This is a genomic window from Martelella alba (assembly GCF_005217455.1).
Classification (GTDB): Bacteria; Pseudomonadota; Gammaproteobacteria; order Enterobacterales; family Enterobacteriaceae; genus Acerihabitans.
The window spans coordinates 115,343-173,013 of record NZ_SZPQ01000011.1 but is presented as its reverse complement, the minus strand read 5'-3'; the positions used below and the strand labels follow the sequence as shown (position 1 = coordinate 173,013).

At 58.5% G+C, this 57,671-nt stretch carries 46 protein-coding genes, 1 pseudogene and 1 riboswitch (2 of these 48 running past the window's edge); of the genes and pseudogenes, 22 read left to right on the top strand and 25 right to left on the bottom strand.

The annotated features are described in order from the left end of the window. A protein-coding gene (locus tag FCN80_RS10185) for a sigma-54-dependent transcriptional regulator (protein ID WP_136990045.1) crosses the window boundary here: on the top strand, positions 1 to 159 show its 3' portion. 1,206 nt of this gene lie to the left of the window's left edge; 159 of the gene's 1,365 nt are visible here — the last part of the coding sequence; its start codon lies beyond the left edge, outside the window; it ends in the stop codon at positions 157 to 159. Between the two features lie 13 nt (positions 160 to 172). Here FCN80_RS10185 and FCN80_RS10180 read toward each other — a convergent pair whose 3' ends face one another. Beyond that, complete coding sequence (locus FCN80_RS10180; protein WP_230492597.1) at positions 173 to 886, bottom strand: LysR family transcriptional regulator substrate-binding protein; 714 nt, start codon at positions 884 to 886, stop codon at positions 173 to 175. A gap of 55 nt (positions 887 to 941) precedes the next feature. Then, on the bottom strand, positions 942 to 2,228 hold the full coding sequence (eno, locus tag FCN80_RS10175; RefSeq protein ID WP_136990044.1) for a phosphopyruvate hydratase: 1,287 nt from the start codon (positions 2,226 to 2,228) through the stop codon (positions 942 to 944). A 274-nt stretch (positions 2,229 to 2,502) separates the two neighbouring features. Beyond that, positions 2,503 to 2,588: riboswitch (Fluoride riboswitch) on the bottom strand. A gap of 216 nt (positions 2,589 to 2,804) precedes the next feature. On the opposite strand from eno, the gene FCN80_RS10170 reads away from it, so the two are divergent. From FCN80_RS10170 to FCN80_RS10145, 5 genes are all read left to right on the top strand, one after another. Beyond that, the gene (locus tag FCN80_RS10170; protein ID WP_136990043.1) at positions 2,805 to 3,572 is read left to right on the top strand and encodes an IclR family transcriptional regulator; all 768 of its coding nucleotides are present in this window, start codon (positions 2,805 to 2,807) and stop codon (positions 3,570 to 3,572) included. A gap of 507 nt (positions 3,573 to 4,079) precedes the next feature. Then, positions 4,080 to 5,111, top strand: coding sequence for a hemin-degrading factor (locus FCN80_RS10160; RefSeq protein WP_136990042.1), 1,032 nt, complete (start codon positions 4,080 to 4,082; stop codon positions 5,109 to 5,111). After that, complete coding sequence (locus tag FCN80_RS10155) at positions 5,108 to 5,923, top strand: heme/hemin ABC transporter substrate-binding protein (protein ID WP_136990041.1); 816 nt, start codon at positions 5,108 to 5,110, stop codon at positions 5,921 to 5,923. The genes FCN80_RS10160 and FCN80_RS10155 overlap by 4 nt, the downstream gene beginning before the upstream one ends. Then, entirely contained in the window at positions 5,920 to 6,921 is a 1,002-nt protein-coding gene (locus FCN80_RS10150) for a FecCD family ABC transporter permease (protein ID WP_136990040.1), read from the top strand. The genes FCN80_RS10155 and FCN80_RS10150 overlap by 4 nt, the downstream gene beginning before the upstream one ends. Continuing rightward, entirely contained in the window at positions 6,914 to 7,699 is a 786-nt protein-coding gene (locus FCN80_RS10145) for a heme ABC transporter ATP-binding protein (RefSeq protein ID WP_136990039.1), read from the top strand. The genes FCN80_RS10150 and FCN80_RS10145 overlap by 8 nt, the downstream gene beginning before the upstream one ends. Before the next feature lie 77 nt (positions 7,700 to 7,776). Here the strand turns inward: FCN80_RS10145 and FCN80_RS10140 are convergent, their stop codons facing one another. The 4 genes from FCN80_RS10140 to FCN80_RS10125 form a co-directional block, all read right to left on the bottom strand. Next, positions 7,777 to 8,955: a M24 family metallopeptidase gene (locus tag FCN80_RS10140; RefSeq protein WP_136990038.1), complete on the bottom strand. Its 1,179-nt coding sequence runs from the start codon at positions 8,953 to 8,955 to the stop codon at positions 7,777 to 7,779. Between the two features lie 21 nt (positions 8,956 to 8,976). Beyond that, entirely contained in the window at positions 8,977 to 9,699 is a 723-nt protein-coding gene (locus FCN80_RS10135; protein WP_136990037.1) for an amino acid ABC transporter ATP-binding protein, read from the bottom strand. Beyond that, positions 9,696 to 10,337, bottom strand: coding sequence for an amino acid ABC transporter permease (locus FCN80_RS10130; protein WP_136990036.1), 642 nt, complete (start codon positions 10,335 to 10,337; stop codon positions 9,696 to 9,698). The genes FCN80_RS10135 and FCN80_RS10130 overlap by 4 nt, the downstream gene beginning before the upstream one ends. Before the next feature lie 73 nt (positions 10,338 to 10,410). After that, entirely contained in the window at positions 10,411 to 11,193 is a 783-nt protein-coding gene (locus FCN80_RS10125; protein ID WP_136990035.1) for a substrate-binding periplasmic protein, read from the bottom strand. A gap of 190 nt (positions 11,194 to 11,383) precedes the next feature. Here FCN80_RS10125 and FCN80_RS10120 point away from each other — a divergent pair, with 190 nt between their 5' ends. Further along, a complete protein-coding gene (locus FCN80_RS10120) occupies positions 11,384 to 12,145 on the top strand; it encodes an IclR family transcriptional regulator (protein WP_136990034.1) in 762 nt (253 codons plus the stop codon). 106 nt (positions 12,146 to 12,251) lie between these two features. Beyond that, a complete protein-coding gene (locus FCN80_RS10115) occupies positions 12,252 to 13,457 on the top strand; it encodes a trans-sulfuration enzyme family protein (protein WP_230492596.1) in 1,206 nt (401 codons plus the stop codon). Between the two features lie 36 nt (positions 13,458 to 13,493). On the opposite strand, the gene mltB is transcribed toward FCN80_RS10115, so the two are convergent. The 3 genes from mltB to FCN80_RS10100 form a co-directional block, all read right to left on the bottom strand. After that, complete coding sequence (gene mltB / locus FCN80_RS10110; protein WP_136990033.1) at positions 13,494 to 14,591, bottom strand: lytic murein transglycosylase B; 1,098 nt, start codon at positions 14,589 to 14,591, stop codon at positions 13,494 to 13,496. 231 nt (positions 14,592 to 14,822) lie between these two features. Further along, the gene (locus FCN80_RS10105) at positions 14,823 to 15,749 is read right to left on the bottom strand and encodes a LysR family transcriptional regulator (RefSeq protein ID WP_136990032.1); all 927 of its coding nucleotides are present in this window, start codon (positions 15,747 to 15,749) and stop codon (positions 14,823 to 14,825) included. Between the two features lie 225 nt (positions 15,750 to 15,974). Then, entirely contained in the window at positions 15,975 to 18,371 is a 2,397-nt protein-coding gene (locus FCN80_RS10100; RefSeq protein WP_136990031.1) for a glucose/quinate/shikimate family membrane-bound PQQ-dependent dehydrogenase, read from the bottom strand. A gap of 414 nt (positions 18,372 to 18,785) precedes the next feature. Here FCN80_RS10100 and FCN80_RS27230 point away from each other — a divergent pair, with 414 nt between their 5' ends. Further along, positions 18,786 to 18,914, top strand: a complete 129-nt coding sequence (locus tag FCN80_RS27230; protein WP_306767866.1) for a hypothetical protein — start codon at positions 18,786 to 18,788, stop codon at positions 18,912 to 18,914. A gap of 437 nt (positions 18,915 to 19,351) precedes the next feature. Here the strand turns inward: FCN80_RS27230 and msrA are convergent, their stop codons facing one another. Further along, positions 19,352 to 20,098, bottom strand: coding sequence for a peptide-methionine (S)-S-oxide reductase MsrA (gene msrA / locus FCN80_RS10095; RefSeq protein WP_136990030.1), 747 nt, complete (start codon positions 20,096 to 20,098; stop codon positions 19,352 to 19,354). An 18-nt stretch (positions 20,099 to 20,116) separates the two neighbouring features. Further along, positions 20,117 to 21,871: a cytochrome c biogenesis protein DipZ gene (locus FCN80_RS10090; protein ID WP_136990029.1), complete on the bottom strand. Its 1,755-nt coding sequence runs from the start codon at positions 21,869 to 21,871 to the stop codon at positions 20,117 to 20,119. A 347-nt stretch (positions 21,872 to 22,218) separates the two neighbouring features. Here FCN80_RS10090 and FCN80_RS10085 point away from each other — a divergent pair, with 347 nt between their 5' ends. Beyond that, positions 22,219 to 23,082: a glucosamine kinase nucleotide-binding domain-containing protein gene (locus FCN80_RS10085; RefSeq protein ID WP_136990028.1), complete on the top strand. Its 864-nt coding sequence runs from the start codon at positions 22,219 to 22,221 to the stop codon at positions 23,080 to 23,082. Here FCN80_RS10085 and FCN80_RS10080 read toward each other — a convergent pair. The 7 genes and pseudogenes from FCN80_RS10080 to FCN80_RS10050 all read right to left on the bottom strand — a co-directional run bounded on the left by FCN80_RS10080 (position 23,077) and on the right by FCN80_RS10050 (position 29,931). Further along, complete coding sequence (locus FCN80_RS10080; protein ID WP_136990027.1) at positions 23,077 to 24,873, bottom strand: thiamine pyrophosphate-requiring protein; 1,797 nt, start codon at positions 24,871 to 24,873, stop codon at positions 23,077 to 23,079. The genes FCN80_RS10085 and FCN80_RS10080 overlap by 6 nt on opposite strands. Positions 24,874 to 24,925: 52 nt before the next feature. Further along, the gene (locus FCN80_RS10075) at positions 24,926 to 26,203 is read right to left on the bottom strand and encodes an alanine racemase (protein ID WP_136990026.1); all 1,278 of its coding nucleotides are present in this window, start codon (positions 26,201 to 26,203) and stop codon (positions 24,926 to 24,928) included. Between the two features lie 109 nt (positions 26,204 to 26,312). After that, a pseudogene (locus tag FCN80_RS10070) lies at positions 26,313 to 27,062 on the bottom strand (amino acid ABC transporter ATP-binding protein); the annotation flags it as partial. Further along, positions 27,059 to 27,706: an amino acid ABC transporter permease gene (locus FCN80_RS10065; RefSeq protein WP_136990024.1), complete on the bottom strand. Its 648-nt coding sequence runs from the start codon at positions 27,704 to 27,706 to the stop codon at positions 27,059 to 27,061. The gene FCN80_RS10065 and the pseudogene FCN80_RS10070, both read right to left, overlap by 4 nt. Next, on the bottom strand, positions 27,703 to 28,425 hold the full coding sequence (locus tag FCN80_RS10060; RefSeq protein ID WP_136990023.1) for an amino acid ABC transporter permease: 723 nt from the start codon (positions 28,423 to 28,425) through the stop codon (positions 27,703 to 27,705). The genes FCN80_RS10065 and FCN80_RS10060 overlap by 4 nt, the downstream gene beginning before the upstream one ends. 36 nt (positions 28,426 to 28,461) lie before the next feature. After that, positions 28,462 to 29,298, bottom strand: a complete 837-nt coding sequence (locus FCN80_RS10055) for an ABC transporter substrate-binding protein (protein WP_136990022.1) — start codon at positions 29,296 to 29,298, stop codon at positions 28,462 to 28,464. A 240-nt stretch (positions 29,299 to 29,538) separates the two neighbouring features. Further along, the gene (locus tag FCN80_RS10050) at positions 29,539 to 29,931 is read right to left on the bottom strand and encodes a RidA family protein (protein ID WP_136990021.1); all 393 of its coding nucleotides are present in this window, start codon (positions 29,929 to 29,931) and stop codon (positions 29,539 to 29,541) included. Between the two features lie 413 nt (positions 29,932 to 30,344). Here FCN80_RS10050 and FCN80_RS10045 point away from each other — a divergent pair, with 413 nt between their 5' ends. The 5 genes from FCN80_RS10045 to FCN80_RS10025 all read left to right on the top strand — a co-directional run bounded on the left by FCN80_RS10045 (position 30,345) and on the right by FCN80_RS10025 (position 34,452). Next, positions 30,345 to 31,097, top strand: a complete 753-nt coding sequence (locus tag FCN80_RS10045) for an IclR family transcriptional regulator (RefSeq protein WP_136990020.1) — start codon at positions 30,345 to 30,347, stop codon at positions 31,095 to 31,097. 202 nt (positions 31,098 to 31,299) lie between these two features. Next, the gene (locus tag FCN80_RS10040; protein ID WP_136990019.1) at positions 31,300 to 31,554 is read left to right on the top strand and encodes a FeoA family protein; all 255 of its coding nucleotides are present in this window, start codon (positions 31,300 to 31,302) and stop codon (positions 31,552 to 31,554) included. A 15-nt stretch (positions 31,555 to 31,569) separates the two neighbouring features. Further along, positions 31,570 to 31,812 carry a FeoA family protein gene (locus tag FCN80_RS10035; RefSeq protein WP_136990018.1) on the top strand — a complete coding sequence of 81 codons (243 nt, stop codon included), beginning with the start codon at positions 31,570 to 31,572 and terminating at the stop codon, positions 31,810 to 31,812. Between the two features lie 11 nt (positions 31,813 to 31,823). Next, positions 31,824 to 34,145 (top strand): Fe(2+) transporter permease subunit FeoB, encoded by a 2,322-nt coding sequence (feoB, locus tag FCN80_RS10030; RefSeq protein ID WP_136990017.1) that lies wholly within the window; start codon positions 31,824 to 31,826, stop codon positions 34,143 to 34,145. Between the two features lie 46 nt (positions 34,146 to 34,191). Next, positions 34,192 to 34,452, top strand: coding sequence for a FeoC-like transcriptional regulator (locus FCN80_RS10025; protein WP_136990016.1), 261 nt, complete (start codon positions 34,192 to 34,194; stop codon positions 34,450 to 34,452). Positions 34,453 to 34,493: 41 nt separating this feature from the next. Here FCN80_RS10025 and narI read toward each other — a convergent pair whose 3' ends face one another. From narI to FCN80_RS10000, 5 genes are read right to left on the bottom strand one after another with little or no spacing between them, the layout of a single operon-like run. Continuing rightward, positions 34,494 to 35,171 carry a respiratory nitrate reductase subunit gamma gene (gene narI, locus FCN80_RS10020; protein WP_136990015.1) on the bottom strand — a complete coding sequence of 226 codons (678 nt, stop codon included), beginning with the start codon at positions 35,169 to 35,171 and terminating at the stop codon, positions 34,494 to 34,496. Between the two features lie 2 nt (positions 35,172 to 35,173). Continuing rightward, positions 35,174 to 35,914, bottom strand: coding sequence for a nitrate reductase molybdenum cofactor assembly chaperone (gene narJ / locus FCN80_RS10015; protein WP_136990014.1), 741 nt, complete (start codon positions 35,912 to 35,914; stop codon positions 35,174 to 35,176). Further along, positions 35,907 to 37,451 (bottom strand): nitrate reductase subunit beta, encoded by a 1,545-nt coding sequence (narH, locus tag FCN80_RS10010; protein ID WP_136990013.1) that lies wholly within the window; start codon positions 37,449 to 37,451, stop codon positions 35,907 to 35,909. Before narH ends, narJ begins: the two co-directional genes overlap by 8 nt. After that, positions 37,448 to 41,224, bottom strand: a complete 3,777-nt coding sequence (locus tag FCN80_RS10005) for a nitrate reductase subunit alpha (protein ID WP_136990012.1) — start codon at positions 41,222 to 41,224, stop codon at positions 37,448 to 37,450. The genes narH and FCN80_RS10005 overlap by 4 nt, the downstream gene beginning before the upstream one ends. Before the next feature lie 38 nt (positions 41,225 to 41,262). Then, positions 41,263 to 42,681, bottom strand: a complete 1,419-nt coding sequence (locus FCN80_RS10000; RefSeq protein ID WP_136990011.1) for a NarK family nitrate/nitrite MFS transporter — start codon at positions 42,679 to 42,681, stop codon at positions 41,263 to 41,265. Positions 42,682 to 43,016: 335 nt separating this feature from the next. On the opposite strand from FCN80_RS10000, the gene narX reads away from it, so the two are divergent. After that, positions 43,017 to 44,816, top strand: a complete 1,800-nt coding sequence (gene narX / locus FCN80_RS09995; protein ID WP_136990010.1) for a nitrate/nitrite two-component system sensor histidine kinase NarX — start codon at positions 43,017 to 43,019, stop codon at positions 44,814 to 44,816. A gap of 42 nt (positions 44,817 to 44,858) precedes the next feature. Further along, a complete protein-coding gene (gene narL / locus FCN80_RS09990; protein ID WP_136990009.1) occupies positions 44,859 to 45,509 on the top strand; it encodes a two-component system response regulator NarL in 651 nt (216 codons plus the stop codon). A 144-nt stretch (positions 45,510 to 45,653) separates the two neighbouring features. Here narL and nirB read toward each other — a convergent pair whose 3' ends face one another. Further along, the gene (gene nirB, locus FCN80_RS09985) at positions 45,654 to 48,569 is read right to left on the bottom strand and encodes a nitrite reductase large subunit NirB (protein WP_136990008.1); all 2,916 of its coding nucleotides are present in this window, start codon (positions 48,567 to 48,569) and stop codon (positions 45,654 to 45,656) included. Positions 48,570 to 48,826: 257 nt separating this feature from the next. Continuing rightward, positions 48,827 to 50,098 carry a nitrate regulatory protein gene (locus FCN80_RS09980; RefSeq protein WP_136990007.1) on the bottom strand — a complete coding sequence of 424 codons (1,272 nt, stop codon included), beginning with the start codon at positions 50,096 to 50,098 and terminating at the stop codon, positions 48,827 to 48,829. 216 nt (positions 50,099 to 50,314) lie between these two features. Here FCN80_RS09980 and FCN80_RS09975 point away from each other — a divergent pair, with 216 nt between their 5' ends. From FCN80_RS09975 to FCN80_RS09955, 5 genes are all read left to right on the top strand, one after another. After that, a complete protein-coding gene (locus FCN80_RS09975; RefSeq protein ID WP_230492595.1) occupies positions 50,315 to 51,709 on the top strand; it encodes a D-arabinono-1,4-lactone oxidase in 1,395 nt (464 codons plus the stop codon). Positions 51,710 to 51,723: 14 nt separating this feature from the next. Then, positions 51,724 to 52,578: a glycosyltransferase family 8 protein gene (locus FCN80_RS09970; RefSeq protein WP_136990005.1), complete on the top strand. Its 855-nt coding sequence runs from the start codon at positions 51,724 to 51,726 to the stop codon at positions 52,576 to 52,578. A gap of 190 nt (positions 52,579 to 52,768) precedes the next feature. Next, a complete protein-coding gene (locus FCN80_RS09965; RefSeq protein ID WP_136990004.1) occupies positions 52,769 to 53,266 on the top strand; it encodes an RrF2 family transcriptional regulator in 498 nt (165 codons plus the stop codon). Positions 53,267 to 53,546: 280 nt separating this feature from the next. Then, on the top strand, positions 53,547 to 54,716 hold the full coding sequence (locus FCN80_RS09960) for an efflux RND transporter periplasmic adaptor subunit (protein ID WP_136990056.1): 1,170 nt from the start codon (positions 53,547 to 53,549) through the stop codon (positions 54,714 to 54,716). A 21-nt stretch (positions 54,717 to 54,737) separates the two neighbouring features. Continuing rightward, positions 54,738 to 57,671, top strand: the 5' portion of a protein-coding gene (locus tag FCN80_RS09955) for an efflux RND transporter permease subunit (protein WP_136990003.1). Its footprint extends 237 nt past the window's final position; 2,934 of the gene's 3,171 nt are visible here — the first part of the coding sequence; it begins with the start codon at positions 54,738 to 54,740; the stop codon falls past the right edge of the window.

Genomic DNA, 57,671 nt, shown 5'->3' with positions numbered 1-57,671 from the left:
GCCGATTTCAGCGATATGACGCTGGACGAAATCGAGCACGCCGCCATCGTCAACGCGCTGGAAATGGCTGGCGGCAATAAAAGCGAAGCCGCCCGTCGACTGGGCATCACGCGCAAAACCCTGCACAGCAAAATCCGCCGCCGGGAAACGGGCGAGTAACCCCGCCGGTCGGTCAGGTGATGTGGCCGGCCGGAAAAGGATAGCCTGATTGCACGATATCCATCATTTCCTTCATATAGGACACCACCGACATCTTGACCATGGCCGGGAAAAAAATTTGCGGCGCGGCCTGGATATCGTAGACCCGGCAATGGGCCAGCCTGGCCGGATCCACTTCCGAGGCGGGCAGTAGCGCGGCGGCCTTCAGCCCGGATTCCAGCCAATCGAGTATCACCCCCGGCTGGGAAATGTTCATGACGATATGGGGTTCAATACCGCCTTTGCGGAAATGATCCACCAAGAGTTCATAGGTTCCGGCATCCTTGTTGCGGCGCAGCAATACCAGCGGAAATTCCCCCAGTTCCAGAAACGGTATCGTCGAATGAGGCGATTCGGGCAATTGTTCGTTAATCACCGCCACCAGGTCGATGGGTGAAAAGGAAATCGCATCATAGCCCTCTCTTAGGTAGGGTTTTTGTATTAAAGCAATATCAATGAAACCCTTTTGCAATAAGACTTCAATATTGCTCGAGTCAGAAACAGATACACTTATCTCGACATTGGGATAATGCTGATGCAATTGCAAAATCAGGGGTTTGAAATAGGACTGAAATAGATGACTGAGCCCAATCCGCAACCGTTTGCTTTCCCTTTTAGCGATGAGAATTATTTCCCGTTTGGTATCGCCGTGATTATTGGCGGCGGAAAGGAGGGACGTGTCATTCATCAGGCTGACCTCGTATCGCCGGCAATCCCGCGAAGGGCTTGCCGGCGGGCATCCGTTAACGATTAACGAAAGCCTTTGCGCCCGCATAAACGGCGCTGTCGCCCAGTTCTTCTTCAATGCGCATCAGTTGATTGTATTTTTCGATACGCTCGCCGCGGCAAGGCGCGCCGGTTTTCAGATGCCCCGCCCGTAACGCCACCGTCATATCGGCGATAAAACTGTCGGTGGTTTCGCCGCTGCGGTGAGAAATAAATGCGCCCCAGGCATGGCGGTGGCACAACTGCACGGCATCCACCGTTTCGCTCAACGAGCCTATCTGGTTGAGTTTAATCAACGCCGAATTGGCCAGATTTTCATCAATACCCCGTTGGATATATTTTACATTGGTCACAAACAAGTCATCGCCCACCAGTTCGACGACATTGCCGATGCTGTTGTATAACGTTTTCCAACCGGCCCAATCGTCCTCCGCCAAACCATCCTCCAGCAGCACGATGGGAAAATCACTGATGAGTTCGCGGTAATAATCGGTCATCTGGGCCGAGGTCAGCGCGCTACCCTCGGTGCGCAAATGGTATTTACCCTCGTGGTAAAATTCGCTGGAGGCCGGATCCATGCAGATGGCGATATCTTCTCCCGGACGATAGCCGGCTTTTTCCATCGCCCGGACCAGCAATTCCAGCGGCTGGCGATTGGACGCCACCGCCGGCGCGAATCCGCCTTCATCGCCGACGCCGGCGGACAGCCCCTCGTCCAACAGGATCTGCCGCAGGGCCTGATAGACTTCGCTGCCCCAGCGCAGCGCCTGGCGGAAGTTGTCGGCGCCCAGTGGGGCTATCATATACTCCTGAAAATCAGCGCCTTGTCCGCGGGCGTGCACGCCGCCGTTGATGATGTTCATGCAGGGCACCGGCAACAAATTGGCGCCAATACCGCCCAGGTAGCGATAAAGCGGCTGCCGCAGCGAAACAGCCGCCAATCGCGCCACGGCCAGCGATACGCCCAGGATCGCGTTGGCGCCCAGTCGGGCTTTGTTTTCCGTTCCGTCAATCGTCAGCATCATCCTATCTATATGACGCTGTCCGAAAATATCCTGTCCATGCAGGGCGTCGTTCAACTCATGATTGACGCTGTCGACCGCGTCTTGCACGCCTTTGCCGCCAAACCGCGACTTGTCCCCGTCCCGGCGTTCAATAGCTTCGCGCGAACCGGTGCTGGCGCCGGACGGAACGGAGGCACGGGCACAGAGTCCATCTGCGGACCAGGCATCCACTTCCACGGTGGGATTGCCCCGCGAATCCAAAATTTCACGAGCCACAATTTTTTCCAGCAATGTATTCATAAAACACCTCTTCTTGTTTTCCACAAAGTACCAGGGCACGGCCGGCGGCAGGTGTTTGCCCCCTCCCCGGCGGCCGGGCCGGTTATCGGACAGCGTAAATCGCGACGGAAGCGGCTTGCGCCGGCGGCGATAAACGCGGCGAGGCAGGGATCACCCTTAGCGGCGGAACAGGCGAAACGCAAGACATACTCTCTCCCGAAACGAAGAAGAGAACGGTATAAGAAGCAAGGGGATGAACCAATGCCCGATATACCAAACTCTTCCAGTGAAGATTGGAATACCAGGCGTCATCAGCAGGTTCGTTAAAATTCGTCGAAACGATGCGGTTGGGTAAGGTGGCACGCCATCACCTTATGACTAGTAAATTAGCGCATAACCAGACGCATTACAATTTCCTTTTGTCGACGTTGTTATTAACCGGGACTGGCCGCTTACCCGCCTACTTCTTTATCAATAAGAGCACGTTTGCCCATTGCCGGGCTGTGAGCCACAACACAGATAATTTCCCTTGGTTGCGCATAGTTGTTCTATTAGACGATTCATAGTTCTATCTGACAGAACATCAAGGAGCCCACTGTGGCGAAAAAAGAAGGAAATACCCCACAACTGATTGGCGTTACGCCAAGCGGGGTGGATGTCATTGATCGCGCCGTCGCCTTACTTTTCGCATTCAAAAAGGATGACCGCGCATTGACCTTGACCGAGCTTTCGCGACGTACCGGGCTCTACAAGAGCACGGTGCTGCGGCTGGCGGGCGCATTGTGCCATCACCGGCTTATGATCCGGCTGGAGGACGGCCGTTATGGCTTGGGTTCCGCTACATTCACGTTGGGATCGCATTACGTCACCGATCTTAACCTGAGCGATGTGTTACTGCCGCTGATGCGGGAGTTGAATTCACAATTGGGCGAAACCGTGTCTTTCCATATCCGCGAGGGAGATCACCGGGTATGTTTGTTTCGTATCAATTCTCAGTTCAGCGTGCGTGTCAATGTGCAGCAGGGGGACGTGCAGGCGTTGGATCGGGGAGCCGGCGGTCGGATACTACTGGCGTTTTCCGGCGAGTCCGGCGAGACCTACGACCACGTGCGCGAACGCTATTCCTACCAATCATTAGGGGAACGGGATGAAGAAACCGCGGGCATTTCCGTACCGGTATTCGGTATGGATCAACTGTTGGTCGGCGCGCTGGGTATTGTCGCCCCCATAAGCCGGTTGGATATGGCGTTAATGACGCAGTATCGCCCGATTCTGCTGGATATCGCGGCCCGTGCCACGGAACGGCTGGGCGGCGACGCGGCGCCTCTGTTGGACGCGAAAATCGGTAGCTTTGATTACGCTTAAGCGATGGGAGTGGAATAGCGATGTTTCAATGGTTCTCTTTGCTAAATAAAGGCGAAAAACGCACCTTTTGGGCCTGCTTTAGCGGCTGGGGCCTAGATGCGATGGATACACAGATGTAGGCGTTATCGATCCCGACCCTGATCGCATTGTGGGGTATGACTAAAGGACAGGCGGGATGGGCGCTGGGTTATGGCATAACCGTTATCTTATCCCCCCTGCTGTTCAACCTGTTTCCCCGCCGATATCGTATGGCGTATTTTGTTCGCGCTGGGCATCCTGCCGCCTCTGCTGGTTTTGTGGATTCGGCGCAATGTCGATGAAGCGCCGCTTTCTTCATTTCGGTAACTCGTTACCGTGTCACCCTTGCGGGTCAACAACGGTCCATTGCATCAATTGACAATGATAATGTATATCATTACTATTTGAAAAACACTTAAGTCAATAAACATTTTATTAACAAACAATTACTGTCCAATATCGATCACTTATGCCCTGAGGGACGCTTTAATGCACGCTGATTATGAAATGTATTTGCGACTGAAAACCCGGCATCCAAAAAAATACGCCCGTGATTTAGCTGCGTTGCTGCACGTTAGCGAAGCGGAGCTTGCTTCTCTTCGGGTCGGTCATGACGCATGCCGTTTGCGGATGGATGCGCCCGCGCTGCTCCACGCGCTGGAATCTGTCGGCGAAATCAAATCCATCACCCGCAATAGTTACGCGGTACATGAACAGGTCGGTTATTTCCGCAATCTGCGGCTAGGGGAACACAGCGGCCTGGCGCTTAATCCGCGCGGTCTGGATCTGCGGTTGTTCACCGACCATTGGCGCTTTGCATTCGCCCTGAGTGAAACCGCCGGCACAATGCAACGGCGAAGCATCCAGGTTTTCGACCGCCAAGGCGATGCGGTGATCAAAGTCTATACCACTGAGCGGACGGAACTGCCGGCTTGGGAAAACCTTATCGCCACTTTTACCGAAACGGCCAATCCCTTCCCCGTCCCCTCGGCGCAGCCGTTGACGGCGACCCACGTTCAGGCCCCGCCGCAACTGGAGCGGGAATGGCGGGCGATGACCGATGTACATCAATTCGCCGGTTTGCTAAAAAACCATCAACTGACACGCCAGCAGGCTTTCCGCGCCGTACCGGAAGATTTGGCCCGCCAGGTCGACAATGATGCGTTGCCATTATTGCTTGAGAAAGCGCGTCTCGATGGCAATGAAATCATGATCTTCGTCGGAAACCGCGGCTGCATTCAGATCTTTACCGGCATCATCGAAAAAGTGACGCCCTGGGAGAACTGGTTGAACATTTTCAATCGCGAATTCACGTTACATGTGATGCGGGACACCATTGAGGAAAGCTGGGTCACCCGCAAACCCACCCGCGATGGCTTCGTCACCAGCCTTGAACTGTTTGCCGCCGACGGTACGCAGATCCTGCAAATGTTCGGCCGACGCAATGAAGGCGAGCAGGAACAAACGCGCTGGCGCAGCCAGATCGACGCATTGCCGGTGGCCGGCGGAGTCACGTTATGAAACGCTGGTTGCTGATTTTATTGGCGTTGCCGTTTTCCTTGCTGGCCCAGCCGCGCATCATCACCATCGGCGGCGACGTCACCGAAATCGTTTTTGATCTGGACAATGGCCAAAACGTGGTGGCGCGGGACAGCACCAGCCTGCAACCGACGCGGGTCAGGAACTTGCCTGATATTGGCTATCTCCGCCAACTCAATACCGAGGGAATTTTATCACTGCGGCCGACATTGGTGCTGGCCAGCGAACTGGCGCAACCCTCCATGGTGTTAAAACAGTTGGAGAATAACGGGGTAAAGGTGGTGACGGTACCGGGTGAGACCTCGCCGGAAGGCATTTTGCATAAAATCGCCGTGGTGGCCGACGCGCTGGGGGCCGCAGAACAAGGGCGCTCGTTGCAACAGCAGGTCAAGCAGGCACTGGCGGCCATTCCTTCCAGGCCCCTGCCGGTCAAGGTGCTGTTTATCCTGAGCCACAGCGGCATGTCGGCCATGGCCGCCGGCCGGCAAACCGCCGCCGACGCCGCCATCAAGGCGGCCGGACTGGAGAACGCCATGAGCGGATACAACCATTACCAGGCATTATCCCAGGAAGGCGTTATCGCCAGCGCGCCCGATTTGGTGGTCATCAGCCGGGACGGCGCCGCCGGCCTGGGCGGTGAGGACCGGGTTTGGCAATTGCCCGGTCTGGCGCTGACCCCGGCCGGCCGACATCACCGGTTGCTGTTGGTGGATGATATGGCACTGCTGGGCTTCGGCCCCTCCACGCCCCAGGCCATCGCGCAATTGCGGCGCAGCGCGGAATCCGTGCGATGACGGCTTTGCCGATGTCGACCAAACTGCTGCTATTGCTGGCCCTCTTGACCACGGCGGCAGTGACGGCGGCCAACATGGGCGCCATGCCCATTTCGCTGAGGTTACTGTGGCAGGCCCCGTTTCACGACGCCATTTGGCGTATCTGGCTGAATATCCGCTTGCCGCGGGTGTTGCTGGCGGTCCTGGTGGGCGGCGCATTGGCGTTGTCCGGCGCCGTGATGCAGGGGCTGTTTCGCAATCCCCTGGCGGATCCCGGCTTGCTGGGGGTCAGCAGCGGCGCGGCCCTGGCGGTGGCCGGCTCGGTGGTGTTGCCGATATCCCTGCCGCCGTTGCTGGCGCTATATTCGCCGATGCTGGCCGCTTTTATCGGCAGTCTGGCGGTAATGCTGGCGATTTTCGCCCTTTGCCGCAAGGGAGAAAGCATGCTGGGACGGCTGCTGCTGGTGGGTATCGCCATTAACGCCCTGGCGGGGGCGGCCACCGGCGTGCTTTCCTGGCTCAGTAACGATCGTCAGTTACGCCAGCTTTCGCTTTGGGGCATGGGCAGCCTCGGCCAGGCGCAATGGTCGACGGCCGCCGTGGTGGCCACCCTGGTATTGCCGGCCGCTTTTCTTCTGCAACGCCATGCCGGTCGGCTCAATCTGCTACAGTTGGGCGAAGAAGAGGCTCACTATCTCGGCGTGGATGTCCGGCGAACCCAGCGTCATTTGCTGATTTTAAGCGCGTTGCTGGTGGGCGCCGCCGTGGCGGTCAGCGGTATCATCGGCTTCGTCGGATTGGTAGTCCCGCATGTCATGAGGATGTGGCTGGGCGCCGATCACCGTTGGCTACTGCCGGGGGCGACCCTGGCCGGCGCGATATTGCTATTGGCGGCGGATTCGGTGGCCCGCACCCTGGTGGCGCCGGCGGAGATGCCGGTCGGATTGCTGACCAGTCTGCTGGGGGGTCCCTGGTTTATGTGGCTTATCCTTAAAGAGAGGCGGGATGGCGATGTGTGAATCAGACTGTCTGACGGCGGAGGGTCTGGGTTATCGCCTGTCTGGCCGCACCCTGCTGCGTGACGTATCCCTGCGACTGGCCCCTGGCGAACTGGTGTCGCTAATAGGCCCGAACGGCGCGGGGAAATCCACCCTGCTGCGCTTGCTGGCCGGCTATCTCGTTCCCGCCGAAGGTCGGTGCCGCCTGAGGGGCCGCGACTTGGCCGATTGGCCGGCCGCCGCCCTGGCGCGTGAACGCGCGGTGATGCGCCAGCAAAATACCCTGTCGTTTCCCTTCAGCGCCGCCGAAGTGGTGGCCATGGCCCGCGCGCCCTGGTCGTCGCAAACCACCGCCGGTATAGTGGATAGCGTCATGGGGCTTACCGGTTGCCTGCCGCTGGCCAAGCGGGAATTTCGCGCGTTATCCGGCGGCGAGCAGCAGCGGGTGCGGATGGCGCAGGCCCTTGCGCAGTTGTGGCGGGAACAGGGCCCGCAGGGATGGCTGTTTCTCGATGAGCCCACTTCGGCGCTGGATTTATACCATCAGCAGCATATGCTGCGCTTGTTGAAACAGTTGACCGGCGCCGGCCATATTGCCATCTGTTGCGTACTGCACGATCTCAATCTGGCATCCCTTTGGTCTGATCGGGTCCTGCTGCTGCATCAGGGCGAACTGGTGGCCGGCGGCGCGCCGGAAGATATCCTGACCCAGGCGAGGCTGCAACAGTGGTATCGGGCCGATCTACAGGTTCAGCCGCATGGCGAAAGCGGCGTGCCGCAAATTTTTCTGCGGCGTTAGCGGGCGTCCGGCCGGCGGGCGCCGGTCCGCGCCCAGGCCCCGCGCCGGTATCCGGCGGATGAAACGCTTGTGATGTTTTACACGGGGATCACGCGCAAACCGCGATCTATCGTGGTAAAGGAGTCAAAACCCGCTTCAGTGATCACCCCGGTATCCTCCACCATCATCCCGCCCCATCCCGGTTCGTAATAGGGCGTTTCCAGGCAGAAGGTCTGGCCGGCCTGCAATACGGCGTCATTGCCTGGAACGATAACCGGCCATTCGTAACCAAGCAAACCAATGGCGTGACCGACATGCTGGCGGCGAAAGGGCTTTAACCCGGCGGCTTCCACCGCCGCGACGGTCTGGGCAAAGATCGCCCCCGCCACCGCGCCGGGCTTCGCCAGCCCCGTCGCCACGTCCCAGCCGGTCAGTAGGGCGTCGTAACGGAATTGCTGCAAGGGCGTCGGCTCGCCCATCACCGCCGTACGCGCCATGTCCGAACGATAGCCATAATAAGTACAGCCGATATCGAACCGCAGTAAATCTCCCCGCGCCAGGGGACGTTCGGTACTGAAAACATCGGCCAGGGCGCTTCTCGGGCCGCCGGCCACCGTGACGTTATCGGGCAGTCCGCCGGCGGCGGACATGGCGGCGGCCACGACATTGCTGACCTCCTTATCGGTCATCCCCACCGCGGCGGCCGCGATGCCGGCTTCAATCGCCTGTTCGGTCAGCACCGACACGGCGCGCAGCAAGGTCAGTTCAGCGGGCAATTTCCGGCTGCGGGCCTGTAACAGCCACAGGCCCGCATCGGTGAGATGATCACACCAGGCCGATAACGTATTTGCCGATGAGGGGGGTATACCTTGCCATTCCACCAACGCCCGCCGGGCCTTAACCGACGCCAGCACTTCGCGTAGCGCGCCATCGAAATCCCCATGACGGACGCGTAAGGTATTTGACGGACTGTCGCCGCTGAAAAAGAATGTTCCGAAAGGCGTGATATTTTCCGGCGGGATGCCCGCATCAATGGCCGGCGCGAAATCGGCGCTCGGCACAATCAGCCGGCACTCATCCGCGGTGAGCACCGCCGCGAACGCATAGGTCTTCTTCAGGCGCGCCGGCATACTGTCATAACCGGTGGCATAATGCATGCTTTCCACGCTGCTGACGATCAGAGCATCATGGCCGGATTCTATCAGACACTGTTTGAGGCGCTGGGCGCGATCCCGGGCCAGTTGGGCCAATGAGACGGGAACGGGTTTAAATACCATGACGTATCCTTATTGATGTCGTTAAAGCACTTTGGATAGAAACTCCATTACGCGGGGATGGCTGGCCTGGCCGAAAAAGGCCGCCGGTGTTTTTTCCTCAATGATCCGTCCGTCGGCCATAAACACGATGCGATCGCTGACTTCACGGGCGAAGTTCATTTCATGCGTCACCACGACCATGGTCATGCCCTCGCGCGCCAGGGAACGCATGACATCCAGCACCTCCCTGACCATTTCCGGGTCAAGGGCCGAGGTGGGCTCGTCGAACAACATCACCTCCGGCGCCATCGCCAACGCCCGCGCGATGGCCACCCGCTGTTTTTGTCCCCCGGACAGGTAGGCCGGCATGGCGGAGGCTTTGTCCGCCAACCCGACTTTGGCCAGCAGCGCCAGCGCTTCGGCGCGAGCGGTCGTCAGGGGCGTTTTTTTCAGGCGTACCGGACCGAGCATGATGTTGTCGATAACCGACATATGCGGAAAGAGATTGAAATGCTGGAAGACCATGCCCATACGTTGCCGCAGGCCATCGATATCGAAACCGGCGGCGAGGATATCCTCGCCGTCGATGAAAATTTCGCCGCCATCCGGTTCTTCCAGGCGATTAAGGCAGCGCAGCAGGGTGGATTTGCCGGACCCGGACGGCCCGATAACCGAGATCACCTCCCGCTCGCGCACCGCGAAGTCCACTGCCTTCAAGACATGCTGGGCACCGAAGTATTTTTGTAATCCGCGTACCGCGATCATTGAGAAAACCTTTTTTCCAGATAAAAGGAAAAGCGTTCGGCTATAAAGAAGATAATGAAATAGATAATGCCGACCATGCTTAAAACACGTATCGTATCGAAATTGGCTGAATAAATACTTTGCCCCCGCATGGTGAGTTCGGCGACGCCGATAACCGAGAGCAAAGACGTGTCTTTCAGGGTAATACTGAATTGATTGGCGACGGCCGGAATCATCCGCCAAAAGGCCTGGGGAAAGACAATCAGCCGCATGGCTTGCCAATGGGAGAAGCCGATAGTGCGTCCCGCTTCAAGCTGCCCCCGGTCCACGGATTCGATTCCCGCCCTGAATATCGCCGCCATAAACGCCCCGGTATACAGCGTCATGGCGACGGCGCCCGCCACCAGCGCGGGGATCCGGATGCCGGTCAACAAGGGCAGGCCGAAATAAATATATAAAATTTGAATAAGCAACGGCAGCCCGCGAAACAGACTATTATAGGTTTTCGCAATAACCTGGAGCGCCCGAAAGGCGGATATTTGCATCAATGCCACCAGCATGCCGATGGCTGAGCCGAAGACCATGGCAACCAGAGTAATGATCAGGGTATACCCGGCGCCGGCCAATAGCAGGGGCAAATAGCTCAATATTATTGACATACTGGTTTATTCCTCGCCTAAAACAAGAGCCTGTCGCACGGGACGACGCCTGAGGTCGCCCGCATTGGCGCCATCAATCTTTAATATAACGACCAATAATGGTTTTCAATTCGCCGGATTTTTTCATCGCCGTGATTTCATCGCTGAGCAGCGGCGTCCATTTACTGCCTTTGGGCAAAGCAAAAGCGATATCGGTGGGATCCCGGACGTCGCCCACGGTTCTGAGCGACGGATGCTTGCCCTGCTTGGCGATGAGATATTCGATGATGGCCGAATCATAAAACGCGGCGTCCGCATTGCCGGACTGAAGGGTAAGCAGAATATTGGCCTGGTCGGCCAGGGCTTTCACCGTGATATGGTATTGCGGCGCCAGTTTATTGAGGACGTTCAGCGCCGCCGATCCTTGCTGGGTCACCACGACCTTGCCTTCAAGGTCGGCATAGCGTTTGATCGGGCTGTTGACCGGCACGACCAATACACTGCCTTCCTGAAAGAAGGGCGTTGAAAAATCAATGATTTTTTTCCGTTCCGGGGTGACGAAAAAGCCCGCAACCGCGACATCGATTTGCGATGATTGCATGGCGGGAATCATGGCATCAAAGCCCATGGGGTCTTGGGCAATGCGAAAATGCCGCCGCGCGGCGATGGTTTTGAGAATATCATAAGTTATTCCTTTGAATTGGCCGTTTTCCTTGAACACGAACGGCGGCGCGCTTTCAATCAATATGCCTGCTTCAATATGATCCGCCGGCGGCGCGCTTTCAGCGCGGGCGACGCCATAACCGGCCGCCAGCCAGGAGATTCCGGCGAGAGCGATAATACGGAGTAAAGACCCACCGCGAGTTTTCATCATCATGTATTCCTGTGTCAGTGCCGGCGTGGAAAAACCGGAGAGGGTAGTGAATGTCGCGCGGTCATAAGCGAAACATTGTACCGATTATAGGTTCAGTGTTACCATAGCAATAGGACAAATATCGGTCAAGTTAAAACCGCTTTATTAACCGGCAAGATTTGATAGGATTTGCCGGTTCACGCAGGAGACAGTTATGTCGGGAAGTCAATCGCTGGAGAGGGGCCTGGCCATTCTTGAGCTTGTAAACGCGTCGACGCAGCCATTGGGCGTTCGGGAAATCGCCAGACAGTTGGATTTAAGTCCGACGATTGTACAGCGGTTCGTGAAAACCCTGACGGAACGCAATTATCTGAAACAGGACGAGGCAACCCGCCGTTACAGCATCGGCTACACGACACTGAGCCTCGGTTCTTCCCTGGCGCGCACGGATAACCTCTTGATGGCGGCTGACCAGGAATTGAACGCCATCGCGCGGGATTATTCCCTCAATGGTTATCTGGGCACCTTGCAGAATAATCGCGCGGTGTATCTCTTGTCGGTGAAAAGCCATGGTCCGATTGTATTGCTACGGCAGCCCGGCGAGCTGACCTACCTGCATACCACCGCCATGGGGAAAGTGCTCCTGGCATCGCTGCCCGAGGAAAGGGCGCGCTCCATGCTGGGCTGCGGACCGCTTGAGCGGAAATCCCCCTCGACCATTACCGATCCGGCCGCCATCCTGTCCCATTTGCCGGCCATCCGCCAGCAGGGTTACGCCGTGGTGGAAAATGAAAATATCGAGGGTATCGTTTCCATTGGCGCGCCCGTCAAAGACGCCGCCGGCAACGTGGTCGCCGCCATCAGCGTGGCCTATGCCCGCCAATTCGCGCCGGAACTGACCATCGAGAAAGTCGCCTTTATCGTGGCGGGTTCCGCGCTGACCATTTCAAAAAATCTCGGCTATCCGGGACGGTGATTCCGCCTTACCCCGCCCATTCTCCCCCCTTGCCGCGGGCGCCTTGCACGGTGCCTTCCCTTGACAGGCACAGGTTTTTTCGATAAATAGAAACAATGTTCCTATTATGAGAACACACTGTATCCCCATCATCAACCAGGATCCCGCCATGCATCAGACCACCCGCTGCGTACATCACCCCGAACCGCCTCTGGACGGATTTCGTTCGCTTTCAGTGCCCACATATCGAGCGTCGACCATTGTTTTCGATAGCGCCAGCGAATATTACCAGCGCAAAGACCGGGGGCCAGACGGTTATTCCTACGGTATGAACGGGACGCCCACCACCCGGGTTTTCGAACGACAGATCTCCCTGCTGCACGGAGGCGCCCACACCGTGGCGCTGCCCTCGGGCCAGGCGGCCATCGCCGCGGTTATCCTTAGCCTGCTGAAAAGCGGGGATCATATCCTGTTGCCCGACAGTGTCTATCCGCCGGTCAAGACCCTTTGCGCTCAACTGGCCGTGATGATGAACCTGACGTTCGATCGCTACGATCCTGTTCAAACCGAGGCACTGGCAACCAAAATTACCGACCGGACCCGGCTTATCTGGACGGAGTCGCCCGGTTCGTCCACGCTGGAAATCCAGGACATCCCGGCCATTGTCTCCCTGGCGCATCAGCGCGGGATCCTGGTCGGCTGCGACAATACCTGGGCCACGCCGTTACTGTTTCGGCCCATCGAGCACGGGGTGGATTTCGTGGTGGAGGCCGTGACGAAATACATCGGCGGTCATTCCGATCTGCTGATGGGCACGGTGACCACCGACAGCGACGATTTGTATGTATCCTTGAAAAAAACCATCGGCATGTTGGGGTACGCGGTTTCGCCGGACGATTGCGCTCTGGCGTTGCGGGGCATCGAAACCCTGCCGTTACGGGTTCGGCATTCGGGGGAAACCGCCCAACGACTGTCGGAAAGGATACGACGGCATTATCCCGCTTTCGAGGTACTCAATCCCGCCCTGGCCGGCGCCTGCGGCCATGAACTGTGGCAACGGGATTTTTCCGGCGGCAGCGGCGTATTTAGCGTGGTCTTGCGGGATGTTTCGCCGGAACGCCTCGATGGCGCCCTAAAGGGGCTTGGGGTTTTCGCGATAGGCGCATCCTGGGGCGGAACCCACAGCCTGCTGGCGCCGATGGTCGTCGCCAATGAGGTGGGTTCGCAGCGATTTCGCCCCGAGGACATCATCTTGCGGGTCAATATCGGCCTGGAGGAGGAACAGGATCTCTGGAATGACCTGTCGCGGATCCTCTCCAGGCTATCGGCATAAGCGCCCGGGCGGCATTGGCCCGCGGGGCTAATGCCGCTAACCGGATGTCAGCAGCATATTGCCCTGTCGCGCCCGGCTCACCGCCTCGCCCAGTTGCCATACCGCCATGGCGTACTGGGTGCTATGGTTATAACGCGTGATCACGAAGAAATTCGGCAAGCCGAACCAGTATTGGTAATAGTTGCCCATGTCCAGCCGCAACAGGCTGGCGTCGTCATTGCCCTGCAGCGATCCTCGCGGACTCAGCCCGGCCGCCGTCAGCGTGGCGACAGGATAGCGGGTATTATACCCCTGCGCCAGGAAGGGCGCCTGACCCTGCGCCGGTACCGCTACCGCGCCGCCCTTGACCCAACCGTGGGCCTTGAAGTAATTGGCCACGCTGCCGATGGCGTCCACAGGATCCCAGAGATTGACATGACCGTCGCCGTCGAAATCCACCGCGTAGGCTTTGAACGATGACGGCATAAACTGGCCGTAGCCCATGGCGCCGGCATAAGACCCCCGCAGGGACAGCGGGTCATCCCCTTCACTGCGCGCCATCAGTAAGAAAGTTTCCAGCTCGCCGGTGAAATAGTCGCTTCGGCGGGGATAGTCGAACGCCAGCGTGGCCAGGGCGTCGATAATCCGGGTTTTGCCCATAACCCTCCCCCAACGGGTTTCCACGCCGATAATGCCGACAATGATTTCCGGGGATACGCCATACACTTCCCAGGCCCGTTGCAAGGCATCCTGATACTGATCCCAGAACGCCACGCCGTTTTGCACATTGCCGGGGGTGATGAATTTATTGCGATAGCGGATCCAGGCGCCGTTTGGCCCGGTCGGCGGCAAGGATATCGGCGCCTGACGGTCCATCAAGTCCAGGACCCAGTCAAGGCGCCGGGTTTGCGCCAGCACGTCGTGCAATTGCTGGCGGTCGAAACCGTGTTCCCGGACCATTTTGTCCACGAAGCGGTCAACGGCCGGGTCGGCGGCAAAATCACCCGTTTGCGCCGCGCCGACATGGTCAGGCTGCAGCAGGAATCCACCGGAGGCCGGCGCGTTGAGCGTCTCCTGGCCAGGGGTTGGTTGCGGTTTACTGCTACAGGCGGAAAGAAGCATCATCAAAGGAAGTACAACAGCCAGGTAACGCATCAGTTATCCAAAACCAGCCAATTAAATATGTCAGATAGGGTAAATCATCGCCGGGCGCGAACAAACCCCAAAAACGCCGCGCCCGGAACCGGTAAATAACAGACAAACACGCTGGCCTCCAGTGGCGGCGCGGCGGCAAGCGCCAACGCGGCCATCAAGGAGCCAACGGGAAGTCTGGCGAGTATAGCACTTTCACACGGATCGACATACCTGGTCGATGCGCCTGTCGTATCAGGCGTTAACCTGTGTCCAGCTCGGCGGATTGCCAATACTCCGGCGCAAGGCATCGGTGAAGACGCGCAGCGGGCCCGACGGCGGCAAGGGCGCGCGCAGCAGATAGATGCCCCGCCGACGGGAAAACTGTCCGGAATATTCCGGCATTAGCCGGACCAGCCTGCCGCCGGCGATATCCGCGCCGACCGCCCAATCCGGCAGATAGCCGATGCCGACGCCGGCCACCGCCGCCGCCCGCAGCGTGTCGATATCGTCGCAACTGAATACCGACAGGACCGGCCGCTCAGCGAGCGGCGCGCCCAGGATGGACGCCCAGCCCAGAAGATCGACCCCGTGCATCCTGTCCAACAGGCAATGCTCCGCCAGTTCTTCCGGCGAGGACGGCGCGCTATGCCGCGCCAGGTAAGACGGGCTGGCGCACAGCATCCGGGTTTCGACGGCAATACGCGCCGCCGCCGGTCCCCCTTCCCCCGGCTCGCCGATGCATATCGCCGCATCCAGTCGCCCGTCCACCGGGTCAATGGGACGTTCCGTTAAATCCAGTTCGATCCGTAGCCGGGAGTAACGGGCTAACAGGCGTGAAACCACCGGCAGAACATAATACCGCCCGAAAGCGGGAACCGAAGCGATGCGCAACGATCCGGCCACATCGTCCTGCATATCGGTAATCTCCCGACGCGCGTCCTCAAGCTCGCCTAAAATTCGCCGGGCGCGCACTAATAGCGCCTGACCAATGTCCGTCAACACCAATGATCGGGTGGAACGAATAAACAAGGTCGCCCCCAGGCTGGCTTCCAGCGCATCGATTTGCCGGATGACCGACGAGGGGGTAACGCCGCGGCGCCTGGCGGCGCCCGAAAAACTGCCCTCTCGCGCCACTTCGTTGAAAACGCTCAAAAATTCAGCCAGACGTTGATTATCCATCAATGTAGTTCCGCCTAAAAATGAAGGTAATCAATGTTATTATCACGTTAACCTGGGCGGAAAATTCGAGGAACTTCACTAATAGCCTACTTTGCGCGGCATCGCCGCAGGAAAAGCCACAAACCGGCCCGGGCATTGACTCCCCCCATGGGCGGGCTTCGGCGTTGAGCCGGCGGTCGGCGGCAGAACCGCGCCAAGCCATTCTGGCGGTGGCGCGGCCCTGGGCTATGTCTTGTCCGGCAACGCATAGGCGATAATATAATCGCCGAGCTTGGTACCGAAAGAACCATGGCCGCCGGCGGCGATCACGACATATTGCCTGCCGTTGACCTCGTAAGTCATCGGCGTCGCCTGTCCGCCGGCCGGCAACCTTGTCTGCCACAACATCTCGCCGTTACTGACGCTGAAGGCACGCAGATAATTATCCGCCGTGGCCGCGATAAAAGCGACATTGCCGGCGGTCGAGATCGGCCCGCCCAGCATCGGCATACCCAGCTTAAACGGCAACGGCAGGGGCGAACTGTCGCGTACGGTTCCTAACCGTTTTTTCCAAACCACCTGATTGGTTTTCAAATCAAGGGCGGCGATGTAGCCCCAGGCCGGCTGTTTGCACGGCAATCCCAGCGGCGAGAGGAACGGGTTGAGCGTAACGCCGAAGGGCACGCCGTATTGCGGCTGGATACCCGCCTCGGAACCCCCGCCGGTTTGCGCATTCGGTTCCATGGGATTGCCCGCCCCGCGCGGAATCAATCGGGATACGAACGGCAGCGCCATCGGGTTGAGCACCGCCACCTGACGTCCGTTATCCACCGAAATACCGCCCCATTCGAACATACCGAGATTACCGGGAAATACCAGCGTACCCTGTTCGGACGGCGGCGTGAACGGCCCCGCATATCGCAGACGGTGAAACATGACCCGGCACATCAACTGATCATACAGTGTGGCGCCCCACATATCCTTGCCGGAGAGAGGATTTTTCGGCCGGAACGACAAGGCGGAATATGGCTGGGTGGGCGAAAGATGATCCCCTTTGACCGCCCCCTGGGGAACCGGCGTTTCGGTGACCGGGACGATTGGCTTGCCGGTCCGCCGGTCAAGCACGAAAATATCGCCGGTTTTGGTTGGAATATAAATGGCCGGTACGTTATTGCCATTCGCATCAATGGCATCCGCCAGGGTCGGCTGGGCCGGCACGTCCATATCCCACAGATCATGGTGAACCGTCTGGTAGAACCAGGCCAGTTTGCCGGTGGTGGCGTTTAGCGCCAGTAGTCCGCTGGCATAACGTTCCATGTCCGGGGTCCGGTTGCCGCCCCAGATATCGGGCGTTTCCACCCCCATGGGCAAATACACCAGGTTCAGCCGCGCATCATAGGCGGCCGGGGCCCATGAATTGGGCGAATTGGCGGTATAGAGTTGCCGTCCCTGGGGTAGGATATTGGGATCGTGACTGCCGGGATCGAAGGCCCAGAGCAATTTTCCGCTATTGATATCGAATCCGCGGATCACCCCGGAAGGTTCCCGCGTCGAATAGTTATCCGTAACCGCGCCGGCAACCACAATCACTGAATCGGTGACGATGGGCGGCGAAGTGGGTTCGTAGGCGCCGGCCTTGGCATTGGGCATATTGTTTTGCAAATTCAGCTTGCCGTTCTCGCCGAAATCGGGACAGGGCTTACCGCTGTCGGCATCCAGCGCATAGAGATTGCCGTCATTGACCGGTAGCAGAACCCGTCGGGCGCATAAGGCCAAAGGCGTACCGGCGGATGCGGTCCGCGCCGCGGGCGTTTCATGGTAGGACACGCCGCGGCAGGTCGTGTGCTGGAAAGACGGCTCGGTTTTCAGCCCCGGATCGAATCGCCATTTTTCTTTGCCGGTCGCGGCGTCGAGGGCGAATAGCCGCTGGTGAGGCGTACACAGATACAGCGTGTCGCGGATCTTGATGGGCGTGACCTCATCGGTGATTTCCACCGGATCCGAGGCGGTCTTCATGTCGCCGGTGCGAAAAATCCAGGCTTCTTTCAAATGCCCGACGTTTTTATCATTGATCTGCGTCAGCGGCGAGTAACGCACGCCTTCCTGGGTACGGCCGTAGGCAGGCCAATCGCCATCGGGGATGCCATTGGTTTGACGACCGCTCGCCGCCGCCTCGACGGTAGGCGCATCGGCGCTCAGCACGCCGTTAATCTGTTGCGGATCATTGAAAACCGCGTACACCAATACCAGCGCGGTAATCAGCAGCGTGGTGGACAGCGCGCCGCGCGCCATATTGTTTTTAACCCGCGGGCGACGATGGATAAATGGCAGCGTAAGCCATAGGCCAAAGAAGAAGGTCACGTCCAGGCGGGGCGTCAGCGCCCAGAAATCAGAGCCGACCTCCCACAACGACCAGGCCACGGTGCCGAGCAGGAATACCGCATAAAGCCACAGCGCAAGCGGGCGTCGAAGGTATAACAGCCAGGCGGTGGCCAGCATCACCGCTCCGGCGATAAGGTAATACCACGACCCTCGCAACGCAATCAGCCAGATACCGCCGATGAAAAGATAACCACCACTCAATACGGCAAACAACACCGTGATAATGTTAAGAAATCGTGCTCCCCGTCCCCGATTTTGCATCTGTCGCACCTTGAATTTTCATGGCTCTCGCAACGCTTTCTGTTCACAACGTCAACTATTGATATTGAAATCAAATCATTTCAAAGTATAGAGTCACTTTTTCATCCTGCCGCGTTTCCTGATCCCGCCTGAGACGGGCGATGCCTGAAACAGCGCGATATCATGAGCGGTACGCCGCGAACCGGCGCCGCCGAGGCTTAATGGCCTAAAGCCATTGGCCGGCGTATTTTCAGCAAAATGCCACTGCCGCCCCATCGAATGTCAGGTCGGTTATCTTGCCTTTCAGATAATTCGCAAAAGGCGAAAAATAATGTCGTCCACCCTGTTATAGCCCTTGAATTTATTTTTCAGAGGCTCATGATAGCCCCTGCGAAACGATCCAATACCGGACGTTTTTCCAACAAGGCAAATAGTATGTCCATGAATGACAAAAACAGCAAATCGGCCGCTGTAAATGGTAATACACAAAAAAATCCCAAGACCGCTCCCGGTGCAAAGCCCGCAGCAACCAATATGCAACCGAATGATAAAAAAAGAAAATAATTGAGATATCGGGGCCGGAGCGATATACCCCGACCCCATGTGAAGATGACGTATTCAATTCTCTGAAAATATCCCGGCTTAATAGATCACATCACCGCCAGTACGCCGTATAATATATCGCCCACGAGCCTCATAAATATATATCTATTCGTCATACTTCAAGCCGCCTCTTTGTTGGCTGCGTTCGCTCACCCCGGTCACATGGTGATCTATGCGTCTGGGGAGGCATGCGAGACATCCTGTCTCTCGCCGGCGTCCCGCCGCTGATGGTTCGACTTCAATGTCGGCGAATGCGTCACTCCCTTGCCGCCGTGATACAACCCGAAGCCTTCGAAGTATCAATCTTCCCCGCCCGTTTGCCGGTGGAACGCTTTCGCCGGTAGCGCTTTCGTTCAAGGAATATTTACCCTACCCGCCATTACCGCGCGTATGCCGGGCTATGGCGCCGGTATGACGTCTCCGTTTTGCCGTACACGGACCAATACCGGATCCCGACGGTATCGGTTGGGGAACCCTTGGCGTAATTGCGCCAGTTTCGGCAAATCATTGATTACAATGTACGGGGCCTGGGGATGATCGGCCAGATAATTCTGGTGATAGGCCTCGGCCGGATAAAATAGCGCGCCGGTTTCCACCGTGGTGGCCAACGGTGCGCTAAAGAGGTGGCTGGCGTTTAACTGTTGGATATATGCCTGGGCCACCTGCCGTTGCGCTTCGGTCTGCGGGAACACGGCCGACCGATATTGGCTGCCGTAATCGGGCCCCTGGCGGTCATGCTCGGTGGGGTCGTGGACGACGGAAAAAAAGATGTGCAGCAAAGCGCCATAAGAAATTCGCGTGGGATCAAAGGTCACCGCCACCGATTCCGCATGCCCGGTATTACCGCCGCTGACGGCCGCATAAGAGGCATCGCGCGCCGCGCCGCCGGTATACCCGGCCACGGCATCCGTGACGCCTTTGACATGTTGGAATACCCCTTGCACCCCCCAGAAACACCCGCCGGCGAACACGGCGGTTTCATCATGGCCGGTCGCCGGCGTCTCGTCCCGGACCGGCGCGGGAATCGCCACCGTCCGGTCGCTTGCATCCCGCGACCAGGCCGCCCCCCACAGTAACGCCCACGCGGCGGCGGCCAGCAGTCCGCAACGCCACCGCCAGCCGAGTGTAAAGAATCTGATTGTCATCGTCGACCTCGCTTATCATCAGCCAAAGGTAAAGGCGTAAGCCGTCACGCCGGGATCGAGAAATTTGATGGCGAAAGTGTGTTCGCCATCGCCGTTTTTCAAGCGGATCAATTGGTACAAACGCTGATCGGTGACCGTACCGTCGCCGTTGGGCGCGACATCCACCCCATGCATATCCCCCGGCGCCTTACCGTCGAGCGTCACATGGAATCGGACAGGTTTACCGTCCGACCCGGGCCCCAGCACCAAATGTAAATCCCTGGCATGAAACCGGTAAAGAATACGGCCGGCGGCGCCATCGAGAGCCACATTTTCCGGCCCCACCGTCCAACGTCCTTCCAGCCCCCACTGATCGGTCGTCGGCGCGACCGGCGCGTGATACTCGGCCGGCGCGTCGTTAATGGCCCGCGAGGCGAAATTTTCCGCACGCCGGTAACCCAGATAGGTTTCCGGCGAAATATCCGCCAGTCCGCCGGCCGCTTGCTCCACGCCTTGTCCGCTAACCTGGCTGAGGGTGTCGCTCACATTGCGCGCGCCCGCCTCGCGCAACAACTGCTGGATGACCTGTTCGGAGCGGCCGTACTCCCCTTCGCCGAAATGCGCGTAACGGATATGCCCTTTGGCATCGATAAAGTAATGCGCTGGCCAGTATTGGTTATCGAAAGCCCGCCAAATACGGTAGTCGTTATCAATGGCGATGGGGTAATGGATCCCTAATTTACCGGCTTCCCGCGTCACATTGGCGATATTGCGCTCAAAAGCGAATTCCGGGGCATGCACGCCGATAACCACCAGCCCTTGATCGTGATATTTTGCCGCCCAGGCTTCGATATAGGGCAACGTTCGCAGGCAATTGATACAGGAATAGGTCCAGAAATCCACCAGAACGACCTTGCCGCGTAACGCGGCCGCGGTCAGGGGCGGGGAATTAAGCCACCGCACCGCGCCGTCCAGCGACGGCATGGGCCCCAAATCCGGCAGCGCCGTCGCGCCGCCTTCCGGGGAGGAGACAGCGGCGGCCTGCGGTGCCGGGCTTTTGGCGCCGGACGCCAGACTGTCGAGCAGCCTTTGTTCTAAGCCGCTGGTGGAAACCGTGGAAATACGCGCCAGCACGCCGGTATCGTAACCCAGCCCAATCGCGGCCACGCCCAACAGCATGGCCGCGCCGATACCGCGCCGAATCCATTCGCCGGCCCCAAGACTTCGTTTCATTACGCTAAATACCTTGCCGCCGATAAGCAGCGCCAGCGTCAATGAGGTGGCCGCCCCGGCGGCATAGGACAGCAATAGCAACGTCGAACCGGCGCTGGCGCCTTGCAGCGCGGCGCCGGTTAGCACCAAACCGAGAATCGGACCGGCGCAAGGCGCCCAGAGCAACCCGGTGGCAACCCCCAGCAGCAGCGACGACCCGACCGACGCCGCCCCGCCGCCGCCCGCGCCGAGGAGCGCCGTGTTCATCCGATTGCCCGCCGACACCAACGGCCGCATAAGATGATCGGCCAGACGTGGGAACAGCAGCGTTACGCCAAACAGCGCCATCAGGATAAGCGCAACAGCCCGGCCATATTGATTCGCCGACACCACCCAACCGCCGCCCACCGCCGCCAGGGCGGCCACCAGGGTAAAAGTCAGCGCCATTCCCGCCAACAACGGCAGACCGGTGCGTGAAAACGGTTGATCGGAACGGGCGAACACAAACGGCAATACCGGCAAAATACAGGGACTGGCGATGGTCAACATCCCGCCGAGGTATGCAAGAACAATAAGTAACACGGCCTATCCTTATGCCCGGACTGGCGGGCCCATGATCACACTCTCGCGCTCGCCCCGTTTCCTGGCAATGCCATATGGCGGCGATGGCGCGACCCATGCGGCGGGTACCTGAACCCGCCGCGATGAATAACAGTGAATAACAGTAGAATGGCAAAGCGACCCGTCCCTGCCCATGACCGCCCCATGACAATATTGTCATTTTCCCGGACGGCGAATGCCCGCCGGCGGCGATGGATTGTGTCAAGTTTTGTGATTGCGATTTGCCAAATTTCCTCCTATCGTTTCGCTTATCGAATGTCCGGACTTCCCGTCCCGGGTTTTTGTTGGGCGGTAAAAGGAGAAACAGGGTGCAGGTTGATTATTATCTGGGGGTGGACGGCGGAGGGACTCAGTGCCGCTCGCGGTTAATTGATGGCAATAACCAGGTACTGGCCGAACACTCGGGAGGCGCGGCCAATATCTATTCCAGTTTTTATGACGCCATGAGCAACGTCAGCCGTCTGGTTGCCGATACGCTGCAAGCGGCCTCGTTACCCGAGGAGGCACTGGGTCGGACCAGCGTGGTGTTTGGCCTGGCCGGCGCCAATGTCACCGAGAGCCGCCGGCGAGCGCAAGCCTGGCCGACACCCTACGCCCGAAGCCGGATCTTGTCGGATGTGGAAATCGCCTGCCTGGGCGCGCACCGCGGTTTGCCCGGCGCGGTACTGATCGTTGGCACCGGCAGCCAGGGCGCCGCTTGGAATGGCAGCCAGTTTTATTGCCTGGGCGGCTGGGGAATGGCCTTATCCGATCAGGGCTCAGGCGCGGTACTTGGCCAGCGGGCGATGCGCCTGGCGCTGCAAAGCCACGAGGCCATGATACCCTCGACGGCGCTGACTCGCGCGCTTATGGCACAGTTTAATAATTCCCCGGAAAATCTGTTGCGCTGGTCAAGCACCGCTACGCCGGCCGACTGGGGCCGTTGCGTGCCGTTGATTTTCAAATTGGCGGGCAAGGGCGACAAGGTCGGGCAACGATTGCTGAAAAAAACCGTCGATGAAATCAAACAAATGGTGCTGCGGTTGACGGATTACGTCGGGAAACCGCTCTGCCTGATGGGGGGGTTGGCGCAACCCATCATGCCCTGGCTGGCGCCGGATATCAGACGGAAAATCGTCCCGGCGCAAGGTGATGCGCTGGATGGCGCCCTGCTATTGGCAAGCAAATCATGATGTCTTACCCGACAGGATCCCGCCGAAGACTTGATGGGCGGTATCGGCGATCATCTGTCCGGCGCCACGGTCGCCCTTAACCAGGGATGACATGAAAGCCTTGGCCTGTTGCAGGGTGATATGCGGCGGTAAGGGCGCGATTTCCGGATCGGTTTTCACCTCCAGCACCACCGGGCGGTCGGCGGTGAGTGCATCCATCCAGGCCTCGCGCAATGCCTGCGGCTCTTCCACAAAAAGGCCCTTAAGCCCCAATGAATCGGCAAAGCGGGCATAACCCACCGATGGAATCAACTGGCTGGCGGGAAATTGCGGATTGCCTTCCATCACCCGCTGCTCCCAGGTCACCTGATTCAAATCGCCATTATTGAAGACACAGACAACCAGACGCGGGTCCTGCCAGCGTCGCCAGTATTTCTGGAGAGTGATAAGTTCCGCCAGGTTGTTCATCTGCATAGCGCCGTCGCCCACTAGCGCTACCACCGGCGCCGATGGATAAGCGAACTTGGCGGCAATGGCGTAGGGCACCGCCGCGCCCATACATGCCAGTCCGCCGGACAGCGACGCGCGCTGTCCCTGTTTTACCCGGTAATCGCGGGCATACCAATTGACACAAGAACCCGAATCGGATGTGACAATGGCATTTTCCGGCAATAGCGACGACATTTCCCATACTACCCGCTGGGGATTGACCGGATGGGCATCGGCCATGGCCCGTTCTTCCAAAGTCCGCCACCAATCCTTGACGCTGAGGGCGATTTGCTCCTGCCAACGCCTATCCTGTTTGTGCAAAAGCCGCGGCAGCAACTCGCGCAGGGTCTCGGCGGCCCCACCGTGCAAGCACACTTCCGCCGGATAACGCAGCCCAAGCATGGCCGGATCGATATCGATCTGCACCGCGCGCGCCTGCCCCTCGTCAGGCAAGAATTCCGCCCAGGGAAATCCGGTGCCCACCATTAATAAAGTATCGCATTGCCGCATCATATCCCAGGACGGTTTAGTGCCAAGCAAACCGATGGCACCGGTAACGAAAGGCGCATCATCCGGCAAGACGTCTTTGCCAAGCAATGCCTTGGCCACGCCAGCGCCGAGCAATTTGGCCGTCCGCACCACTTCCACCGCCGCCCCACGCGCGCCGGCGCCGATAAGTATCGCCACTTTTTTACCTGCATTGAGTACCTCGGCGGCCCGTTGCACATCTTCTGCGTCTGGCAGCGTTCTCGGCCGCCGATAGCCCGGCCCGGAACGGGTAAAACCATGGGCGTGCTTCGGTTCCCGCCAGGGTTCGTCCTGGACATCCTTAGGTAGGATCAGAACGGTGATCCCATTTTGCGCCAAAGCAATCCGCACGCCGCGATCCACGAGATGGCGGACCTGGGCCGGCGAAGCCGCTTCCTGCACAAAGTTACCCACATCGGCGAAGATACGATCAAGATTAAGTTCCTGCTGATAACTGGCGCCGCGCGCGGTAACCTCCGCCTGCCCAGCGATGGCCAATACCGGCGCATGATCCATTTTTGCGTCATACAAACCGGTAAGCAGATGGGTGGCGCCCGGTCCGCCGGTGGATAAACACACGCCCAGTTCACCCGTAAATTTGGCATGGGCGCTGGCCATGAACGCCGCCATTTCCTCATGGCGAACTTGTATGAATTCTATGCCCTCACCCTTCTGCTCTGCCCGCTGCAGGGCGCCGAGCACGCCGTTGATGCCATCGCCGGGGTAGCCGTAGATCCGACTGACACCCCAGGCCCGCAAGCGTTCTACCACAAAATCACTGGTTAGTTTGGTCATCGCCGCCCTCAATGTTGTGAAGATCATCACTCCATTAAGGATAGCCGACCGATCAGAAATAGGTGGTGGCCTGCCCGACGCAGCGATAATCGTCATCCACCACGGGCAGATAGCGCCATTTATCGAAGGCGGTGCAGGGATGGGATATACCACAGCCTACCCAATCCCCGACATGCAAAGGATCGCCGGCCGCCACGCGCAGGTAGGCGTGTTGGTCGTTGACCGCCGTGATCCGCGCCGAACCGGCGCCACGGCAATGCAGCCCCGTGATATCGCGAAACGCGTGCGGCAAGGGCAAATCATCGTCAAACGGCACATCGCGGCGGCCGAAATCCAGGATAGCCAGTTCCGGCTCCGGACGCGACAGCACCCGGCCCCAGATCTCCAGCGCCGGACGTAGCTGATAAGCGGCCCCCCGCTGCGCGAAAGGCGCGTTACGGGCGTAGAGTCCATCATCATGCGCCATATAAGCGCCGGAACGGATCATGACCCGGGTTTTTTGTGACAACGTCACTCCTTTGAACATGTCGGTCACAATGTCGAAAAATGTGCCGCCCCCCGCCGTGAGCAGAAGGGTACCCGGCGCGAATAACCCTTCACTGTCCACCGCCCGCGCCACGGTCGTCATCCATTGGCAGTAGCGGCGCACTTTTTCCAGCGATTCCGCGCCGCGATCGCTGGCGATGGCGCCTTCATAACCGGCAATGCCCGTCAACCGCAACTTAGCGCTGTCGCGCAGGGCGCGGGCGATAGTCAGGGCGTCGGACAACGAGCGGCACCCCGTGCGCCCGCCCGGCACCGAAACCTCCAGCAGGACGTTGAGCGTCACATCAATATCCGCCAATGCCTGTTCCAGTATCCGCACCCCCGCCAGGGAATCCACATAGCAAATGAATGCCTGGTCGGGATTGTCCCGTTGATAATGCCCAATCCAGCGGATCCCGGCCAGATCCACCAACTCATTGGCCAGCAGGATATTCTTGATGCCGAACGCGCGGAAGGCGCGCACCTGGGCCGGCGTGGCCGCGCTCAATCCCCAGGCGCCATGGCGCACCGCGCCGCGCAGCAGTTCCGGCGCCATGGAGGTTTTACCATGGGGCGCGTGCAGTACGCCCTGCTGACGGCAAAAATCAGCCATGGCGGCAATATTGTGCTCATAGGCCGAACGCTTGAGCAGCATGACCGGCGAAAACACCATGCCGCCGCTGAAGATATCCACCCCTTCCGGTAAGACCGAGCGGCCGTCGCCGGGCGCCGATTTATAAAGCGGCCCCGCCCCCTGCGGATTCAGGCTGCCGTCGGCTTTCAGATTAAGATCAATGTCGCTCATGGTTTCGTTTCCTGATAACCCGGGTTGTCCGCCCGGTGCAAATGTTGGCGCGCGACGCGTGACGGAATCCGTCGTCCGGGACGGCGCCGCCGCGCTACCCGCCGGGTTAATGCTCCAGTACCCGCCGCAAAAAATGCTGGGTACGGGCATTTTGCGGGTTGACGAAGATCTGTTCCGGCTCGCCCTGCTCGGCGATAACGCCTTTATCCATAAAGACGACCCGGTCCGCGGTCTTGCGGGCGAAACCCATCTCATGGGTGACCACCACCATGGTCATCCCCTCCCGCGCCAGCTCGCGCATCACTTCGGTCACCTCTCCCACCAGTTCGGGATCCAGGGCGGAGGTGGCCTCGTCGAAAAACATGATTTTCGGCTCCACCGCCAGCGCGCGGGCTATGGCCACCCGCTGTTGCTGGCCGCCGGACAATTGCGCGGGATAATGCCCGGCGCGGTCCGCCAGGCCCACGCGCGCCAATGCGGTCATGGCCCGGCGCTCGGCTTCTTCCCTGGGCAGTTTACGCGCCTTTATCAGCGCCAGGGAAACATTGCCCAGGGCGGTTTTGTGTGGGAACAGATTGAATTGCTGGAATACCATACCGACATGACCGCGAATCTCCGCGGCCCGGCGCTTGTCGTGCAACGGCACGTCATTTACCCAGATCTCCCCGGCATCGGCGGTCTCCAGACCGCTCATGATACGTAATACGGTGCTTTTGCCTGATCCCGAGGCGCCGATCAGCACCAGCACCTCGCCGGGATTGACGGTCAGGTCGACACCTTTGAGCACCTGGGTGGCGCCAAAGGATTTAGATACGCCGCTAAGGGCGATGGCCGGTTTAGCGGCGACCTTCGATATCATGATAAAAGACTCCTGTTCTGATCCCGGCGCTGTACCCAGCGGGATAACGGAAAACAGACGATAAAATACAACACCGCCACCAGGCCGTAGACCGCCACCGGCTGGCCGACGCGATCGACGATGGATTGACCTTGATGCAGTAATTCACTCAACCCAATCATGCTGATGATGGACGTGTCCTTGATAAGCGACAGGTACTGGCCAATGAGCGGCGGCAGCACGATTCTGCCGGTTTGCGGCAGGATAACCGAAAAGAACGTGTGCCGCCGGCCCAAGCCGAGGATGAGCGCCACTTCCCACTGTCCTTTTGGCACGGCCTCGATACCGGCGCGAAACACCTCCGCGATATAGGCGCCTTGATACACGCTCATACCGATCACCCCGGCGGCGAAGATGTTGATATTGTAGCCAAAATAGGCAACGCCAAAATAAATGAGCATCAACGTGATAAGGACCGGCGTCCCGCGAAACAACTCGATGTACACCCTGGCCAGATACCGCCCGGCGGGCTGGCGACCGACGCGCAATACCGCCGCCAGCAGGCCAAGCAAGGTCCCTCCGGCGATAGCGGCGACCGACAGCAGCAACGTGACGCCCAAACCTTTAAGCAGCAGCGGCAAACTGGATAACATTAAACCGGTCATGCCAGCCCCCCATTCTTGATGCTATTTCGGCCTGACGCCGGCACCGGCTTTTTTACCGGGGCAGCCTGCCGGGAAAACAGCCGCCGGCCCAGCGCGTCGCCGGCCCAGGCCAGCACATTGCTCATTATAAGGTAGATGATAAGCGTCATGCTGAACGTCTGGATATACAGCAGAGTGCGGGAATTGATCACCGTCGCCGTGCCGGTGAGCTCCGGCAGGGCAATGGCCGACAACAACGACGTGCCGAGCAACAACTGGATCAAATTATTGACGATGGCCGGATAAACCGCCCTGGCCGCCTGCGGCAGCACCACCTGCAAAAAGATATCGCGGCGGCCGATGCCAAGAATGGCCGCCGCTTCCTGCTGGCCTTTCGGCACCGATTGTATTCCCGCGCGAAAGACCTCGGCCAGGTACGCGCCGACATTCACCCCCAAGGCGATAATGCCGGCAGTCCAGGCGCTCATGGTGAGTCCCAGCGACGGCAAGCCGAAAAACACAATGAAAATCTGCAACAGCACCGGCGTGTTGCGGATAATTTCGATATAGCCGGCCGCAATCGCGCGCAGGACGGAAAAACGGCAGAGCCTGGCCAGCGCCGCGGCCAGCCCTATCGCCAACGCCAGCATAAAGGCCAGGAGGGTGACCTGCAATGTCACCCATGCAGCGGCGAGAAAAACATCGAAATAACGGAATAAGGTCAACCATTGATAACTCATGTCTGCCTCCGTCAGCCCTAGGGCGAATACCGTGCGTTAATATTGAGGATTCAACGGATAACGGGGCGCTGTGCCGAACCATTTCTGATAGAGCGCGGCGTTTTCTTTGGATGCGTTGATTTCAAACAAGAACTCATTGAGGTAATTCAGCCAGACCTGATCGCCCTTTTTCACGCCAAAAGCGTTGTATTCCAGCGGCACCAGAGCCTCGTTGGTGACCATCAAGGATGGGTCGAGCTTGGCCTGATACGCCAGGAAGTTATTGTCCTCGATCATGGCGTCGGCCTGCCCTTGCTTAACGGCCAAAATGGCCGCCTGAGAACTGTCGTATTCCTGAATTTTCACTGGAATATGCATGGCGCGCACTTCGTCGCCGTTGGTCGACCCCTTCACCGTGGCGATGGTTTTACCGCTCATATCCTTGGCGGAAGTGATACCGCTGTCTTTGCGCACCAGCATCGCTTCGCTGGCCACCACATATGGCGCGGTGAAACCGATTTCCTTGGCGCGCTCGAGGTTGCGGGTGAAATTACAGAACACCACATCCACCTTGTTGGTTTGCAGATTGGGAATCCGGTTGGCGCTGGTGGTATCGATCACTTCCAGCTTCACGCCCATATCTTTGGCCAGCGCCTTGGCCAAATCGACGTCATACCCGTCCGGCTTGCCGTCTTTGTCGTAAAAACCGAACGGCGCGAACGACAAACAGTCTCCCACCCGCAGCGTGCCGCGCTGCAATACGGCCTCAAGGGTGGAGCTCGGGGCAGTATCCTTGGCTTTATTGTCGTCCGTCGGCGTACAGCCAATAAGAGTCAAAATGCCGATGGCAGTGAATAAACGCGCGGCATGCGTTTTATAAGCAAGACAATTCATTCTCGATTTCCCCCGACTGATATTCTGTTAATGATTTTGCTAAAACACACAGTCATCTCCCCGTGATATTCCATGTCGCCCCGTTATGGGCCGCGCTGCGACTCGAATTATTCAGTGTTTAGACTCTAAATAATCCAGAATCTGAATATCCAGCGGCATTAATAAGGCCGTGGCCGACGCGGGCGCGGACAATAAAGAGGCGACGTGAAGTATGACGAGCATAAACGCCGTTAACACATTTTATTTCTTATCGGCACGGTAGCATTTCATATCCACTTCCACCTTGCAATTCACCACCAGTTCCTGAACGCTGCATATACGTGCAGGTGGAAATTGCGAAAAGTATTCAGCGAAGACCTTATTAAACGAGCTGAAATACCGGGCGTCGGTGAGTACCGCGGTGACGTGTACCACATCCGCGGCGTCATAACCCGCCTCCGCGGCTATGCGCAGACAGTTATCGAACGCCAGTCTGGTTTGTTCAATAATACTGCCTTCGACGACTTCGCCGTCGCGCATCGGCGTCTGACCGGAAATAAAAAGCCAGCCGTCCGCTTCCACCGCACGGGCGAAGGGCAACCGTTGCCCGCCTGTCCCCACGCCCCCCTCGGTGCCGTACCGTTTTATGGCCATACCGCTTTCTCCCGCCAGGTAAATCCTGTTTACCGGCTTTAATCATTCAAAAAATTCACCTTTGGGTGAAATACGATTGTCTGATATATCGGATCAACTTCCGAGATAGCGGACAGGCCCAGACTGTCATAAAAATATTAACTTTGCAATATCCCCTTTGCCGATAATAACCTTTTCATCGGTACTGTCTCGATTAAGCTCTTATTTTCCTGGGGAATGGATTAACAAAATGGAAAATTTTTTTATCTCCCTCGCGAAAGAAAAATAAATGGCGGCACAACCCTGGAAATGAACTATTCTGGGGCCCCAAAAAAGGGCGACGCGCGATTATCTTCCTTTCCGGGATCATAAGATGGGGATATTGGATTTTTTTGTGTATGATAGCAAAAACGGTTTTTCAATGGAGAATGACTATGCCCTCAGTGAATCCGCCTCGGGCAAGGGGAGTCGATCGGATTATCGAATTGTTTCGCCAATTACATATCGCCAGAAAGCCGATGACCATGCGGGAACTTATCGCCAGTACCGACGCGCCGCGATCCAGTATCTATGAACTGGTCGGTATTTTGGCCGACGCGGATTGGCTGGAAATCCAACCGGACGGCAACGTGTTTTTTGGCCGGGCGATGCACTATTATGGTGCGGATTATGCCATGCAGAACGACTTACTGCGGCGCGCCCATCAACTGATGATGGAGTTGGTCAGCCGACTGAGTGAAACCGTTCAGCTCTGTATCATGGATGGCAACAAATACACGGTGGTCCTGTCGGAAAGCGGATCCCGGCCCTTCAAGATTACTTCGGACATCGGCGTCAAGGTCCCCATTCCCTGGACCGCCTCCGGCCGGCTGTTGCTCGGCCATCTGTCGTCGGCGGACATTCTGGCGTTGATCCCGCCGGAGGATTTTTTGCTGGCCGACGGACGAACCATTGATCAGACGGCGTTTCTGGCCGACGTTAAACGCGCCAGCCAGCAGGGCTATTCCATGACTGAAGGTTTGTCGGACAATTTCACCTGCTGCATGGCCGCCCCCATTTATTCCCGCGGCGGGCAGGCCATCGCGGCATTTTGCTTTATGGTCAGCCGCGATACCGATAACACGCGACGGCAAATGTTATTGCAGGAATTGATCGCCTCCGCGCGGAAGCTCTCCGAGTTGTCCTGACCGCTCGGCCCGACGCGGGTCGGCGTCGGCGATGCCGGCACGTCAGCCCGCGCTTCTGGGGTATTGTCGCCTCTCCCCTTGATATGGATCAACGGCCCGTCCCGCCACAGGAATAAAATCGATAAGCTTTCTCATTTTTAAGTAGCATAAGGTTCGGCCGTTGTCGCCGAGCATTCGCCAAGTGTTCCGGGAGACGAAGAGTATGAGTGACGCAGCCTCGCGATTGGTCTCGCTGACGCGGGCGCCTCTGGGGGAAAAAGCCGTCGTGGCGCTGATTCGCTTTAACGGCGAAGGGCGTGAACGACTGGCTGAATTAGGCCTGCGGACCGGCAGCGAGATTCGTCTCATTCAGCGCGATGGCGATGGCCCGCTACTGGTGGCGGTGGCGGATACCCGCATCGCCGTGGATTTCGCCATGGCCGGAAAAATTATGATTTCGCTTATCGCGCGTAAATAAAGGAGCCCGTCGTTTATGTTTCTGCACGAATTAGCCCCCACCGATGAGGGCAGGGTCGTTGGCTTTAGCAAGGGCGCCAGCGATTACCGCCGCCGTTTGCTGGCATTGGGCGTGACGCCGGGGGCGCCGTTCAAGGTTACCCGGGTCGCGCCCCTGGGCGATCCGATGGAAATTCGGGTCAGGGGGTCTTCCATCAGCGTCAGAAAAGAAGAAGCCCGTATCCTTTTGGTCGAAAAAATCTCGCCCGAAAAATTATAAGGTCAAGCGTCATGCCCGAAAAAAATATCATTTGCGTTGTGGGAAACCCCAATTGCGGGAAAACCACGCTGTTCAACGCCTTGACCGGCAGTAAACAGACCGTGGGCAACTGGCCGGGGGTGACGGTGGAAAAAAAGACCGGCGTCTACCAGTACGACGGCAGTACCGTCACCGTGGTGGATTTACCCGGTATCTACTCCCTTAACCCCTCTTCGCGCAGCTCGGAAGATGAACGGGTGGCGCGCGATTATATTCTTTCCAACGACGCGCAGTTGGTGGTCAACATCGTTGATGCCGCCAATCTGGAACGCAATCTTTACTTAACCGCGCAAATTATCGAAATGGGCGTGCCGATGCTGGTGGTGGTGAACATGATGGACATCGCCAAAGCGCATCAGTTGGAAATCGATCTGGACAGTCTGCGGCAGACGCTGGGGTGTCCGGTGATCGGTATGGTGGCCAGCCGCAATAAGGGTGTGGACGAGCTGCGCCGATTGTGCCGGGAAAGCCTGCGCCATCCGCCGCGGCCGACCGCGATCATACCCTACGCCGAGGATATCGGCCAGGCCATAGAGGCCATCGCCGAACGCATCCCGGCGCGGTCTGTCGGCAATCCCCGCTGGCTGGCGATTCAATTGCTGGAGGGCGATTCCGGCGTCCGCGCCCTGACGCCCGCGCCGGCGCTGGCTTTTGCCGACCAAACCATGACCGCCCTGGTGAACAGCTATGAAGACGATCTGGACATTTTTCTGGCCGACGCCCGCTACGGATTTGTCGCGGATGCCGCCCGTCAGGCCGTTATCCGCCATGGCGAAGTGTCCTCCACCCTGACCGACCGTATTGATAAAGTGGTGCTGCACCGTTTTCTGGGCATACCGATTTTTTTCGCCGTCATGTACCTGATGTTTATGTTCACCATCAATGTCGGCAGCGCGTTTATCGATTTCTTTGAGAATCTGGCCGGTACGTTGTTCGTCGACGGCCTGGGCCATCTGCTGTTGGCGTTTGGCGCGCCGGAGTGGCTGAAAGCCGTATTGGCCGACGGAATCGGCAATGGCGTGAAAACCGTCGCTTCATTTATTCCCGTCATCGGCTGCCTGTATTTGTTTCTGTCCTGGCTGGAAGATTCCGGCTATATGGCCCGGGCGGCGTTCGTCATGGATCGGCTGATGCGTGCCCTGGGGCTTTCGGGAAAAGCCTTCGTGCCGCTTATTGTCGGGTTCGGCTGCAATGTGCCGGCGGTCATGGCTTCGCGGACCATCGAGAATCCACGGGATCGGATTATCACCGTGATGATGGCCCCCTTTATGTCCTGCGGCGCCCGGTTGCCGGTCTATGTGCTGTTCGCCACAGCCTTCTTCCCCGTCGGCGGGCAGAACCTGGTCTTCACCCTGTATGTGCTGGGCATCGTCGCGGCGGTGGCGACCGGCTATCTGCTGAAGCATACCGCGCTGCGCGGTGAAACCTCGTCATTTGTCATGGAAATGCCGCCCTACCACCTGCCTACCGTCAAGGGTATTTTGCTGCGCACCTGGGAGCGGTTGAAGAGTTTTGTGCTGCGGGCCGGCAAATTGATCGTGTTGATCGTCGCGGTGCTGAGCATCCTCAATTCACTGGGCACCGACGGTTCTTTCGGTAACCAGGACAGTGATAAGTCGGTGCTGTCCGCCATCGGCAAGACTATCGTGCCGGTGTTCGCGCCCATGGGTATGCAACGGGACAACTGGCCGGCGGCGGTCGGGATATTTACCGGTGTTTTCGCCAAGGAAGCGGTGGTCGGTACCCTTAATTCGTTGTATAGCGCCCTTGGCGACGGCGGCGTCAATCCCGCCGGCGCGGAGGCGGCGCGGCCGTTTAGCCTCGCCGCGGGGATCAGCGCGGCATTCGCCACCATTCCCGAGAATGTCCAGAAACTGGGCTCGGCCTTTACCGATCCGCTCGGTATCAGCGTCGGCAATTTAAGCGATCGTAATGCCGCCGCCGCTCAGGAATCGGTTGCCGTTTCGTCCATTGACGCCATTACACGGCTCTTCGACGGCCGGCTGGGGGCCTTCACTTATTTGATGATGATCCTGCTCTATATCCCGTGTTGCGCCGCGGTATCCGCCATCTGGCGCGAGGTCGGCACGCGCTGGACCCTGTTTGCCGCCGGCTGGACGACCGGTCTGGGTTACGGCTCGGCAACGGTGGTCTATCAGTTGGGAACGTTCGGTCGGCATCCGCTGTATTCCGCTACGGCTATCGCCGCCGTGCTGGCGGCGCTGCTGGCGGCAATGGCGGCGCTGCGCGGCGTGGGACGGACTACGCCGTCCCTGGCGGCCAAACCACAATAAGGCGACGCCTGGCGGTATACGCCGCCGGGCCCATGAGGACAATACGATGAATCTTATGGCGTTGCGTGATTATATTCGCGATAAGCAGCGGGTCAGTCTGCTGGATATCAGCAGCCATTTTCATAGTGAACCGCAGGTGGTCAGCGGCATGCTGGATATTTGGCTGCAAAAGAACAAAATTATCAGCTATACGGTGAAAAGCGCGAAATGCGGCGGCTGTTGCTGTTGCGATCCGGCCAGCAATCGTTTTTATGAGTGGAATGACCCCGCGCGCGCCGGCGACATCCGGGAGCAAAACGCAGGTTGATCCCGCCCCCTCCTCCGGCCGGCGCCGCGCCGGCATTCGGGTCAGCGCCGGTTTCTGACCAGTTGGTAGCGGCGTCCGAGATATTCCACCGGCGCGCTCCAGATATGCACCAGCCGACAGAAGGGGAATAACAGAAACAACGTCATGCCCAGTACCAAATGCACGCGGAAGATCCAGGCCACGCCATCAAGGTTGGCCGCCGCGCCGCCGTGAAAGGTCACTATCGCCTGCGCCCAGTCCACCAGCTTAAGCATTTCGCCGCCGTCCATGCGTTGCGCCGAAAACGCGATAGTCAGCAGTCCCAGGCAAGCCTGGATCACCAGCAAGGTGAGAATCAGGATGTCGCCGATGCTGGATGTGGCGCGAATACGCGGATTAAATAGCCGGCGTTTTAGCAACAAGCCGCCGCCCGCCAGCGTCATCAGGCCGCACACGCCTCCCGCGCCCATCGCCAGCTTTTGTTTCAGGGCGATGGATAAGAAAGGCGCGTAAACCCAATGGGGGGTTAGCAGGCCGAATAAGTGACCGAAAAATATCCCCAGAATGCCGATATGAAAAAGATTGGATGCCAGCCGCATGCCCTTACGGTCCAGCAGTTGACTGGAGCCGGCCCGCCAGCTGTATTGTCCGTAATCATAACGCAGCCAGCTGCCGATCAGAAAAACCGTGCCGGCGATATAGGGGTAGATATCAAAAAAGAACCGATTGATTAGATACATGGTTAATGTCCTTTGGACCCGGACACCGGGGAATCCGCGTCCATCAGTGGTCCGATGGCAAGGTATTGGGGAAGGGGCGAGCCGGCAAAACGACGCTGGTGGCGTGTCAACTCCGCCGCTTCGCAGCCCTGACCGGCCAGAAAAGTCACCTGCTCTTCCTCCCAGACCGCGTCCAGCGCGCCGGGCGTATCGTCCCGCGCCTCGCCGCCGATGTACTCGCGAAGCGTAGCGCTGCGCAACTGGCTGTCGCAAAGGCTCAACAGAAGGTCAAACAGTTCGGCATAAAGGCTTTCGCGCTCGCGCAGCCTTGCGCCCAGCAGAGCCAGAATCGGCGCGATATCCCGCAAGCCGTCCAACGCCTGCGCCATAGCGCGGGTAGCCAGATATTCCAAATACACAGGCAGGTAGTCAGGCAGCTCGCGGCTGATGGATTCCAGGCCGGCGGCCTGGTATTGCGCTAATAAATCCACCATCGCCCGGCCGCGATCACGCGATTCGCCGTGGACATGTTCAAACAGCAACAGAGAGGTCGCTCTGCCGCGATCGAAAAGACCGCAATAGGTTTCCTGGGCGTCCAGCAGCGCGCCAAAGCAGAACTTGCCGATAAATGCCGTTAGCCGCGTACGTTGGACCGGTCGTAATTGAGGGTCTTCCATCGCTGCCTGCGCCAGTTCGTCCCGGCAATCCCATAAAGCCTGATCGGGGTAATCAAGCAGAAAGCTTATGATTTTCAAACTAATCATGCGGCGCCTCCCGCGTGGACCGGGCGGAGATATCAATAGCATCAATGCGCCGGCTATCAAACAGATTAAACCGGCTGTCGCTGCCGCGACAGCCATCGCCAAAACTGAATCCGCAACCATGGCTTTCGGGAAAGGCCTGGCGCGCCAGTTCCCGATGGCCGGAGGGCACCACGAAACGATCCTCGTAATTGGCGATGGCCAGATAACGGTACATATCTTGTGCCTGTGCTTCCGTCAGCCCCACGTCTTCCAGCGCCTGGGTATCAATCACCCCATCCACCGTCGCCGCCCGCTTGTAGTGGCGCATGGCCAGCAGCCGTTTAAGCGCCGATAACACCGGTTCGATATCACCGGCCGTCAACAGATTGGCCAGATATTGCAGCGGAATTCGCAGGCTCGCCACATCCGGTAAAACACCCTGGCTCGGCAGTTCACCGCTGTCGGCCATCGACTGAATTGGCGATAATGGCGGTACATACCAGACCATGGGCAACGTGCGATATTCCGGATGCAGCGGTAACGCCAGCCGCCACTCCACGGCCAGTTTGTAAACCGGCGAGCGACGGGCCGCCTCCAGCACGTCCTGGGGCACGCCATCCCGAAGAGCCTGTGCCGCCACTTGCGGATCACTCGGGTCAAGGAAAATATCCAGTTGGCTTTGATAAAGCCGTTGCGCGTTCTCCGTCAGCGCGGCCTGTTCGATGCGATCGGCATCGTAAAGCAACACCCCCAGATAGCGAATACGGCCAACGCAGGTTTCGGCGCAAAGCGTGGGTTGGCCGGACTCGATGCGCGGATAGCAGAAAATGCATTTTTCCGATTTGCCGCTTTTCCAGTTGAAATAGATTTTTTTGTAAGGGCAGCCGGTCAGGCACATGCGCCAACCGCGGCATTTATCCTGATCGATAAGGACAATGCCGTCCTCAGCGCGTTTATAAATGGCGCCGCTCGGACAGGTTGCCACGCAGGCCGGATTCAGACAGTGTTCACACAGGCGCGGCAAATACATCATGAAGGTATTTTCGTATTGTCCGTATAGGGCCTTTTGCATATGGTCGAAATTCCGGTCCTTCGATCGCCGTTCGAATTCACCGCCGAGAATGTCCTCCCAGTTGGGGCCGCCGGTGATTTTCTTCATGCGTTGTCCGGTCAGCAACGAACGCGGCCGGGCCACCGGTTGATGCTTACCCTGCGGCGCAGAATGCAAATGTTGATAGTCATAATCAAACGGCTCGTAATAGTCGTCTATTTCCGGCATATGGGGATTGGCGAAAATCGTCGACAACACGCCGGCCCTGCTCCCCATCCGCGGCTGTAAACGTCCGCCAAGGGTGCGAACCCAGCCGCCGCGCCACTTTTCCTGATCCTCCCAGGCCTGCGGATAGCCTATGCCCGGTTTGCTTTCCACATTGTTGAACCAGGCATATTCCATACCTTCCCGGCTGGTCCAGACATTCTTGCAAGTTACCGAGCAGGTATGGCAGCCGATGCATTTATCCAGATTGAGCACCATGCCGATTTGCGAACGAATTTTCATTTTATTTTCTCCTGCGCCATGACGGTTCCGGCCGCCGCGTTACCCTGCGCATAATCGGCCTGTTCGTCGTCCAGCCAATCGATATGATCCATTCGCCTCACCACCACATATTCGTCGCGGTTGGATCCGACTGTGCCGTAGTAGTTGAAGCCATAGGCCAACTGCGCATAACCGCCGATCATATGGGTGGGTTTGGGACAGATGCGGGTAACGGAGTTGTGAATGCCGCCGCGTTGACCGGTGATTTCCGAACCGGGCAGGTTCATTATCCGTTCCTGCGCGTGATACATCATGGTCATGCCGGCCGGGATGCGTTGACTCACCACCGCGCGAGCGGTGAGCGCGCCATTGGCATTGAACGCCTCGACCCAGTCGTTATCCATGATGCCCAATTGCCGCGCGTCGTCCTCGGCAAGCCAGATAATAGGCCCGCCGCGGGATAGCGTTAGCATCAACAAATTGTCGCTGTAAGTGGAATGAATACCCCATTTCTGGTGCGGCGTCAGGAAGTTAAGCGCTTTTTCCGGGTTACCGTTGGGTTTGCGGTAAAGTAGCGGCGCCGCGGAACGGGTATCAATGGGCGGACGGTAAGCCAGCAGGCTTTCGCCAAACGCGCGCATCCATTCATGGTCTTGGTAAAGCTGCTGCCGTCCCGATAAGGTACGCCAAGGAATAAGCTCATGGACATTGGTATAGCCGGCGGTATAACAGACCTGTTCATCCTCCAGACCGGACCAGGTGGGACTCGAAATGATTTTACGCGGCTGCGCCAGCAGATCGCGGAACCGGATCTTTTCAGCTTCTTTATTCAAAGCCAGATGGCGATGATCACGGCCGGTGACGCCGCCAAGGGACGCCCATGCCTTGACCGCCACCTGGCCGTTGGTTTCCGGCGCCAGCGCGAGGATCACCTCGGCGGCGTCGATGGCGCTGTCGATACGCGGCCGGCCGGCCGCGACGCCCTCGATTTTAGTTCGGTTCAGTTGACCTAGCAAAGCCACTTCGTCCGTGGTGTCCCAATGTATGCCCTTCCCGCCGTTGCCCAATGTGTCCATTAGCGGCCCCAATGACGTAAAGCGCTCATAGGTATTGGGGTAATCCCGTTCCACCACCATGAAATGTGGGGCGGTCTGGCCCGGAATAAGAGGGCATTCCCCCTTTTTCCAGTCGAAGACCCCCAGAGGCTGCGCCAGTTCCGCCGGCGAGTCATGCTGGATGGGCAGGGTTACCACATCGGTTTCCACGTCCAAATGTCCCCGGCAAACGCGGGAAAATGCCGCGGCGATGTCTTTATAGATATCCCAGTCGCTTTTCGATTCCCAACCCGGATCGACCGCTGCGGAAAAGGGATGGATAAAGGGATGCATATCCGAGGTGTTCAAATCGTCTTTTTCATACCAGGTGGCGGTGGGCAGGACGACATCGGAATAAAGACAGGTACTGGACATCCGGAAATCAAGGGTGACCACCAGATCGAGTTTTCCTTCGCCCGGCGCGTCCCGCCATTCCACCTCCTCCGGCAGTATGCCGCCCTGCCGGCCGAGATCTTCTCCCTGGATACCGTGTTCGGTGCCAAGCAGGTACTTCAGCATGTATTCATGGCCCTTACCGGAAGAACCCAGCAAGTTGGAACGCCAGACGAACAAATTACGCGGATAGTTTTGCGGGTTATCCGGTTGTTCGGCGGCGAAACGCAGCGTACCGTTTAACAGCCCCGCCACGGTAAATTCCTGGGGCGTCATGCCGGCGGACCTGGCCTGGCGGGCGATTGTCAGTGGATTAACATTTAATTGCGGCGCCGAAGGCAGCCAGCCCATACGTTCGGCCCGGACGTTGAAATCGATCATGCTGCCGGTGAACCGGTCACGATCCGCCAGGGGCGACAATAAATCCTGGGGCGCGACGGTTTCGTAGCGCCATTGGCTACTGTGGTTATAGAAAAACGACGTGCTGTTCATCTGCCGCGGCGGCCGCTGCCAGTCCAGGGCGAATGCCAGCGGCAGCCAGCCGGTCTGTGGACGCAGCTTTTCCTGGCCGACATAATGCGCCCAGCCGCCGCCGCTCTGGCCTATGCAGCCGCAGAATATCAGCATATTTATCAGGCCACGGTAGGTCATGTCCATGTGATACCAGTGATTCACGCCGGCCCCGACGATAATCATGGAGCGTCCGCGGGTTTTCTCGGCATTGGCGGCGAACTCGCGCGCCACCTGGATGATTTGCCGGCGAGGCACGCCGGTAACGGCTTCCGCCCAGGCCGGGCCGTAGGGGGCGCAATCATCGTCCCTGTCCTGGCCGTCCCCGGTCAATCCCGGTTCTAAGCCATAGTTGGCCAGGGTCAGATCATAGACGCTCGCCGCCAGAGCCTCGCTGCCGTCGGCCAGAATCAAGCGCTTGGCGGGCAGGGTGTGCCGAAGCACGCCGTCGTCTGAGATGCCTTGCCCGGGTTGCGCGCCGGAATCGCCGAAAAAGGGAAAGCCGACCGTGGCCATTTCGTCGTGACGCCCCAGCATACTCAATTGCAACGCGATTGGCCGCCCGGCGTCGTCCACTTGCCGCTCCAGATTCCATTTACCCTGTTCGCCCCAGCGAAAACCGATAGAGCCGGGCGGCGCCGTCAGCTCACCGCTGTCTTGCGCCACCGCCACGGTTTTCCATTGCGGATTATTCTCCTCTCCCAACCGGCCCGGCAAATCAGCGGCGCGCAACAGCCGTCCCGGCACATGGAAACCATCGCGCGCTTCTAACAGCACCAGCATCGGCATATCGGTATAGCGGCGAACGTACTCCAGGAAATACTCGCACTGCCGGTCCACGTAAAATTCCCGCAGGATCACTCGACCCATGGCCATCGCCAAGGCGCTGTCGGTACCTTGACGAGGATGCAGCCACAAGTCGCACAATTTGGCCACCTCGGCGTAATCAGGCGTGACGGCCACGGCTTTGGCGCCTTTATAACGGACTTCGGTCAGGAAATGGGCATCGGGGGTGCGGGTTTGCGGTACATTGGAGCCCCAGGTAATGATGTAGCCGGCGTTATACCAGTCGGCGGATTCCGGCACATCGGTCTGTTCGCCCCAAGTCATCGGCGACGCGGGGGGTAAATCACAATACCAGTCGTAAAAGCTCAGACAGGTCCCGCCGATAAGCGACAAGTAGCGCGCCCCCGACGCATAGGAAATCATGGACATTGCCGGGATCGGTGAAAAACCGATAATGCGATCGGGACCGTAGGTCTTGGCGGTGTAAACATTGGCGGCGGCGATAAGCTCGTTCACCTCCGCCCAGGTGGTTCTCACAAAGCCGCCTCGCCCACGGGCCTGCTTATATTCTTTGACCGCCTGAACATCACTCATTATGGCCGCCCAGGCATCCACCGGATCCGGATGCGCCGCCCTCGCCTCGCGCCATAATTTGAGCAGTGATGTGCGGATCTGCGGATATTTCAGCCGGTTGGCGCTGTACAGATACCAGGAATAGCTGGCGCCCCTCGGGCAACCGCGCGGTTCATGGTTCGGCATGTCGGGACGGGTGCGGGGATAATCCGTTTGCTGGGTTTCCCATGTGACCAGTCCATTTTTGACATAGATTTTCCAACTACACGAACCGGTGCAGTTCACGCCGTGAGTGGATCGCACGATTTTGTCGTGCTGCCAGCGGCCCCGATAGCCGTCTTCCCAATCCCGGTTGCTATTGAGCGTCTGGCCGTGTGTATCGGCGAAAGTATCGCCACGCTGGGTAAAATGGCGAAACCGGTCTAAGAATTTACTCATCGTTCACTCCTGGTGGCGGGCCAAAAAATGACCGGGGTTTACTGCGGCCGGCGAGTTGCCATCCCTTTATCGATATTGCGACCGTAAATAAGCCAGGTAATCAGAATGCAAATCACGTAGAAGATCAGGAATATTTTCATCGCCCCGGCCGGCGAGCCGGTCAGCTTCAAGGAAACACCGAACGCCTGGGGAATAAAAAATCCCCCCGCGGCGCCGATGGCCGAGATAAATCCCAATGCGGCGGCGGATTCCGTGTTGGCCGTCCTTTGCGCGTCCTCCTCGCCGCCGCCCGCCGCCTTGATTCGGTTGACCGCCAATCGACGAAGGATGACGGTGATCATTTGAAAGGTGGACCCGCTACCCAGTCCGGCGGTCAGAAAAAGCAGCATGAACAGGGTGAGAAACGCCGGGAATGACCCGCCCTGTCCGTCGGTGGGCAGAGTGAGAAACAGTAAACCGGCAAAAAGACCCATCAGCACAAAGTTCGCCAGCGTCACCCGAATACCGCCGAACCGATCGGATAAGACACCCCCCAACGAACGCGCCAGCGCGCCGATGAAAGGTCCGAAAAAGGCGTAGCGCAAAATCTCCGTGGCGGGGAACTGCGTCTTGGATAACAGCGCGAATCCAGCGGAAAAACCGATGAATGAACCAAAGGTCGCGAGGTAAAGCACACTCAGAATCCACATATGGCCGCGTTTGAGCACCCTCAGTTGCTGCGGCAACGACGCCCGGGAAGCCGCCAAATCGTTCATGCCGAACCAGGCCGCCAACGTGCCGATGACCAGTAAAGGCACCCAGATCCAGGCGGCATTTTCCAGCCATAGCACGGAACCGTCCGGCTGAGGACGGCCATCGGCGCCGAACACGGCGAACATCGACCATGATATCGCCAAGGGCGCGGCCAATTGCATCACGCTGACCCCCAGATTACCCATGCCGCCATTCAGTCCCAGCGCGCCGCCCTGCATACTTTTCGGGTAAAAGAAACTGATATTGGCCATACTTGAGGCAAAATTGGCGCCGGCGAAACCGCACAAGAGCGAGATCACCACGAACACGCCAAAGGGCGTATCGGGATGCTGAACAGCTATTCCCAGCCACAAGCAGGGGATCACCATAAACAGCGTGCTAAGCGCCGTCCAGCGCCGTCCGCCCACCAAAGGCACCATAAATGAATAGGGTACGCGCAGGATAGCGCCCGATACCGCCGGCAACGCGGTAAGTAAAAACAATTGGTCGGTGGTAAAATGAAACCCGACCTTGGCAAGGTTGACCGCAACGGCGCTAAACAGCATCCAAACACAAAAGGCCAACAATAGGCAGTAGATGGAAATCCAGAGATTACGCCGGGCAATTCGCCGTCCGCGGTTATGCCAGAATTCCGGTTGTTCCGGTTGCCATTCCTGGATAACGGCACCACTTGCCGCGTCGGCGCTGGAGAAAAAAGAATGCATATCAACCTCGCTGAGGGTGGGGTAATTGTGGTTATCTGCTGTCACCCTAGGCATAGCCGATCGCTGGCAAGTTGATATAAATCAAGGGAAAGTCATCGAGGAAAAGAGCCCATTCGACCATCAGCCACTTTTGGGGTAGCAATATGACGGCGGTAAAACCCTATTAGTTATAGAGTTATAAACTGTCTGGTTATCAGGGAGGACAAAATTCATGCCGGCGGCGATTTGGGGGTACTCCCTAAGGAGTATGGGGTAATTCGGGCCGATCATGAACAATAGCCGCTGGCGCGCCTGCGCGCCAGCGCCAATGCCAAATCGGAGACAGGATGCCTATTATGCTAAAACCCGTTCGGGCGCCGTTTTCCATTGTCCGTCAGGTGACTGTACTGATGGTTGCCTTAAGCCTGCTCGGCATCGGCGGCATGGCGCTATCCCTGTGGCTGGCGGAAAGTATGCAGGGCAACGCCCACGCCATCAATAAAGCCGGTTCGTTACGGATGCAGAGCTACCGGTTACTGTCGCGTCTGCCGCTCGGGCCTGACAGCCGGCCGTTGTTAAACGAACTGGAACGGGATCAACTCAGCGCCGATCTGCGCCAACCGGTGCGGCGGGAACAATTGGCCGGACAATACCTGGCGGTGCGAAGCTATTGGCTTGAACGGTTGCGGCCCCGGTTGCTCAATGCCAGACGGCCCTCGGACGCGGCGGATGATGTGGCGGAGTTTGTCCGCCGTCTGGATACGTTGGTGTCCGCCATCGAACATCAAACCGAACGGCGGCTGATGTTGGTGGCATTGGTGCAGAAAGTGGCCATCGCTCTCAGTATGGCAGTATTGCTGGTCACTATCATCTTTCTGCGCCGCCGTTTACTGGAGCCATGGCGACGTCTGTTGCGGCAGGCCGACGCGGTGGCCGGCGGGGATTTCAGCCAGCGTTATCCTCTGCCGGCCGGCCAGGGACGGCAAGGACGACATGAAATGGATTTGCTGGGCCAGACGCTAAATAGCATGTCGGCATCGTTGTCGCAAATGTATGCGGAGCTGGAGCAGCGGGTAACGGAAAAAACCGCCGACCTGCAACGTAAAAATCAGGTGCTGGACTATCTGTACCGGGCCAGCCGCCAATTACACGACAACCAACCGGTAATACGGCGGTTGATGCCGGTTCTGGAGGAATTGCCGGCCTTCACGCCGCTGCGGGAGATCCGAATTAAACTGTATGAAAACAACGATGACGAGTTGGTCGATGAGCCAGAGCCGCCGGCTTATGCCGCGGCGATGAGTCCGATAACGCCGGCCGGCGCCGCTGAGAGGGGGTTTGAGCCGTTAAGCTGGCGCTTGCAGGACAAGCTTGGCGATTATGGGCTGGTACTGGCCCGGCGACCGGCGGGGCAATCGCTGGATGAACAGCAGCAACGACTGATGGATACGCTAATGGAGCAATTCACCAGTACTCTGGCGCTGGAGCGTCAATCCGAACAGCGGCAGCATATGCTGGTGATGGCGGAACGAACGGCCATCGCCGCGGAATTGCACGACAGCATCGCCCAATCGCTCTCCTGCCTGAAACTGCAAATCAGTTGCCTACAGATGCAAAGCCGCGACACGACCACGGACAACAAAATCCTGATGCAGCAAATGCGTGAAGAACTGAATACCGCCTACCGACAACTAAGGGAATTGTTGACCACTTTTCGGCTGGGAATGGCTGAACCCGGCCTGCGCGCGGCATTAAAAAACATGGCGGATGAGTTCTCCAATAAGCTTGGATTTCGCATCGGACTGGATTATCAGTTGCCGGCCGGTACGTTTACGCCCCACCAGGTCATTCATCTTGCGCATATCGCCCGCGAGGCGCTGACCAATATCGTTAAGCACGCGCAGGCCGATCGGGTGGCCATCTCGGCCTACCACCGTGAAAATGACGTGGTCTTGAGTATCCGTGATAACGGTTGCGGCTTGCCGGACGAGCAGGCGCGGCCGCACCATTACGGACTGATGATCATGCAAGATCGCGCCGCCAGCCTGCCCGGACGATGCCAGTTCCGCCATCCGCCGGATGGCGGAACCGACATCATGATTATCGTCGAGACCATGCAGACGGCACTACATTCATGGACGGGTATGTCCAAATGAGCCGGCTCGGATACGCCGGTATGCCCCCTACAGGAGCCGAATATGTACGAACACGAGATCGCCACTATTCTGCTGATTGATGATCACCCCATGCTACGCAGCGGAGTCAAACAACTCATTAGTCTGGATGGCGGTCTGAAAGTGGTCGCCGAAGCCACCAACGGGGAACAAGGGGTCCGGCTGGCCGAAGAACTGGACCCCGATCTGATTTTGCTGGATTTGAATATGCCGGGCCTGAATGGCCTGGATACGCTGGATAAAATGCGCCGTATCCCGTTGTCGGGGCGCATCGTGGTTTTCAGCGTATCCGATCATGAAGACGACGTGATTACCGCCATCAAGCGGGGAGCGGACGGATACTTGTTAAAAGACATGGAGCCGGAGGATTTACTGGACTCGCTGCGGCAGGCGGCGGCCGGCAAAATGGTGCTTAGCGCGGCATTAATGCCGGTGCTGGCCGCCGGATTGCGTGAAAACCGTCCGGGCGCCGAACGGGATGTGCTCGCTTTAACGCCCAGGGAAAGGGATATCCTGAGGCTTATCGCCCATGGTCTGTCAAACAAACTGATCGCCCGCAAACTGGACATCACCGAAAGCACGGTGAAAGTGCATGTCAAGCATCTGCTTAAGAAAATGAAACTGAAGTCGCGAGTGGAAGCGGCCGTATGGGCGCTGCAAAACCGTCCGCTTTAGCGCCCGCCATCCCAGACCTGTCGCCGGACAGCGTGCCCGGCGCTCCGTGGCCGGTGAGGCGATGGCTATACCCTGGCGGCAAACCGGGTCTCCGCCACGCCGTTCCCAAGGGTACTCCCCTCTGGGAACAGACGTATTCCTTTATCAGCAGGGGGGCAACGTCGGCTCGCTTTCCGGCCGGGACGCCACCCATACCCGTCCCCGCTCCAGCCGCACCGGCCAAACGCCGACCCGCACGGCCGGATCATCCGGGCTGGCGCCATCCCGCAGACGCAGTCGTTTCTTGTGCAACGGCGATATCACCACAGCCTCGCCATTGATATCCCCGACAATTCCCCGCGACAAGACATGGGCGCCGCTATCCGGTTCCCGATTATCCAACGCATAAACCTGGCGAGGGTCTCCGGGCAGATAAAACAAGGCGATCTGCCGCCGTCCCAATCGGGCGGCAATACCGGCATTGGGCGGCAAGTCCTCCAGACTGCCGACATCAACCCAAAGTTCGTCCAAGACCCCGTTTTCGTTTTCCCCAGTCGCCCGCGGCGCCGCGCTTTTCTCGTCCGGACGCGCCGGGCGACACTGCCCGCGCTCAGGTACCATCACGACCCCTTCATCGGGAACATCGCTATTCAGGAACGCCCGAAACAACGGCAAGCGGTCCGGGGACGACAGCGTCGCGCGCCATTCGCATTGATAACTGTCCGCTACCCGCTGCATGTCTTTCTCCAGCTCGTCGGCGATATCAAGACTGTCTTGCAGGATCACTTGCCGCAGATAGTCCAGGCCGCCCTCCAGGTTATCCAACCAGTTGCTGGTGCGCTGCAACCGATCGGCGGTACGGATATAGAACATCAGAAACCGGTCGATAATCCGGATAAGCTGGGCTTCATCAAGATCGCCGGCAAGCAGATCGGCATGCCGGGGCTTCATACCGCCGTTGCCACAGACATAGAGATTCCAACCCTTATCGGTTGCGATAATGCCGATATCCTTGCCCTGGGCCTCAGCGCATTCCCGCGTACAGCCGGAGACCCCCAGCTTGATTTTATGGGGCGAACGCAGTCCCTTATAGCGATTTTCCAGCCGGATGGCCAGGGCGGTGGAATCCTGAACGCCGAAACGGCACCAGGTAGAGCCGACGCAGGATTTTACCGTCCGCAGGGATTTGCCGTAAGCATGGCCGGTTTCAAATCCCGCAGCGATAAGATCGCGCCAGATAGCGGGCAATTGTTCCTGTCGCGCGCCGAATAGCGCCAGCCGCTGACCGCCGGTCACCTTGGTGTAAAGCTGGTAGCGTTGAGCCACCCGACCAATGGCGATTAACCCCTCGGGAGTGACTTCACCGGCTGGGATACGGGGCACCACCGAGTAGGTGCCGTCTTTTTGCATATTGGCGAAGTAGCGATCGTTGGTGTCTTGTAGGGGCAAATGCCGAGGATTGAGCGCATATTCATTCCAACAGGAAGCCAGCATCGATCCCGCCAGCGGTTTGCAAATTTCGCAACCGATACCATGACCGTAACGGCCGATCAATTCTTCAAACGTCCTGATATGATTGACGCGAATAAGATGATACAGCGCCTGACGCGTGTAGGCGAAATGCTCGCACACCTCTTTGTTCACCTCGACGCCCAATTGTTCCAACTGGTATTCCATTACCTGCTTGACCAAAGACACGCAGCCGCCGCATCCGGTACCGGCCCGGGTATGAGCCTTGAGCGAGGCGAGATCGCGGCAGCCGTTTTTCACGGCCGCGCAGAGAGTCGCTTTGCTGACATTATGGCAAGAGCACACCTGCGCCTCGCCAGGGAGGGCCGCCACGCCAAAAGCCCTGACGCCGCCTTGCTCCATCGCCGGTAAAATCAGGCTTTCCGGCCGCTCGGGCAAGACGGTGCGATTAAGCATCATCTGCAACAGCACGCTATAATCGCTGCTATCACCCACCAACACGGCGCCAAGCAATTGTTTACCGTCGGCGGAAACGGTGATGTTCTTGTAGATCTCCCGCGGACCGTCAGTCCATTGATAAGACTGGCTGCCGGGCGTTTTTGCCAGGGAATCCCCTAACGAGGCGACATCAACGCCGAGGAGTTTGAGCTTGGTGCTCATGTCCGCTCCGTGGAAGGCGCCTTCCCGCCCGGCCAGCACGGCGGCGGCGGTCCGCGCCATCTGGTATCCCGGCGCCACCAGGCCGAAATTCCGCCCATGCCAGACCGCGCATTCGCCAATGGCGAAAATCGCCGTGTCTGAGGTGCGCGTCTCATCATCAATCACAACGCCGCCACGCGGACCAAGGGTCAGTCCGCTTGCCCGCGCCAGTTGGTCGCGGGGACGAATCCCGGCGGAGAATAGCACCAAATCGGTATCCAGTGTTTCGCCGCCGGCGAAACACAGCCGCAACCGGCCTTGATGGCCGACAGTTATCTCTCTGGTGTCTTTACCGGTATGCACATTGACGCCCAGGGTTTCGATCTTCCTGCGCAGCATGGCCGCGCCGCCATCATCCAGTTGCAAAGACATTAAACGGGGGGCGAACTCCACCACATGGGTTTCCAGACCCAGTTGCCGCAAGGCGTTGGCCGCTTCCAGGCCCAGCAGACCGCCGCCTATCACGACACCTATCTCCGATCGCCGCGCCCTGAGCGCGATAGCATCAAGATCGCCAAGGGTTCTATAGACCAGACACCCTTCCCGATCACTACCGGTAATAGGTGGAACGAAAGCATAGGAGCCGGTGGCGATCACCAATCTTTCATAAGCCGTTTCCTCCCCATTGGCATCGGCGACGCAATGCCGGACCCGATCGATGGCGACGATTTCGCACGATGTGCGCAGTTCGATACCGTATTCCGCGAAAAACCCTGGCGCAACCAGCGAGAACGATTGGGCGCTACGTCCGCTGAAATACTCCGACAAATGGACACGATCGTACGCCGGATGGGGTTCCTCGCCGAATACCACAATCCGGTAGCGAAGGTGCAAATCATATTCCACCAGTTGTTCGAGGAAATAATGACCGACCATGCCATGGCCGATAACAATCAAAACGGGTTTGTTCATACCTCAATCCTTACTTCGCGACAGCATTCCACCGTCATGGAAATGTCCGGACAGCAACATGCAAAAAAAAAGCGTCCATAATCCTGCGATCGCTCGCATCATTATGGACGCCTTTGCCCTTCGATTTCCCGCGCGCCGCCATTGGCCCGCAAGAAACCCGTATTTTAATCGCGCCGCCGAACCGCCGTTAAAGAGGCCCGGCGAACAATATCAACCGCCCGCGACGCTTACGCCCGCGTAGCCTCGCGACGTATCCGTCAGGAATCGGTATGCCATACCTCGGAGACGGTCAGTAGCGCAGCGGCGACATCAACCATCTTTTTATTCTGATTCATCGCCAGCCGACGCAAGGTATGGTAAGCGGCTTCTTCGCTCAATCCCCTGTGCTGCATCAAAAAACCTTTGGCTTGCTCAATTTTTTTACGCTCATCCAGACTGGCGCGCAGCACGGCCAGTTCCTGATCCAACGCTTGTAGTCGACGATCTTGCCGGCGGATGAGCGCGAGCAGCGACCGGCCCAATTGCAAAGGCGCGCCGCCGCACAGCCAATCACCGGTCGCGCATTCCTCCTCTCCGCCGGTTAACAGCGTCGCGTAATCCGGCTGCCGGTCATCCTGGCGGCGCAGCAGGGTTTCAATATCGGCCTGCTGGTCCTGACAAGCTTGTTCGGCGGCGCGAATAGCCTGACGGCAACAGGACATGACCGTTTGCGCCAACGCATCCTCGATACGTTTCAGTTGGTCGATGCGCCGGCTTGCCTCGGTGTACCAGCAGAGACCCTGATCCGCCGCAGCCGTAGCGCCGGTACACAAAAGCCGCCGCATTCGCTCGAATTGGCCGTCAACACGCATGGCGCGCCACTTTTGGCGATTTTCTTCATCGGCAAAATCAATGAACATGGCGAAGCAGCGCTCCTGGCGGTCGATAAGATCCGCGAGCCGTCGGCAAATCTGTTCGTCATGCCGGCCGGCGGCAAACGCGGCGGCCCCAGCCGCCCTTTCCTGACCGGCGAATTCTTTACCTTGCATGAAGGCGTGTAAGGCCAGCAACGCACGGGCCACTGCCGGCTCGGCCGCACTATCGGTGAGTTCAAACACCAGCGCCAGCAAGTGACGGATAATATCGTCGAAAAACGCCGTCATCGGCGCCTGGGCAACCGTGCGCTCACGTATTTGCCGGCGCAACGACGGCAGCAGCCCAAGGGGATACAGCACGCTTGCCACCTGGCTGAACAGACGGGAAGATTGCGGCAGCGCGGCGGCCTGTTTTTCCAACTGCGCCAAAGACGCCAACACCGGGTTTCGCGCCGCGTCAACGGCGTGCTGGCGATGGTCCAGTTCGGCGACGAATGGCGCTCCGTCCGAACACACATAGAGGTTGGACGCCCCGCGTTCGCATTGCAGGGCGTGCACCAGCAAACCGATACTGCCAACCCGTTCGCCGTTTTGCAGCAAATAGCGCAAATTATTCAACTCGCACTGTCGCGAAGCGAGCAGAAAGTGGATGGCGGAGGAAGCGTCCGCGCGCATGGGATATGTCCCCCCAGCCGAATAGGGATAATCCGTATCTTACACCATTCGTCAAGTGCCTCGCCATTCATCCGCCCGGAAATGGCGGTGAGGATCTTGTTGCTCGCCGGCATGCCCTGTTTGGCCGATCTGTGCCGCCAAATGGTCTACGCTACTACGTAAGGGTATTCAATTTGTCGAGGCAAGGGTCCGACAAAATCACTGAGGAGTATGCGGTTGGAACGTCAGCGAATACATTATCCCCATCGGTATCCGCAATTGCCGGCGCGGGATGAGCAAATCTGGAACTGGGCGCAAAACGAGGCCCTGGGCGCCAAAGCGGCGTTGCGTCGGCCGGAAAACGAAACACAGCTGCGAGAAATGGTCGCGCAAGCCGCGGGACGTGTGAGAATCGTCGGTACCCGGCTGTCCGCCGGCGACTTGCTTCGGCTGGACCAGCCAGGGGACATCCTGCTGGACCCGTCCGCCCTAAGCGGTCTGCTGCGTGTTACCGATCAGACGGCGACATTCGCCGCGGCCACTCCGCTGCATGACGTTTTCCGCATCCTGACGGGTATGGGACGCATGCTGCCTTGCTCGCCAGGCGTCATCGATTTGCAAACACTGGCCGGCGCCATCGCCACCGGCACCCACGGACAGGGTCTGGATCAGAGCTCGCTGGCCGATGAGATCGTGCGGTTGCGTCTGATCCTCGCCAATGGCGAAGCGGTGGATATGCAACCAGGCGATCCGGTGTTCGGCGCGGCCCAGTTATCTCTGGGCGCGCTCGGCGTCGTCAGCGAAATCACCTTACGCACTCAGCCGCTACGCACATATACCTGCCAGAAAAGCGCTCGCAATGCGGATAATCTTTCTACGGCATTGTATGAGTGGAACCACGGTTTTCCCTTCAGTAAAGCCTGGTGGTTTCCGGCGGAAAAACAGGTTCATGTCTGGTGCGCCAAGGAAGCGGATGATGATGAGGCAAGGCGTTATCGGGAGAATGGACGCCAGCCTTTAAGTCGGTCGCACCGGAATGACAGCCTGAATGATACCGTGGATCGCCTCCTCGGACACATGCGCCACGATACGCAAATCAAGGAACGAGAAGGTAAACCTTATCAAACCGTCAACCGATTCAAGGATTTCGCCGATGTCACAGGCGATATCAATCAGTTGTTCTGCCGCGGAATCGCCACGCCGCAGATCAATATTGAAATCGGCGTTCCGCTGGAAAGCGCCGGCGATGTAATAACCGACCTGACGCGTTGGCACGCTGAAAGCCGCCCGCATATGCATTATCCGATCATTTTGCGCTGTACCGGACCGTCAGCCGCCTGGTTAAGTCCGGCCCAAGGCCGGGCCACCTGCTTTTTCGGTTTCGTGGTCTATTACGCACAAGACGGATCGCTCTCGCCGGAGGGGGTGAATTTCATCAACGCGGCGGAAAAACGGCTGGCCAGGTATGGCGGGCGACCCCATTGGGGCAAATATTATGATCGGGATCTTTATCGGTGGCCGCAACTCTATCCCTATTGGGCGCGCTTTCGCGAGGTGAGGGCCGCCCTCGACCCGGCCGGCAAATTCACCAACCGGCTGATATCCGAGCTGTTCGACCAACAACAAACATAACAAGGAGCTAGCCGATGCGCGCCTGGGTGACGCTACTGACCAAACCGTCTTATGTCGAGGGTGTGATCACCCTGCAACGATCTTTGCGACAATGCCAGAGCCGCTATCCGCTGGCGGTCATGATAACCGACGCCATTGATACCGCCGCCCGCCGGCGGCTGACCGATGAAGGTTGCCGGTTGCATGAGGTGGAACCGCTCACGCCGTCCCCGGGTGTGGAGGAAAAGTACGCCAACGCGCGCTTCGCCGAAGTCTGGACCAAGCTGGCGGCCTGGCGGCTGACCGAGTATGCGCGACTGGTTTTTCTTGACGCCGACATGCTGGCAATCCGTAGCCTGGACGAGGTATTCGACATCGCCCTACCCGCCGATTGGATTGCCGCCTGTCATGCCTGCCGATGCAATCCTTACCACATCGCCAGCTATCCCAGCGACTGGGTACCGGCGAATTGCTATTACAGCTACCTGCCTGTCCGGGACAATGTTACTCCGCCGGCGGATCTCGAGCCCTATTTCAACTCCGGGTTTATTTTGTTAACGCCAAACCAGGCTATCGCCGATGATTTAAAAACCCTCTTGTCCTCTATCCGTAACCTCGACCACTATCCGTTTCCGGAACAAGACCTGTTGAACGACTATTTCCGGCGGCGCTGGCAACCGCTACCCTATATTTATAATGCATTGAAAACCCTGTCGGTGCAGCATCCCCGGCTATGGAATTTCGATGAAGTCAAAAATTTGCATTTTATCCTGAGCAAACCCTGGGAAGAAAATGCCGAGCAGCCCGCCCCCGACGAACCCTACGGAAATTTCAACCAGCTTTGGCGCGACATCCATGATGGGCGATCCGGACCGGACCACCGCGAATAGCCCCGGAAGGCCTTACGCGTAATAGCGCCGAACGCAGTGCGGCGGCCAGTGAGCGAACGCCGTCCACAAAGCGTCAGCGCGGGGTATGGCGCGTTTAACGTCCCCGCTGGATTATCCGACGGAAATATGCCAGCATAACGGATTCATTTTTAACATCATGACGCCGCCTCTAACGCGCGAAAAGGGTTCGATGATTGATTTACGCTTTCCCACCGCCCTGCAAATGGTGCTGAGCGTCGCCAACGCGGAACAAACCGGCACCCGGGCGACCAGCGCCGTCCTGGCCGCCGGTTTGCAGGCCAACCCGAGCTTTGTTCGTAAGCTTATGGTGCCCTTGACCCGCGACGGCATCATTCTTTCCACCCATGGCCGCCAGGGTTCGATTCATCTGGGCCGCCCCGCCGAACGCATCACCCTGCTGGAGATTTATCAGTCGGTGACGGAAGACAAACCGCTTTGGACCATGCGGCCCGATGTGCCGCAAAGCTGTCTGGTCAGCGCCAACACCGGCTGGTTTTTTGCCTCCCTGGCCGGCGAGGCGGAACAAGCCTGTATGGAAGTGCTGGCGCGGCGCACCGTCGCCGAAGCGCTACGGGAAATGCAAGAACACGACCGCCGCCGACAGGTCGCCAGCGGCGACGGTGCGCCGCCCGCTCCGTCCTTGCCGGCGGACGGTCGGCATCCATAGTGGGGTGGCGCGCCGTCTTGCCCGCCCCAGGATAACCGCTCTTTCGGACAAACTGATTTACCGTGTTTATTATACCCTCGCGTTAGTACCTTTCTTGTCCTCCCTTTAAGGTCACACCGGCCATCATTGCCGTAAAACAAGGCCAATAAAAAGCAACAATAATACTTGCGTTTTAAATTACCGATTCCTACAATCAGCCCTTTTAATGTATCAGTAATAATTACAATTTAGTGACAGGGGAAATCATGCTGTGTTCCTTTTTGCGGGGTCTTCACCAATGATGCATACCAACCACGTCCGCGTGATATTCCGGCCCATCGGCCTGGTCGCGGTACTGCTTTCCATCGCCTTGACAGCCTGCGACGCCGGTAACGCCAACCAAAGCGCCCCGCCGCCAGCGGTCAGCGTCGCCCGTGTCGCGACACGGCAAATCGAACTTAAAGACACCTTTAACGGCCGTATTGCGGCGGTACAAAGCGTGGAACTGCGCCCCAGGGTGTCGGGCTATATCAATCAGGTGAATTTTCGCGAGGGCCAGGAAGTCCACAAGGGCGATGTCTTGTTCACCATCGATGATCGCACCTACCGGGCCGATCTGGCACGGGCCGAAGCCGCGCTTAGCAGCGCGCTGAGCCAGGCAAAGCTGACGCAAAGCGAGGCCGAGCGCACGCAGAAACTCATTGGCGCCAAGGCGGTCTCCGCCGAACTTAACGAACAACGGCGCTCGGCGGCCACCCAGGCACAGGCCGATGTGCTGTCCGCCCGGGCGGCGGTGGCGACGGCGCAACTGAATATGGATTTCACGCGGGTCACCGCCCCCATCAACGGCAAGGCCGGCCGCGCCATGATCACCGTCGGTAATCTGGTGACCGCCGGCGACAGCGCCAGTGTGCTGACTACCCTGGTTTCCCTGGATACGGTCTATGTCTATTTCGACGTGGATGAAGCCACGTTCCTGCATTACCAGGCGTTGACCCGGACGGACGGTGGACAACCGCCGCGGTCGGTGCGCGTCGCCCTGGTGGGCGAGGACGGTTTTCCGCATACCGGCCGGGTGGATTTTTTGGACAATCAGCTTACGCCCAGTACCGGCACGATAAGGATGCGCGCCCTGCTTGATAATCATGACCGGCTATTCACCCCCGGCCTGTTCGCCCGGGTACAGTTACCGGTCAGCAACCGGTTCGACGCGGTGCTTATCGACGATAAAGCCATTCTTACCGATCAGGATCGCAAATACGTTTATGTCCTCGACGGCCAAGGTAAAGCGCAGCGGCGCGATATTGTTCCAGGCCGTCGCTACGGCGATTTAACGATCGTTGATCGCGGTTTGTCCGTTGGCGATCGGGTGGTTATCGACGGCGTTCAGAAAATTTTTATGTCGGGTATGCCGGTGCGCGCCAAGACGGTGTCAATGACGCCGTCTACCGATACCGCCATGCTGTATTGAGCCTGCCCTGGGAATGAATTTATGGATTTTTCGCGGTTTTTTATCGATCGGCCAATTTTTGCCGCCGTGCTGTCAATCATCATTTTTGTGACCGGTCTTATCGCTCTGCCGCTCTTGCCCGTCAGTGAATACCCTGACGTGGTGCCGCCAAGCGTTCAGGTGAGAGCGCAGTACCCCGGCGCCAATCCCAAGGAAATTGCCGAAACCGTCGCCACACCGCTGGAAGAGGCGATTAACGGCGTGGAAAACATGATGTATATGAAATCGGTTGCCGGCTCGGACGGCGTCCTGGTGATAACCGTCACGTTCCGCCCCGGCACCGATCCCGATCAGGCGCAGGTACAAGTGCAAAACCGAGTGGCGCAGGCGCAGGCCCGCTTGCCGGAGGATGTGGTGCGCCTTGGCATTACCACGCAAAAACAATCCCCCACCATGACGCTGGTGGTTCATCTCACGTCGCCTTCCGGCAAATATGATTCACTCTATTTGCGCAATTACGCCACCCTGAATGTGAAAGACGAACTGGCCCGTTTGCCCGGCGTCGGCCAGGTCCAGATTTTCGGCGCCGGCGAATACGCCATGCGGGTCTGGCTGGATCCGCAAAAAGCCGCCGCGCGCGGGCTGACCGCCTCGGATGTGGTGGCGGCCATACGGGAACAGAATGTCCAGGTTTCCGCCGGCCAATTGGGGGCGGAGCCTATGCCGCGCGGCAGCGATTTTCTGTTGTCCGTCAATGCCCAAGGCCGTCTGACAAACGAGGAGGAGTTCGGCAATATTATCCTCAAAAGCGGCGATGACGGGCAGGTGGTCAGGCTACGGGATATCGCCCGCATCGAAATGGGCGCCGGCAGTTATGCGCTGCGTTCGCAACTCAACAACCAGGAAGCCGTGGGAATCGGCATTTTCCAGGCGCCAGGCGCCAATGCCATCGATCTCTCCAATGCGGTACGCGCCAAAATGGCCGAACTGGCGACCCGCTTTCCCGAAGGGATGACCTGGCAGGCGCCCTACGATCCCACGGTGTTCGTGCGCGATTCCATCCACGCCGTGATCCAGACGCTGTGCGAGGCGGTGATTCTGGTGGTGCTGGTGGTCATTTTATTCCTGCAAACCTGGCGGGCGTCGATCATCCCGTTGCTGGCGGTGCCGATATCCGTGATCGGTACCTTCGCCGTGCTTTATCTGTTGGGATTTTCACTCAATACCCTTAGTCTGTTCGGGCTGGTGCTGGCCATCGGCATCGTGGTGGATGACGCCATCGTGGTGGTGGAAAACGTCGAGCGGAACATCGCCGAGGGACGCCATCCGGTGGCGGCGGCGCATCAGGCGATGCGTGAAGTCTCCGGCCCGATTATCGCCATCGCGCTGGTGCTGTGCGCGGTGTTCGTGCCGATGGCTTTTTTGTCCGGCGTTATCGGCCAGTTCTATAAGCAGTTCGCGGTGACCATCGCCATTTCCACAGTCATCTCGGCGGTGAATTCCCTGACGCTATCGCCGGCGCTGGCGGCCAGGCTGCTAAAAGCCCACGACGCCCCCAAGGATGTACCGAGCCGGCTGATTGATTTTCTGCTGGGCTGGCTATTCCGTCCGTTCAACCGGTTTTTTACTTCAACGTCCCATCGATACCAGGGCGCGGTGGGGCGCACCCTCGGCCGGCGCGGCGCGGTGTTCGCGGTCTATGCCGTACTGCTGGCCGCCGCCGGCGGATTGTTTAAAGCGGTGCCGAGCGGATTTATCCCCACCCAGGATAAACTGTATCTTATCGGCGGCGTTAAGATGCCCGAGGGCGCGTCCCTGGCTCGCACTGATGCGGTGATTCGCCGGATGAGCGCCATCGGACTCGCCACTGACGGCGTTAGCGACGCGGTGGCCTTTCCCGGTTTAAATCCGTTACAGTTCACCAATACGCCCAACACCGGCACGGTGTTTTTTACCCTGAAACCCCTGAACGAACGGCATCGCAGCGCGGCCGAGATCAACGCCGACATCAACGCCAAAATCAGCCGTATCCAGGAAGGCTTCGCCTTTTCCATCATGCCGCCGCCCATTCTCGGCCTGGGTCAGGGTTCGGGTTACTCTTTATATATCCAGGATAGGGGCGGGCTGGGTTACGGCCCGTTGCAGAACGCGGTCAACGCCATGTCCGGCGCCATTGCGCAAACACCGGGCATGCAGTTTCCCATCAGCGCCTATCAAGCCAACGTACCGCAACTGGACGCGCGCATCGATCGGGACAAGGCCAAGGCGCAAGGGGTAGCGCTGACCGAATTGTTCTCCACGCTACAGACCTATCTCGGTTCAACCTATGTTAACGATTTTAACCGGTTCGGGCGTACCTGGCAGGTCTTCGTTCAGGCTGATGCGCCTTTTCGCGAACGACCCGCGGATATTCTCGCGCTTAGGACCCGTAACAACCGGGGCGAAATGGTGCCCATCGGCAGCATGGTTTCGCTGGCTACCACCTACGGTCCGGACCCGGTTATCCGTTATAACGGCTACCCGGCCGCGGATCTCATCGGTGACGCCGACCCCCGCGTGCTGTCTTCCGGCCAGGCCATGGACAAAGTGGCGGCGATTGCCGCCCATGTGCTGCCCCATGGTATGAATATTGAGTGGACCGATCTCAGTTATCAGCAGGCCACCCAGGGCAATACGGCGCTGATTGTCTTTCCGGTGGCGGTTTTGCTGGCGTTTCTGGTGTTGGCGGCATTGTATGAAAGCTGGACGTTGCCGCTGGCGGTGATCCTTATTGTCCCGATGACGCTGCTTTCCGCCCTGTTCGGGGTGTGGTTGACCGGCGGCGACAACAACGTTTTCGTGCAAGTCGGCCTGGTGGTGCTGATGGGACTGGCCTGTAAGAACGCTATTCTTATCGTGGAATTCGCCCGCGAGCTGGAACGACAGGGACGAACCATTGTGGCCGCCGCGCTGGAAGCCTGCCGACTACGGCTGCGG

Coding starts and splice junctions, on each gene's coding strand:
- FCN80_RS10180 (WP_230492597.1), bottom strand. CDS start 886: ATGAATGACACGTCCCTCCTTTCCGCCGCCAATAATCACGGCGATACC.
- eno (WP_136990044.1), bottom strand. CDS start 2,228: ATGAATACATTGCTGGAAAAAATTGTGGCTCGTGAAATTTTGGATTCG.
- FCN80_RS10160 (WP_136990042.1), top strand. CDS start 4,080: ATGCACGCTGATTATGAAATGTATTTGCGACTGAAAACCCGGCATCCA.
- FCN80_RS10155 (WP_136990041.1), top strand. CDS start 5,108: ATGAAACGCTGGTTGCTGATTTTATTGGCGTTGCCGTTTTCCTTGCTG.
- FCN80_RS10150 (WP_136990040.1), top strand. CDS start 5,920: ATGACGGCTTTGCCGATGTCGACCAAACTGCTGCTATTGCTGGCCCTC.
- FCN80_RS10145 (WP_136990039.1), top strand. CDS start 6,914: ATGTGTGAATCAGACTGTCTGACGGCGGAGGGTCTGGGTTATCGCCTG.
- FCN80_RS10140 (WP_136990038.1), bottom strand. CDS start 8,955: ATGGTATTTAAACCCGTTCCCGTCTCATTGGCCCAACTGGCCCGGGAT.
- FCN80_RS10135 (WP_136990037.1), bottom strand. CDS start 9,699: ATGATCGCGGTACGCGGATTACAAAAATACTTCGGTGCCCAGCATGTC.
- FCN80_RS10130 (WP_136990036.1), bottom strand. CDS start 10,337: ATGTCAATAATATTGAGCTATTTGCCCCTGCTATTGGCCGGCGCCGGG.
- FCN80_RS10125 (WP_136990035.1), bottom strand. CDS start 11,193: ATGATGATGAAAACTCGCGGTGGGTCTTTACTCCGTATTATCGCTCTC.
- FCN80_RS10120 (WP_136990034.1), top strand. CDS start 11,384: ATGTCGGGAAGTCAATCGCTGGAGAGGGGCCTGGCCATTCTTGAGCTT.
- FCN80_RS10115 (WP_230492596.1), top strand. CDS start 12,252: ATGAGAACACACTGTATCCCCATCATCAACCAGGATCCCGCCATGCAT.
- mltB (WP_136990033.1), bottom strand. CDS start 14,591: ATGCGTTACCTGGCTGTTGTACTTCCTTTGATGATGCTTCTTTCCGCC.
- FCN80_RS10105 (WP_136990032.1), bottom strand. CDS start 15,749: ATGGATAATCAACGTCTGGCTGAATTTTTGAGCGTTTTCAACGAAGTG.
- FCN80_RS10100 (WP_136990031.1), bottom strand. CDS start 18,371: ATGCAAAATCGGGGACGGGGAGCACGATTTCTTAACATTATCACGGTG.
- FCN80_RS27230 (WP_306767866.1), top strand. CDS start 18,786: ATGTCCATGAATGACAAAAACAGCAAATCGGCCGCTGTAAATGGTAAT.
- msrA (WP_136990030.1), bottom strand. CDS start 20,098: ATGACAATCAGATTCTTTACACTCGGCTGGCGGTGGCGTTGCGGACTG.
- FCN80_RS10080 (WP_136990027.1), bottom strand. CDS start 24,873: ATGACCAAACTAACCAGTGATTTTGTGGTAGAACGCTTGCGGGCCTGG.
- FCN80_RS10075 (WP_136990026.1), bottom strand. CDS start 26,203: ATGAGCGACATTGATCTTAATCTGAAAGCCGACGGCAGCCTGAATCCG.
- FCN80_RS10065 (WP_136990024.1), bottom strand. CDS start 27,706: ATGACCGGTTTAATGTTATCCAGTTTGCCGCTGCTGCTTAAAGGTTTG.
- FCN80_RS10060 (WP_136990023.1), bottom strand. CDS start 28,425: ATGAGTTATCAATGGTTGACCTTATTCCGTTATTTCGATGTTTTTCTC.
- FCN80_RS10055 (WP_136990022.1), bottom strand. CDS start 29,298: ATGAATTGTCTTGCTTATAAAACGCATGCCGCGCGTTTATTCACTGCC.
- FCN80_RS10050 (WP_136990021.1), bottom strand. CDS start 29,931: ATGGCCATAAAACGGTACGGCACCGAGGGGGGCGTGGGGACAGGCGGG.
- FCN80_RS10045 (WP_136990020.1), top strand. CDS start 30,345: ATGCCCTCAGTGAATCCGCCTCGGGCAAGGGGAGTCGATCGGATTATC.
- FCN80_RS10040 (WP_136990019.1), top strand. CDS start 31,300: ATGAGTGACGCAGCCTCGCGATTGGTCTCGCTGACGCGGGCGCCTCTG.
- FCN80_RS10035 (WP_136990018.1), top strand. CDS start 31,570: ATGTTTCTGCACGAATTAGCCCCCACCGATGAGGGCAGGGTCGTTGGC.
- feoB (WP_136990017.1), top strand. CDS start 31,824: ATGCCCGAAAAAAATATCATTTGCGTTGTGGGAAACCCCAATTGCGGG.
- FCN80_RS10025 (WP_136990016.1), top strand. CDS start 34,192: ATGAATCTTATGGCGTTGCGTGATTATATTCGCGATAAGCAGCGGGTC.
- narI (WP_136990015.1), bottom strand. CDS start 35,171: ATGTATCTAATCAATCGGTTCTTTTTTGATATCTACCCCTATATCGCC.
- narJ (WP_136990014.1), bottom strand. CDS start 35,914: ATGATTAGTTTGAAAATCATAAGCTTTCTGCTTGATTACCCCGATCAG.
- narH (WP_136990013.1), bottom strand. CDS start 37,451: ATGAAAATTCGTTCGCAAATCGGCATGGTGCTCAATCTGGATAAATGC.
- FCN80_RS10005 (WP_136990012.1), bottom strand. CDS start 41,224: ATGAGTAAATTCTTAGACCGGTTTCGCCATTTTACCCAGCGTGGCGAT.
- FCN80_RS10000 (WP_136990011.1), bottom strand. CDS start 42,681: ATGCATTCTTTTTTCTCCAGCGCCGACGCGGCAAGTGGTGCCGTTATC.
- narX (WP_136990010.1), top strand. CDS start 43,017: ATGCTAAAACCCGTTCGGGCGCCGTTTTCCATTGTCCGTCAGGTGACT.
- narL (WP_136990009.1), top strand. CDS start 44,859: ATGTACGAACACGAGATCGCCACTATTCTGCTGATTGATGATCACCCC.
- nirB (WP_136990008.1), bottom strand. CDS start 48,569: ATGAACAAACCCGTTTTGATTGTTATCGGCCATGGCATGGTCGGTCAT.
- FCN80_RS09980 (WP_136990007.1), bottom strand. CDS start 50,098: ATGCGCGCGGACGCTTCCTCCGCCATCCACTTTCTGCTCGCTTCGCGA.
- FCN80_RS09970 (WP_136990005.1), top strand. CDS start 51,724: ATGCGCGCCTGGGTGACGCTACTGACCAAACCGTCTTATGTCGAGGGT.
- FCN80_RS09965 (WP_136990004.1), top strand. CDS start 52,769: ATGATTGATTTACGCTTTCCCACCGCCCTGCAAATGGTGCTGAGCGTC.
- FCN80_RS09960 (WP_136990056.1), top strand. CDS start 53,547: ATGCATACCAACCACGTCCGCGTGATATTCCGGCCCATCGGCCTGGTC.